This window comes from Mycobacterium shunyiense (assembly GCF_058270075.1).
This window is the reverse complement of sequence record NZ_JBZDPU010000016.1, coordinates 56345-113332: the sequence shown is the minus strand read 5'-3', so window position 1 is coordinate 113332 and position 56988 is coordinate 56345. Positions and strand designations below refer to the sequence as shown.

At 67.0% G+C, this 56988-nt stretch carries 53 protein-coding genes, 1 tRNA gene and 1 other RNA gene (2 of these 55 only partly in view); 30 read left to right on the top strand and 25 right to left on the bottom strand.

The window, feature by feature from the left end:
* The 5 genes from AC4ELH_RS20540 to AC4ELH_RS20520 form a co-directional block, all read right to left on the bottom strand.
* Positions 1-572, bottom strand: the 5' portion of a protein-coding gene (locus AC4ELH_RS20540) for a bifunctional [glutamine synthetase] adenylyltransferase/[glutamine synthetase]-adenylyl-L-tyrosine phosphorylase (RefSeq protein WP_498886326.1). The gene continues 2434 nt to the left of window position 1, outside the view; 572 of the gene's 3006 nt are visible here — the first part of the coding sequence; it begins with the start codon at positions 570-572; the stop codon falls past the left edge of the window.
* 49 nt (positions 573-621) lie between these two features.
* Complete coding sequence (glnA, locus tag AC4ELH_RS20535; protein ID WP_064959828.1) at positions 622-1962, bottom strand: type I glutamate--ammonia ligase; 1341 nt, start codon at positions 1960-1962, stop codon at positions 622-624.
* Positions 1963-2014: 52 nt separating this feature from the next.
* Positions 2015-3541: an alpha/beta hydrolase gene (locus tag AC4ELH_RS20530; RefSeq protein WP_498886325.1), complete on the bottom strand. Its 1527-nt coding sequence runs from the start codon at positions 3539-3541 to the stop codon at positions 2015-2017.
* Positions 3542-3630: 89 nt separating this feature from the next.
* Positions 3631-5148: an alpha/beta hydrolase gene (locus AC4ELH_RS20525; RefSeq protein WP_236732067.1), complete on the bottom strand. Its 1518-nt coding sequence runs from the start codon at positions 5146-5148 to the stop codon at positions 3631-3633.
* 65 nt (positions 5149-5213) lie between these two features.
* A complete protein-coding gene (locus AC4ELH_RS20520; RefSeq protein WP_498886394.1) occupies positions 5214-6545 on the bottom strand; it encodes a WS/DGAT/MGAT family O-acyltransferase in 1332 nt (443 codons plus the stop codon).
* A 218-nt stretch (positions 6546-6763) separates the two neighbouring features.
* Here AC4ELH_RS20520 and panB point away from each other — a divergent pair, with 218 nt between their 5' ends.
* Positions 6764-7609: a 3-methyl-2-oxobutanoate hydroxymethyltransferase gene (panB, locus tag AC4ELH_RS20515; protein WP_055115148.1), complete on the top strand. Its 846-nt coding sequence runs from the start codon at positions 6764-6766 to the stop codon at positions 7607-7609.
* Positions 7610-7707: 98 nt separating this feature from the next.
* Positions 7708-9531, top strand: a complete 1824-nt coding sequence (locus tag AC4ELH_RS20510) for an outer membrane protein assembly factor BamB family protein (protein ID WP_448443254.1) — start codon at positions 7708-7710, stop codon at positions 9529-9531.
* Between the two features lie 34 nt (positions 9532-9565).
* Here the strand turns inward: AC4ELH_RS20510 and AC4ELH_RS20505 are convergent, their stop codons facing one another.
* Entirely contained in the window at positions 9566-10351 is a 786-nt protein-coding gene (locus AC4ELH_RS20505) for an enoyl-CoA hydratase/isomerase family protein (protein WP_064959824.1), read from the bottom strand.
* Positions 10352-10361: 10 nt separating this feature from the next.
* A complete protein-coding gene (locus tag AC4ELH_RS20500; RefSeq protein WP_463791296.1) occupies positions 10362-11060 on the bottom strand; it encodes a TetR/AcrR family transcriptional regulator in 699 nt (232 codons plus the stop codon).
* Between the two features lie 162 nt (positions 11061-11222).
* On the opposite strand from AC4ELH_RS20500, the gene AC4ELH_RS20495 reads away from it, so the two are divergent.
* On the top strand, positions 11223-12713 hold the full coding sequence (locus AC4ELH_RS20495) for a CYTH and CHAD domain-containing protein (RefSeq protein ID WP_498886321.1): 1491 nt from the start codon (positions 11223-11225) through the stop codon (positions 12711-12713).
* Positions 12714-12724: 11 nt separating this feature from the next.
* On the opposite strand, the gene rnpB is transcribed toward AC4ELH_RS20495, so the two are convergent.
* Positions 12725-13119, bottom strand: an RNA gene (rnpB, locus tag AC4ELH_RS20490) — RNase P RNA component class A.
* Positions 13120-13148: 29 nt separating this feature from the next.
* Here rnpB and AC4ELH_RS20485 point away from each other — a divergent pair.
* The gene (locus AC4ELH_RS20485; RefSeq protein WP_055115158.1) at positions 13149-13601 is read left to right on the top strand and encodes a helix-turn-helix transcriptional regulator; all 453 of its coding nucleotides are present in this window, start codon (positions 13149-13151) and stop codon (positions 13599-13601) included.
* Positions 13602-13610: 9 nt separating this feature from the next.
* On the top strand, positions 13611-14030 hold the full coding sequence (locus AC4ELH_RS20480) for a VOC family protein (RefSeq protein ID WP_498886320.1): 420 nt from the start codon (positions 13611-13613) through the stop codon (positions 14028-14030).
* Between the two features lie 23 nt (positions 14031-14053).
* Here the strand turns inward: AC4ELH_RS20480 and AC4ELH_RS20475 are convergent, their stop codons facing one another.
* Both AC4ELH_RS20475 and AC4ELH_RS20470 read right to left on the bottom strand, forming a co-directional pair.
* Complete coding sequence (locus AC4ELH_RS20475; RefSeq protein WP_498886318.1) at positions 14054-15343, bottom strand: DUF222 domain-containing protein; 1290 nt, start codon at positions 15341-15343, stop codon at positions 14054-14056.
* 36 nt (positions 15344-15379) lie between these two features.
* On the bottom strand, positions 15380-16933 hold the full coding sequence (locus AC4ELH_RS20470; protein WP_498886316.1) for an FAD-dependent oxidoreductase: 1554 nt from the start codon (positions 16931-16933) through the stop codon (positions 15380-15382).
* 48 nt (positions 16934-16981) lie between these two features.
* Here AC4ELH_RS20470 and AC4ELH_RS20465 point away from each other — a divergent pair, with 48 nt between their 5' ends.
* Positions 16982-17563, top strand: a complete 582-nt coding sequence (locus AC4ELH_RS20465) for a helix-turn-helix domain-containing protein (RefSeq protein ID WP_064881638.1) — start codon at positions 16982-16984, stop codon at positions 17561-17563.
* A gap of 1 nt (position 17564) precedes the next feature.
* Here the strand turns inward: AC4ELH_RS20465 and AC4ELH_RS20460 are convergent, their stop codons facing one another.
* Genes AC4ELH_RS20460 through cobC form a run of 4 tightly spaced genes read right to left on the bottom strand, consistent with a single transcriptional unit; the run spans position 17565 to position 21580 of the window.
* Complete coding sequence (locus AC4ELH_RS20460) at positions 17565-18674, bottom strand: bifunctional RNase H/acid phosphatase (RefSeq protein WP_448443269.1); 1110 nt, start codon at positions 18672-18674, stop codon at positions 17565-17567.
* The gene (locus tag AC4ELH_RS20455) at positions 18671-19399 is read right to left on the bottom strand and encodes a zinc ribbon domain-containing protein (protein WP_448443271.1); all 729 of its coding nucleotides are present in this window, start codon (positions 19397-19399) and stop codon (positions 18671-18673) included. Before AC4ELH_RS20455 ends, AC4ELH_RS20460 begins: the two co-directional genes overlap by 4 nt.
* 28 nt (positions 19400-19427) lie before the next feature.
* Positions 19428-20561: a Nif3-like dinuclear metal center hexameric protein gene (locus AC4ELH_RS20450; protein ID WP_498886313.1), complete on the bottom strand. Its 1134-nt coding sequence runs from the start codon at positions 20559-20561 to the stop codon at positions 19428-19430.
* Positions 20558-21580 (bottom strand): Rv2231c family histidinol phosphate aminotransferase CobC, encoded by a 1023-nt coding sequence (cobC, locus tag AC4ELH_RS20445; RefSeq protein ID WP_448443275.1) that lies wholly within the window; start codon positions 21578-21580, stop codon positions 20558-20560. Before cobC ends, AC4ELH_RS20450 begins: the two co-directional genes overlap by 4 nt.
* A gap of 53 nt (positions 21581-21633) precedes the next feature.
* Between cobC and AC4ELH_RS20440 the strand changes: the two genes are divergently transcribed.
* Genes AC4ELH_RS20440 through AC4ELH_RS20430 form a run of 3 tightly spaced genes read left to right on the top strand, consistent with a single transcriptional unit; the run spans position 21634 to position 23652 of the window.
* Positions 21634-22311, top strand: a complete 678-nt coding sequence (locus AC4ELH_RS20440; RefSeq protein ID WP_082941636.1) for an HAD-IA family hydrolase — start codon at positions 21634-21636, stop codon at positions 22309-22311.
* Entirely contained in the window at positions 22304-22822 is a 519-nt protein-coding gene (locus AC4ELH_RS20435) for a low molecular weight protein-tyrosine-phosphatase (protein ID WP_082941637.1), read from the top strand. Before AC4ELH_RS20440 ends, AC4ELH_RS20435 begins: the two co-directional genes overlap by 8 nt.
* Positions 22822-23652, top strand: a complete 831-nt coding sequence (locus AC4ELH_RS20430; protein ID WP_064881651.1) for an SURF1 family cytochrome oxidase biogenesis protein — start codon at positions 22822-22824, stop codon at positions 23650-23652. Before AC4ELH_RS20435 ends, AC4ELH_RS20430 begins: the two co-directional genes overlap by 1 nt.
* On the opposite strand, the gene AC4ELH_RS20425 is transcribed toward AC4ELH_RS20430, so the two are convergent.
* Positions 23606-24568 carry a cobalamin biosynthesis protein gene (locus AC4ELH_RS20425; RefSeq protein ID WP_498886309.1) on the bottom strand — a complete coding sequence of 321 codons (963 nt, stop codon included), beginning with the start codon at positions 24566-24568 and terminating at the stop codon, positions 23606-23608. The genes AC4ELH_RS20430 and AC4ELH_RS20425 overlap by 47 nt on opposite strands.
* Positions 24569-24604: 36 nt before the next feature.
* Between AC4ELH_RS20425 and AC4ELH_RS20420 the strand changes: the two genes are divergently transcribed.
* The 4 genes from AC4ELH_RS20420 to AC4ELH_RS20405 all read left to right on the top strand — a co-directional run bounded on the left by AC4ELH_RS20420 (position 24605) and on the right by AC4ELH_RS20405 (position 27538).
* Positions 24605-25432: an oxygenase MpaB family protein gene (locus tag AC4ELH_RS20420; RefSeq protein WP_498886307.1), complete on the top strand. Its 828-nt coding sequence runs from the start codon at positions 24605-24607 to the stop codon at positions 25430-25432.
* A gap of 15 nt (positions 25433-25447) precedes the next feature.
* Positions 25448-25840, top strand: a complete 393-nt coding sequence (locus AC4ELH_RS20415) for a VOC family protein (RefSeq protein WP_448443280.1) — start codon at positions 25448-25450, stop codon at positions 25838-25840.
* A 61-nt stretch (positions 25841-25901) separates the two neighbouring features.
* Positions 25902-26405: a hypothetical protein gene (locus tag AC4ELH_RS20410; RefSeq protein ID WP_064959813.1), complete on the top strand. Its 504-nt coding sequence runs from the start codon at positions 25902-25904 to the stop codon at positions 26403-26405.
* 359 nt (positions 26406-26764) lie between these two features.
* A complete protein-coding gene (locus AC4ELH_RS20405) occupies positions 26765-27538 on the top strand; it encodes a response regulator transcription factor (RefSeq protein WP_064881660.1) in 774 nt (257 codons plus the stop codon).
* A gap of 31 nt (positions 27539-27569) precedes the next feature.
* Here AC4ELH_RS20405 and AC4ELH_RS20400 read toward each other — a convergent pair whose 3' ends face one another.
* Positions 27570-29801 carry a SulP family inorganic anion transporter gene (locus tag AC4ELH_RS20400; RefSeq protein ID WP_463805039.1) on the bottom strand — a complete coding sequence of 744 codons (2232 nt, stop codon included), beginning with the start codon at positions 29799-29801 and terminating at the stop codon, positions 27570-27572.
* 351 nt (positions 29802-30152) lie between these two features.
* On the opposite strand from AC4ELH_RS20400, the gene AC4ELH_RS20395 reads away from it, so the two are divergent.
* Positions 30153-30923 (top strand): response regulator transcription factor, encoded by a 771-nt coding sequence (locus tag AC4ELH_RS20395; protein WP_463791315.1) that lies wholly within the window; start codon positions 30153-30155, stop codon positions 30921-30923.
* A gap of 261 nt (positions 30924-31184) precedes the next feature.
* Entirely contained in the window at positions 31185-31487 is a 303-nt protein-coding gene (locus AC4ELH_RS20390) for a hypothetical protein (protein WP_236734729.1), read from the top strand.
* 10 nt (positions 31488-31497) lie between these two features.
* Here AC4ELH_RS20390 and AC4ELH_RS20385 read toward each other — a convergent pair.
* The 4 genes from AC4ELH_RS20385 to AC4ELH_RS20370 all read right to left on the bottom strand — a co-directional run bounded on the left by AC4ELH_RS20385 (position 31498) and on the right by AC4ELH_RS20370 (position 33272).
* Positions 31498-31572 (bottom strand) — tRNA-Val (locus AC4ELH_RS20385).
* 52 nt (positions 31573-31624) lie between these two features.
* Positions 31625-32086: a peroxiredoxin gene (locus tag AC4ELH_RS20380; protein ID WP_064881666.1), complete on the bottom strand. Its 462-nt coding sequence runs from the start codon at positions 32084-32086 to the stop codon at positions 31625-31627.
* A 28-nt stretch (positions 32087-32114) separates the two neighbouring features.
* Positions 32115-32552 (bottom strand): DUF3052 domain-containing protein, encoded by a 438-nt coding sequence (locus tag AC4ELH_RS20375; RefSeq protein WP_064881668.1) that lies wholly within the window; start codon positions 32550-32552, stop codon positions 32115-32117.
* Positions 32553-32699: 147 nt separating this feature from the next.
* Entirely contained in the window at positions 32700-33272 is a 573-nt protein-coding gene (locus tag AC4ELH_RS20370) for an Rv2240c family protein (RefSeq protein ID WP_498886303.1), read from the bottom strand.
* Positions 33273-33417: 145 nt separating this feature from the next.
* Between AC4ELH_RS20370 and aceE the strand changes: the two genes are divergently transcribed.
* The 7 genes from aceE to AC4ELH_RS20335 all read left to right on the top strand — a co-directional run bounded on the left by aceE (position 33418) and on the right by AC4ELH_RS20335 (position 43113).
* Positions 33418-36207 (top strand): pyruvate dehydrogenase (acetyl-transferring), homodimeric type, encoded by a 2790-nt coding sequence (aceE, locus tag AC4ELH_RS20365; RefSeq protein ID WP_064960920.1) that lies wholly within the window; start codon positions 33418-33420, stop codon positions 36205-36207.
* A 96-nt stretch (positions 36208-36303) separates the two neighbouring features.
* Positions 36304-37587, top strand: coding sequence for a PucR family transcriptional regulator (locus tag AC4ELH_RS20360; protein ID WP_498886300.1), 1284 nt, complete (start codon positions 36304-36306; stop codon positions 37585-37587).
* Positions 37588-37760: 173 nt separating this feature from the next.
* Positions 37761-38681: an ACP S-malonyltransferase gene (locus tag AC4ELH_RS20355; protein WP_110777125.1), complete on the top strand. Its 921-nt coding sequence runs from the start codon at positions 37761-37763 to the stop codon at positions 38679-38681.
* A gap of 88 nt (positions 38682-38769) precedes the next feature.
* Positions 38770-39066 (top strand): meromycolate extension acyl carrier protein AcpM, encoded by a 297-nt coding sequence (gene acpM, locus AC4ELH_RS20350; RefSeq protein ID WP_003884427.1) that lies wholly within the window; start codon positions 38770-38772, stop codon positions 39064-39066.
* Positions 39063-40313: a 3-oxoacyl-ACP synthase KasA gene (kasA, locus tag AC4ELH_RS20345; protein ID WP_448443302.1), complete on the top strand. Its 1251-nt coding sequence runs from the start codon at positions 39063-39065 to the stop codon at positions 40311-40313. Before acpM ends, kasA begins: the two co-directional genes overlap by 4 nt.
* Before the next feature lie 74 nt (positions 40314-40387).
* Positions 40388-41641, top strand: coding sequence for a 3-oxoacyl-ACP synthase KasB (gene kasB, locus AC4ELH_RS20340; protein ID WP_448443304.1), 1254 nt, complete (start codon positions 40388-40390; stop codon positions 41639-41641).
* Between the two features lie 47 nt (positions 41642-41688).
* Positions 41689-43113 (top strand): acyl-CoA carboxylase subunit beta, encoded by a 1425-nt coding sequence (locus tag AC4ELH_RS20335; RefSeq protein WP_064878014.1) that lies wholly within the window; start codon positions 41689-41691, stop codon positions 43111-43113.
* Between the two features lie 76 nt (positions 43114-43189).
* Here the strand turns inward: AC4ELH_RS20335 and AC4ELH_RS20330 are convergent, their stop codons facing one another.
* The gene (locus AC4ELH_RS20330) at positions 43190-43939 is read right to left on the bottom strand and encodes an SDR family oxidoreductase (protein WP_498886297.1); all 750 of its coding nucleotides are present in this window, start codon (positions 43937-43939) and stop codon (positions 43190-43192) included.
* An 87-nt stretch (positions 43940-44026) separates the two neighbouring features.
* Here AC4ELH_RS20330 and AC4ELH_RS20325 point away from each other — a divergent pair, with 87 nt between their 5' ends.
* Positions 44027-44905: a LysR family transcriptional regulator gene (locus AC4ELH_RS20325; RefSeq protein WP_498886295.1), complete on the top strand. Its 879-nt coding sequence runs from the start codon at positions 44027-44029 to the stop codon at positions 44903-44905.
* 24 nt (positions 44906-44929) lie between these two features.
* Here AC4ELH_RS20325 and AC4ELH_RS20320 read toward each other — a convergent pair whose 3' ends face one another.
* A complete protein-coding gene (locus tag AC4ELH_RS20320) occupies positions 44930-46477 on the bottom strand; it encodes a glycerol-3-phosphate dehydrogenase/oxidase (protein ID WP_498886391.1) in 1548 nt (515 codons plus the stop codon).
* Positions 46477-47061, bottom strand: a complete 585-nt coding sequence (locus AC4ELH_RS20315; protein WP_064878020.1) for a TetR/AcrR family transcriptional regulator — start codon at positions 47059-47061, stop codon at positions 46477-46479. The genes AC4ELH_RS20320 and AC4ELH_RS20315 overlap by 1 nt, the downstream gene beginning before the upstream one ends.
* 50 nt (positions 47062-47111) lie before the next feature.
* Here AC4ELH_RS20315 and AC4ELH_RS20310 point away from each other — a divergent pair, with 50 nt between their 5' ends.
* Together AC4ELH_RS20310 and AC4ELH_RS20305 are read left to right on the top strand one after the other, a co-directional pair.
* Entirely contained in the window at positions 47112-48692 is a 1581-nt protein-coding gene (locus AC4ELH_RS20310) for an FAD-binding oxidoreductase (RefSeq protein ID WP_498886389.1), read from the top strand.
* The gene (locus tag AC4ELH_RS20305) at positions 48689-49588 is read left to right on the top strand and encodes a diacylglycerol kinase (protein ID WP_463804927.1); all 900 of its coding nucleotides are present in this window, start codon (positions 48689-48691) and stop codon (positions 49586-49588) included. Before AC4ELH_RS20310 ends, AC4ELH_RS20305 begins: the two co-directional genes overlap by 4 nt.
* On the opposite strand, the gene AC4ELH_RS20300 is transcribed toward AC4ELH_RS20305, so the two are convergent.
* On the bottom strand, positions 49513-50547 hold the full coding sequence (locus AC4ELH_RS20300) for an alpha/beta hydrolase (RefSeq protein ID WP_498886293.1): 1035 nt from the start codon (positions 50545-50547) through the stop codon (positions 49513-49515). The two genes, AC4ELH_RS20305 and AC4ELH_RS20300, sit on opposite strands and share 76 nt — an antisense overlap.
* Positions 50548-50562: 15 nt before the next feature.
* Positions 50563-51198, bottom strand: coding sequence for a TetR/AcrR family transcriptional regulator (locus tag AC4ELH_RS20295; protein ID WP_064878028.1), 636 nt, complete (start codon positions 51196-51198; stop codon positions 50563-50565).
* A 106-nt stretch (positions 51199-51304) separates the two neighbouring features.
* Between AC4ELH_RS20295 and AC4ELH_RS20290 the strand changes: the two genes are divergently transcribed.
* The 5 genes from AC4ELH_RS20290 to AC4ELH_RS20270 all read left to right on the top strand — a co-directional run.
* Entirely contained in the window at positions 51305-52189 is an 885-nt protein-coding gene (locus AC4ELH_RS20290; protein WP_448443318.1) for an SDR family oxidoreductase, read from the top strand.
* On the top strand, positions 52186-53115 hold the full coding sequence (locus tag AC4ELH_RS20285) for a patatin-like phospholipase family protein (RefSeq protein WP_448443320.1): 930 nt from the start codon (positions 52186-52188) through the stop codon (positions 53113-53115). Before AC4ELH_RS20290 ends, AC4ELH_RS20285 begins: the two co-directional genes overlap by 4 nt.
* Positions 53112-54566 (top strand): flavin-containing monooxygenase, encoded by a 1455-nt coding sequence (locus tag AC4ELH_RS20280; RefSeq protein WP_448443322.1) that lies wholly within the window; start codon positions 53112-53114, stop codon positions 54564-54566. Before AC4ELH_RS20285 ends, AC4ELH_RS20280 begins: the two co-directional genes overlap by 4 nt.
* 125 nt (positions 54567-54691) lie before the next feature.
* The gene (locus AC4ELH_RS20275; RefSeq protein WP_498886289.1) at positions 54692-56959 is read left to right on the top strand and encodes a glycoside hydrolase family 183 protein; all 2268 of its coding nucleotides are present in this window, start codon (positions 54692-54694) and stop codon (positions 56957-56959) included.
* A gap of 4 nt (positions 56960-56963) precedes the next feature.
* Positions 56964-56988, top strand: the 5' portion of a protein-coding gene (locus AC4ELH_RS20270) for a hypothetical protein (protein ID WP_448443326.1). It continues 500 nt past the right edge of the window; the window shows 25 of its 525 coding nt (coding positions 1-25); it begins with the start codon at positions 56964-56966; the stop codon falls past the right edge of the window.

Genomic DNA, 56988 nt, shown 5'->3' with positions numbered 1-56988 from the left:
AGCGCGGCGTCGGCCAGGTCGGACAGATGGGCGGCCACCTCGACGAAGGGCAGCACCGGCTCGTTCTCGACGGTCGAGGCGACGTCGAGGGCGCCCAGGACCAGCAGTCGGTCCCGGTAGAGATCCCGCAGCGCGGGCACGGCACTGCTTGCGCCCCTGTCGATCTCGGCTGCCCGGGCCGCAGCGGTGAAGACACTGTGCAGTTCGTCGGGGCCGGGGCGGTCGACCGCACCGGCCAACAACCGCCACGATTCCGGATGGGCGACGAGGTGATCACCGAGAGCCAGAGACGATCCGAGTACCCCGAACAGCCGGCCCCGCAGCGCCTTGTCGGTCAGGAGCCGCCGGTTGAGTTCGTCGGCGTCCGCGCCGAGCGCGTCGGTCAACCGCACCATTGCCAGCAGCGCGACGTCGGCGTCCGGTGCACGCGACAGCGACCACAGCAGTTCGACGTGTGACTCGGTGTTCCAGCCGAGCTGTTCCAAGTGGGCCGCTGCCTGGGGATGGACCAGACCGAGCCGACCGACGCTGGGCAGTTTCGGGCGATCGGTTGCAGGCTTGGGCACGTTCACGACGGTAGCGCACGCTCGCAGGAAACGACCGGCACCGGCGCCACCCGTCTCAGAGCGACAGGTAGGTCTTCAGCTCGTAGGGCGTGACGTGGCTGCGGTAGTTCTCCCACTCTGCGCGCTTGTTGCGCAGGAAGTAGTCGAATACGTGCTCCCCCAACGCTTCCGCGACGAGCTCAGAGTTCTCCATGGCCTCCAGCGCGTTGCCCAGGCTGGTGGGCAGCTCGCGGTAGCCCATGGCACGACGCTCCTCGGCCGTCAGGCTCCAGACGTTGTCCTCGGCCTGCGGGCCCAACACGTAGCCCTTCTCCACGCCGCGCAGACCGGCGGCCAGCAGCACCGCGAAGGTCAGGTAGGGGTTGCATGCCGAGTCGGGGCTGCGGACCTCCACGCGCCGCGACGACGCCTTGCGCGGGGTGTACATCGGAACCCGCACCAGCGCCGAGCGGTTGGCCGCGCCCCAAGACGCCGCCGTCGGGGCTTCACCGCCGTGCACCAGGCGCTTGTAGGAGTTCACCCACTGGTTGGTGACCGCGCTGATCTCGCTGGCGTGCTCAAGGATGCCCGCGATGAAGGACTTGGCCACGTCGGACAGCTGCAGCGGGTCGTCGGGGCTGTGGAAGGCGTTGGTATCGCCTTCGAACAGGCTCATGTGGGTGTGCATGGCCGAGCCGGGATGCTCTCCGAACGGCTTGGGCATGAACGACGCCCGCACACCGTCGGCCAGCGCGACCTCCTTGACCAGATACCGGAAGGTCATCACGTTGTCGGCCATCGACAGGGCGTCGGCGTAGCGCAGATCGATCTCCTGCTGGCCCGGTGCGCCCTCGTGGTGGCTGAACTCCACCGAGATGCCCATCTGCTCCAGCGCCTCGATGGCGTGCCGGCGGAAGTTGGGGGCCGAATCGTGCACGGCCTGGTCGAAGTAACCGCTGTTGTCCGCCGGCACCGGCACCGACCCGTCGTCCGGGCCAGGCTGCAGCAGGAAGAACTCGATCTCGGGGTGCACGTAGCAGGTGAAGCCCAGGTCGCTGGCCTTGGCCAGCTGCCGGCGCAGCACGTGCCGGGAGTCGGCCCACGACGGTGAGCCGTCCGGCATGGTGATGTCACAGAACATGCGGGCCGAGTAGTGCTTGCCCGCACTGGTCGTCCAGGGCAGCACCTGGAAGGTGGACGGGTCGGGCCGGGCGACGGTGTCGGATTCCGAGACGCGGGCGAAGCCCTCGATCGAAGAGCCGTCGAAACCGATGCCCTCCTCGAAGGCGCCTTCGAGTTCGGCGGGCGCGATCGCTACCGATTTGAGGTAGCCGAGGACGTCGGTGAACCACAACCGAACGAACCGGATATCGCGTTCCTCCAGGGTGCGCAGCACGAATTCCTTCTGGCGGTCCATGAGCGCAGCGTAGGCATCGGCTGTTAATTCTGTGTTACGGGCCTGCAAGGAGTTAGCAGGAGAGGTTGCCCGGGGAGCCCTGGGTGACGAAGAAGTTCAGCACCGCGGTGTCGACGCAGGCGTTCCCGTTGAACACCACGGTGTGTTGGGTGCCCTTGAACGAGATGAGCGCCGCGTCCATTTGCCGGGCCAGTTCCACCCCGGCCTGGTACGGCGTGGCCGGGTCGCCGGTGGTGGACACCACCACGACCTTGCCCGGCCCGGGCCCGGTGACCGGGTGGGGTGACGACGTCGCGGGCACCGGCCAGAGCGCGCAGATGTCCCGCGGCGCGTATCCGGTGAACTCGCCGTAGGACATGAACGGGGCGGCAGCACGGGTCCGCTGATCCGCGTCGGCCCACACCGCTGGGTCGGTGGGGAACGGCGTGTCGACGCAGCGGATCGCGGTGAACGCATCCTGCATGTTCTGGTAGTGCCCGGTTCCATCGCGGCGCCAGTAGTCGTCGGCGAGCAACAGCAGGTCGCCGGTGTCGGTGCCACGCGTCAACCCGAGCAGCCCGCTGGTCAGGTACGGCCAGTAGCGCGCCGAATACAGGGCGTTGCCGGTGCCGGTGATCGCGTCGGCGTAGCCGAGTCCACGCGGGTCCGCAGTGGGGTGCGGCGTCGTCACCAGTGGATCCACGAGCCCTTGGTACCGGCTGACGAACTGGGCAGGGTCGGTGCCCAGGGGGCAGTCGGCTGACGTCGCGCATTCCGCGGCGTAGGTGTCGAAGGCCTTCTGGAAGCCGGCGAGTTGGCGGACGTTCTTGGTGATCGGATCCAGGCTGGGGTCTATCGCGCCGTCGAGCACCATCGTGCGCACCCGGTTCCCGAACTGTTCGGCGTACGCGCTGCCCAGTTCGGTGCCGTAGGAGAAGCCCAGATAGTTGATCTGTTCCTCCCCCAGCGCGGCCCGCACCGCATCCATGTCCCGTACGGCGGAGGCGGTGCCGACATTGGCCAGGAACGGTGCGCCCATGCGGTCGAGGCACTGCTGGGCGAACTGGCGGTAGACATCTTCGATGTGGGCGACCCCGGCGGGGCTGTAATCGGCCATCGGCTCGCGGCGGTAGGCGTCGATCTCGGCGTCGGTGCGGCAGCGCAGCTCCGGGGTGGAATGCCCGACGCCGCGCGGATCGAAGCCCACCAGATCGAAATGATCGGTGAGTGGGGAGCCGGCCAGGGCGGCACCCATGCCGGCGACGGTGTCCACCGCCGAGGCGCCGGGGCCGCCCGGGTTGATGAACAGGGCGCCGATCCGCTGCCCGCTGGCGGGTATCCGGATGACGGCCAATTGCGCTTGTGCGCCTTGGGGGTCCGGGGAGTTCCAATCGATCGGAACGGCGACCGTGCTGCACTGCGCCGTCGGAATCCGTGCCGGATCTTGCACCCATTGAGCGCAACTTCCCCACTCCGGCCCGGATTCCGGCGCAGCAGCCGCGACAGGTACCGCGACCGGGCACACCAAGGCAGATGCGCTGAGCAGAGTCACCGCAAGGGCGCTCGCCGCCCGCCTACCCGCCCACCACACGGCAGTCATGGTCGCACGGCGGCCACCGCCGGGTCTGCGCCTGAGGCCGAGCAGAGATCGGCCGGAGACCAACCGGTGACTTTTGACGGTCGGGGCGGTCAGCAACGGGTTCCGGGCGGGGGCACCGTCACGTCGACGAGGTAGGTCGCGGCGATGTCGTCGATGCACTTGTTGCCCTGGAACACCACGGTGTGCTGGGTGCCCTCGAAGGTCACCAGGGTGCCGCCGAGTTGGCGGGCCAGGTCGACGCCCGCCTGGTAGGGCGTGGCCGGGTCGTTGGTGGTCGAGACCACCAGGGTCGGAGGCAGTCCCTTCACCGAGATCTCGTGCGGCTTGCTGGTGGGCGGCACCGGCCAGAACGCGCACGTGCCCATGGGCGCATGCCCGGTGAACTCGCCGTAGCTCATGAACGGGGCCACCTCTCGGGCCCGCCGGTCCTCTTCGACGACGGTGGCCCGGTCGGTGATCGCGGGCTTGTCCACGCAGTTCACCGCGACGCGCACGTCAGTCGAATTGTTGTAGTGGCCCTTGGCGTCTCGGCCCATGTAGAGGTCTGCCAACGCCAGCATGACGTCACCGTTGCCGTTCTTGAGTCCGGTCAGACCCTCGGTGAGGTGCCGCCACAGGTTCGGCGAGTACAGGGGCAGGATCGTGCCCACCGTGGCGTCGCTGTAACCCAGCCCGCGCTGATCGCGGGTCTTGGCGGGGTGCTCCACCAGCGGGTCGATCAGGCTCTTGTACACCTCGACGGCCTTGGCCGGATCGGTGCCCAGCGGGCAGTCGGGGTTCTTGGTGGTGCAGTCGGTGGCGTAGTCGTCGAAGGCCTTCTGGAACGCCGCGGCCTGACGGATGTCTTCTTCCACCGGGTCCGCGTTGGGGTCGACGGCACCGTCGAGGATCATCGCGCGGACCTTCTGCGGGAACTGCTCGGCATAGGTGGCGCCGATGCGGGTGCCGTACGAGTAGCCGAGGTAGGTCAGCTTGTCGTCGCCGAGGGCAACCCGGATGGCATCCAGATCCTTGGCGACGTTCTCGGTGCCGACGTTCTCCAGGAACTCCTTGCCCATCTTGTCGACGCAGCGCTGAACGAACTTCTTGGTCTCGTTCTCCAGATGCTCGACGCCTTCGGGGGTGTATTCCACCGTCGGGTCGGCGCGCAGCCGGTCGTTGTCCTCGTCGGAGTTGCACCACACCGCGGGTGTGGAGGATCCGACACCGCGCGGATCGAACCCGACGATGTCGAAGCGGTCCTTGACCGACTGCGGCAGGCCCGACAACAGGGAGACGGCCGATTCCACGCCGGATTCACCGGGGCCGCCGGGGTTGATCACCAGCGAGCCGATCTTCTGGCCCGCGGCCGGGAACCGGATCATCGCCAGGCGGGCGACGTCGCCGTCAGGCTTCGAGTAGTCGACCGGCACCGACAGCATCCCGCATTCGGCGTTGTCGGGGATCTGCACGTGGTCACCGGAGCCGGCGTTGCACGGCAGCCATTGCACCGGCGTGCCGGGCCGCGGAACGGCGATCTTGGCCTGGCCATCGACCACCTGGGTGCAGCCCGCCGCGGCCACCGCCGTCATTGCCAGCAGCGCGCCGAACCTCATCCTGAACTTCATGGCTGACCATGCTGCCATGGCACGACATCGCCGCAGGCCGGGCCTGGTCACGAGGTGCCCCGACGCTATCGGGTAGCGGCAAGGAGTTCGTCGAGCGCGACGTGGAAATCGTCGGCCATATCCCACAGGTCAGGCAGCAGATCCGGGCAGGACATGATGCCGACGTCGAGCTTGCCGGTCAGCGACATCACGGTGATGTTGAGCCCGGATCCGTGGAAGATCGGGCCCAGCGGGTACATGGCCTTGACCTCACACCCCAGTAGGTACAGCGGGTCCTGTGGCCCGGGAACGTTCGAGATGACGAGATTGTGTACGGGTTTGGCCCCGGACAGGCGGCTGGCCGCGTACACCCGCATCGCGGCGCCGAACACCGCAGGTGCCGCGAACTGGGTCCAGTCCTGCAGCAATGTCGCTCCGATCGCGGAACTGTGTTGCTTGGCAACGGAATTCGATTGGGCGATGGCCCGCAGGCGCTCAGCCGGATCCTCGATGTTGGTCTCCAGCTTGGAGAACATCCCCGACACCTGATTGCGGCCGGGCCGGTTCGAGCGGTCGTGCACCGATACCGGCACCATCGCTACCAGCGAGCTTTCCGGCAGTTCACCTCGGTCGTGCAGGAAGGTGCGAAGCACGCCGGACACCAGCGCCATCACCACGTCGTTGACCTTGACGTCGAAGTGGTTCTTGACGGTCTTGATGTCATCGAGGTCCAACTGGGCGAACGCCACGCTGCGCTGGCCGGTGATGTTGGTGTTGAACGCAGTCTTCGGCGCGTTGAAGGGGGCCGCCATCGCCTGCCCGTTGATTGCCCGGCGCACCGTGTCGATGACCGTGCTCGCCGTGGAGGGCAGCACGTTCGCGAGCTTCAGTGGCCGGCTCACGAACCTGAGTGCCCCGCTGATGGCGATCTCGGCGCCGGTGGCACCGCCCACCCCGTCGACCGGGTCCGGGGGCGGCGCATCCGCCACGGTCGTGCACAGCTGCGACATCAGGTTGGCGCCGGTCACCCCGTCGACGCCGGAGTGGTGCACCTTCGTCATCAGCGCCAATCGGCCCCCGGCGTGAGCGTCGGTGCCCGCCACGTTCTCGATGACCCACATCTCCCACAACGGCCGGGTCCGGTCCAACGGAAGCGACGCGATGTGTCCGCAGATCTCGGACAGCTCGGCCCGCCCACCGGGCCCGGGCAGGCCGATCCGGTGCAGGTGCCGGTTGACGTCAAAGTCCTTGTCTTCCACCCGCACCGGGTGGTCGAGATTGAACCGGCTGTCGGCCAGCTTCTCCCGGAATTGCGGCATCGCCTTGATGGTCAGGGTAAGCGCGTCACGCATCCGGTCGAAGGTGTAGCCGCCCGGCATGGTCGAGGTGTCCAGTTCCAGCACCGAGCACACGTGCATGGGCTGCGCAGCAGTTTCGAGGTACAGGAAGCTGGCGTCGAGTCCGCTGAGCCGTTGCATGCCGCTGATGTTAGGGCTCCGCGCACGAACTGTGAGGAAATCCACTCGAACGTCGCTTTGGCGTTCAATACGTGCAGTGGCAGACTTACATTTGTCAGCCGAACCCGGGGACCGCAGAGCGGCCTCGAGGATCGAACCGACCATCACAAGGGACGACGATGTCTGAACAGTCTGTTTATGGTGCTTCCGATTCTGTCGAAGCCAAGCCGCGCACCAAAGTCCGCACGCTGACACTGCAAAAGTGGAAGTCCGAAGGCCACAAGTGGGCGATGCTCACGTGTTACGACTACTCCAGCGCCCGGGTATTCGACGAGGCCGAGATTCCGGTACTGCTGGTCGGCGACTCGGCCGCAAACGTGGTCTACGGCTACGACACCACCGTGCCGATCTCCATCGATGAGCTGATCCCGTTGGCCCGCGCGGTCGTCAAGGGCGCCCCGCACGCCCTGGTGATCGCCGACCTGCCGTTCGGCAGCTACGAGAGCAGCCCCACCCAGGCGCTGGCGACCGCCACCCGCTTCATGAAGGAGACCGGCGCGCAGGCCATCAAGCTCGAGGGTGGTGAGCGGATGGCCGATCAGATCGCGACGCTGTCCGCCGCGGGCATCCCGGTGGTCGCGCACATCGGCTTCACGCCGCAGAGTGTCAACGGGCTGGGCGGGTTCCGCGTGCAGGGTCGCGGCGATGCCGCCGAGCAGACCATTCACGACGCGATCGCCGTGCAGGAAGCCGGTGCCATCGCGGTGGTGCTGGAGATGGTGCCCGCCGAGCTGGCCACGCAGATCACCGGCAAGTTGACCATCCCCACCGTCGGCATCGGGGCCGGCCCCAACTGCGATGCCCAGGTGCTCGTCTGGCAGGACATGGCCGGACTCACCAGTGGTAAGACCGCCAAGTTCGTGAAGCGTTTCGGCGACGTGGGCGGCGAACTGCACCGTGCGGCAACGCAGTACGCCCACGACGTGGCGTCCGGGGTGTTCCCGGCCGAAGAGCACTCTTACTGATCTCCCCCGCCGAGATCAACGAAAACGTCGCTGGAGAACGGATTCAGCGACGTTTTTGTTGATCTGGCGGTGCGTTGATCCGTGTGACGATTGGGCGTGTGAACAGCGACCAGGACAAGCCCGCTGACGGCGCCCCACCGAGTCGAATTGCCTCGTTCTCTGCCGGCGCCGCCATTGTCCTGCTGTTGTCGGCGATTGCACTGGCCGTCTGGAGTCGCCTCGACGCCAAGTTCGGCGTGGTCGGCGATGCCGCTCCCCCTTCGGGCGTCGACGAGCATCCGTGGAACTCGGCCACCTTCCTTTCGGTGTCGGCAGCCGTCGTCGCCGTACTGCTTCTGATCCCCCTTCAGCGCACCATGCGGTCTCGGGCTGCGGCCCTGCCACCCCGTTGGGCCTCCGTGGGCGTAGTGGCGGTCTGCGCCCTCGTGTTCCTCGCCGCATTCAGCACCGGCGCGCTGGGCTACGTCCGGGAAGTCATGAGTGAAGGCCCCATCACAGCGGCGCTGCCAGCGGCGATCGGTGCCTGGGTGCTTGCCATCGCAGGTGCAGTCGCCACGGTGTTCGCGGGCTTCGGGCTGCCCTGGTGGACTCGACGCGTGAAGTCGGCGCTGGTGGTCGGTGTCGTCGTCGCGGTCGTGGTGTCCGGGGCAGTGGCCGTCGCCGCGGGGTTCGCCGGTAACGACGCCAGATTCATCGACGCGACCACGGCGGATCGAGTCGACGTTCCGCCGTACCCGACAGCGCTCGGCCAGCACAGATTCAGCGTGAAACTGCCCGGGGCACGGCCAGCTATCGACCGGCGAAATTACGAAATCTGGCCTGCGGGCCCGGGCTTCATCGTCAGTTACGCCGGCGCTGTCACGGCATATGGCGCCGACGGCAACGAGCGTTGGCATTACCGCAGAACCGGGCCCGCAGACGCCATCATGTCGGCGCGGGTCTACGACCGGGGCGCCACCGTGGTCATAGCGGACCTCGGTGCGGCGCCGGCCCGTTCGGAATCTGTTCTCGTGGGTATCGACGCGATCACCGGGCAACGGCTGTGGACCCGCCGCGACGCCCGGTTGACGTCAGCATTCCTCGCTGAATCAGGCCTCTATGACGCCGATCCGTTCCTCGTCGACCGCACCGACGAAACCTGGACCCGGTTCGATGCCCGCACCGGGAAAGCCATGTGGTCGGTGACCAATCCCCGGGGTGATTGTTCTGAGCAGCGCGCCGCCGATACCGGCAACCGGCTCACGTCCCTGTTGTGGTGCGAGCGCGAGACCGAGGGGCATCGCGTGGTGGACCACCGGATCCTCGCGGCCGATCCGCGGAACGGTGAGAAACTCTGGGAGTACACGTATCTGCCGGACGTACCCCTCGATGACGAGTCCTGGCGCGACTATTCGATCTACCCATTTCCGACCGGCTCGGACGGGATCTATCTGGAGGTCAGTGCAAGCGATCCGCAGCGCGCGACCGACTACTACGTCGATCCGGGCAAGGAGCTCATAGTGGCGCTCCCGGCGGATGTCGACGCACTGACCACACCGGCGCCCGCCGAAGACTTCCTGGTCCGCCACAAACGCAATCCACCCACAAGGGACTCCGCGCTGTCGGTGTATGGCAGCGACGGGAAACCGCGATGCACCACCACGACGCCGATATATCCCGGAGGCAGGCTGCTGCCCAACCGCAGGGAGTCCAGGGTCGGCTACGTGGCGTTGCGCGATGGCTTCGTGGTCTACGACTACGGCCCGGACTCCAGGTCCGACGAACATTCGTTCTTGCGGATGTTCAGCAATACGACCTGTCAGCCGATGTCCGAAGTCCCCTTCGACGCGATCCTCGGACTGGTGGCCGCGCCCGGCGTCTTGTTGGCACTACGCCAGGACGTTCCCGACATGGAGACCGTGGTGATCGAGGGCTATGCCTGAGTGTTGGCGGCCTGAGCGTTCACGGCCCGAGCGCCTAGGCGAAGTCAGGCTTGCGCTTGGCCAGGAAAGCATCGACGCCCTCGCGGCCGTCGGCGGAGTTGGCCCGCTCGGCGATGAACCGCCCTTCGGCAGCCATCTGCTCTTCGAGGCTGTTCTTGAACGAGGACACCAGCAGCGACTTGACCGCGCCGTTGGATCCGCCGGACCCGGTGGCCACCTGCTCGGCCAGTTTGGCGGCACGCGCGGCCAGTTCGTCGCCGGCGACCACCTCGGTGACCAGTCCCCACTCCTGCGCCTCGGTGGCCGAGAGCGTGCGGTTGGTGAGGATGAGTTCCTGCGCCCGGCGCAAGCCGACGAGTCGCGGCAGGTGATAGGACGCGCTGCCGTCGGGGCTCAGGCCCACCTTGGTGTAGGCCATGGTGAAGGTGGCGGATTCGGCGGCCAGGACCAGGTCACCGGTCACCGCGAGGCTGAACCCGGCGCCGGCCGCGGTGCCGTTGACCGCGGTGATCAGCACGGCGTCCATCCGGGCGAACGACGAGATGGCCTGGTGCAGGTCGTCGGCGACGCCCTTGATGAACTGGCCCCGGTCGGGTGCGGTGGCGAACGATTTCAGGTCGCCACCCGCGCAGAAGAACCGGCCCGCACCGGTCAGCACCACGACCTTGGTCGCAGGCGTGTCGCAGCGCCGCGCGGCGTCGGCCAGTTCGCGAGTCATGGTGTCGTTCATGCCATTCGCGGCATCCGGGCGGTTCAGCGTGATGTATGCGACGGCTCCGGACTGTTCGAACGAGATGGCTTCATAGGTGGGCTCGGTCACGGCCCGAACTCTAGCGGGCCGGGGTTTGCGGCGGTCGCACCCCCAGTCGAGCCGCGGTGGCAGTCACCAGCGGACTGAAGTCGCCGTCGAACCCGAGGATCCGCAGCGCCGCCTCCGCGATCACCCAGGGCTGCGCGGGCGTGCCCTCGACCTCGTCGGAGCGGGTGTTGACCACCGATTCCACCAATCGGAACGGCAGGTCGGCGGCCGCGGGTGGACCACCGCACTCGGCGATCACCGCGTCTGACAATCTGCGGTACACCTCGCGAAGCTCGGCGCGTCGTTGCCGGAACGGCGCGAACCGGTCGGTCCGGAGCTCGGGAAGCAGATAGAGGGCACCCAGATTCCACCGTCCCGCACACAACTGGCGCGCATCGGCGACGGCGAGGATGTGCAGGCGTTGTGCCGCCGTACCCGCGCCGTCGAGCAGTTCGGCGCCCAGGCGGAGGGCCTCGTCGACGGTGCCGGCCAGCAGGGCGTCGAGGATGTCGTCCTTGGTGGCGAAATGGTGATACAGCGAGGCTTGTCGCACCCCGACCTCGTCGGCGATCCGCCGGGTCGAGGTGCTGGCGTAGCCGTGGTTGGTGAACAGTTCGGCGGCGGCGTCAAGGATCTGTTCCCGGGCAGTCGTGCCCGGTCGCCGCGGCCGCTCCAGCCGCGGGCGTCCGCGCCCGGCACTGGCGCTCGCCGGTGTCGTCTCAGCCCCCATGCCAGCAACAGTAAGAGACGTCTGCGGACATGACCGTCAGCGCGGTCGGGACAGCGCCAAGTCTTGATGTTGCTGTGACCGGACACCGGTCGTGGCACCCACCCGAATATGGCACGCTGGTGCCATCCGATCTCCCGCCTCCGGTGCACAGCGAAGGTGACTATGGCTCCCGGCAAATCCAAGACCGCGAGATACACCGAAATCGAGCGGAAGTTCGCCGTCACCGAGGACACCGTCTCGCCCTCGTTCGAGGGTTTGTCGGCCGTCACCGAGGTGGAACACACCCCGACCCAGCATCTGGATGCGGTGTACTTCGACACCCCTGATCGCGACCTGGCAGCGCACCGCATCACGTTGCGGCGCCGCACCGGCGGCGACGACGCGGGCTGGCACCTGAAGCTCCCGGCCGGGGTCGACACCCGCACCGAGGTCCGCACGCCTCTGGGCGCGGGCACCACCACAGTGCCCGAGGATCTGCGCGACATCGTGCTGGCGATCGTCCGGGATCGTCCGCTGGCCCCTGTGGCCCGGATCAGCACCGCACGCCACGTCGAGGTACTGCACGGAGCGGACGGCGTCGCACTGGCCGAATTCTGTGATGACCGGGTGACCGCTTCGGCCACCGAAGGCGAAGAACAGAGCTGGCGCGAGTGGGAGCTGGAACTGCTCACCGCCGACGTGCCCGACGACCTGATGGACCGCCTGTCGAACCGGCTCGCGGATGCCGGCGCGGAACCGGCCGGGCACGGTTCGAAGCTGGCCAAGGTCCTCGGTACCGACCAGGCCCCGGCCCCGACGCCCCCGGCTGATCCGGTGCACCGGGCCATCGCCGAGCAGATCGACGCGCTGCTGGAGTGGGACCGGGCCGTACGCGCGGACGCCTACGACTCGGTACATCAGATGCGGGTGACGACCCGCAAGATCCGCAGTCTGCTGCAGGAGTCCAAGGACTCCTTCGGGCTGGATGACGACGGCTGGGTGCTCGACGAGTTGCGGGCGCTGGCCGCTGTCCTGGGTGTGGCCCGCGATGCCGAGGTGTTGGGCGAGCGCTATCAGCGCGCACTCGACGAGATGCCCGCCGAGCTGGTCCGCGGTCCGGTGCGCCAGCGTCTGGTCGAGGGTGCCAACCGCCGCTACACCGCGGGTTGGCGACGTTCGCTGCTGGCGATGCGGTCACAACGCTACTTCCGGTTGCTGGACTCACTGGAAGAGTTGGTCGGTGCCGAGAAGCCCGAATCTGCGGACGGCTCTGCGCCATCGGTGACCATCGACGCCGCGTACAAGCGGGTACGCAAGGCGGCCAAGACCGCCGCGGCGGTGGCTGCCGAAGATGCCAGCGCTGAGGAGAAGGATGAGGCGCTACACCGGATCCGCAAGGGCGCCAAACGGCTTCGTTATACCGCGGCTGCCACCGGGGCGGACAAGGTGTCCGATCGGGCGAAGAGCATCCAGTCCCTGCTGGGCGGCCACCAGGACAGCGTGGTGAGCAAGGCACACCTGAGCACCCAAGCCGATGCCGCACATGCCGCCGGCGAGGACACCTTCACCTACGGGCTGCTCTATCAACAGGAGCACGACGCCGCCCAGCAGTCCCGGGCGTTGTTGGACGACGCGCTGAAGAAGTTGGCCAAGGCGGTGCGCAAGGCCCACTAGGGGGCTGAGGGCGAACGAGTTGGCCTGTAAGCCGGATTCTGTCCCCCGCCCCAGAGGGCGAGGCGGCGACCATCCATCTGGACACACCGTCGCCGGGTGCCTCGAGCGGCCTACCCGCAGGCTCGGGCGAGCAGCCCTCGAACGCCTGCGCGGCCGCAACCAGGTTGCGGCCTTCTTGGCCTTGCTTCGGGTGGGGTTTGCCTAGCCACCCCGGTCACCCGGGGTGCTGGTGCGCTCTTACCGCACCGTTTCACCCTTACCCCTGGCCGCAAGGGCTCAGGTGGCGGTCTGTTTTCTGTGGCACTTTCCCGCGAGTCGCCTCGGATTGCCGTTAGCAATCACCCTGCTCTGTGAAGTCCGGACTTTCCTCGACACCCGAAGGTGCCGCGGCCGCCCAGCCAACTCGTTCGCGCTGGTCAGACTACCCTCAAAATCATGGCTCAGGTGCCACCGGCACGATATTTGCTCCGCGCGAAGGATCTGGCGGACGCCCGCTACGCGGATCCGATCACCGTCGACGACCTTGCCGCGGCGGCCGGCTTGTCCCGGGCGCATTTCAGTCGCATGTTCACCCGCACCTTCGGTGAGTCTCCGCGCGCCTATCTGCAGAGCCGGCGGCTGGAACGGGCTGCGGCGCTGCTGCGCAACACCGACCGCTCGGTGGCGGACATCTGCGTGATGGTCGGCCTACACAGCGTGGGGTCGTTCACCACCAGTTTCGCTCGCGTGTACGGCAAGCCTCCCGCGGCCTATCGCGCCGGCCTGCCGCCTGCGATGCTGCGCGCCCCGGTGCCCAGTTGCATTCTGGCGCGCGATACCCGGCGGGCCCACACCGGCCGAGCCAAGACAGCACAAACGGAGAAGACGGCCGGGCCAGAGCGGACGTAGCGTCTGCTCATGATGAAAATCGCTTACACGCATCTGTGGGTTCACGATCAGGAAGTCGCGTTGAAGTTCTGGACCGAAAAGGTGGGAATGGAAGTGCGCGAAGACGTTTCGTTTCCGGAGGAGATGGGCAACTTCCGGTGGGTCACGGTCGGCCCGCCGGGACAGGAGGACGTCGGCATCGTGCTGATGGCTGTACTCGGCGAGCCCGTGATGGATGAATCGACCCGCAAGCAGGTCCAGGATCTGACCGCAAAGGGCTTCGCCGGCACGGTCTTTCTGACCACCGACGACTGCCAGAAGAGCTACGAGGAGCTCACCGCCCGCGGCGTCGAGTTCACCGAGCCGCCCAATCAGATGCCCTACGGCATCGACTCCGGGTTCCGTGACCCATCGGGCAACAGCATCCGGCTGACCCAACGCACGGACTAACCCGCGTGACCAAGCCGCGGTGACTAAGCAGCGGCCGCGCAGCGCGCGAACTCGATCGCGACCCGCAGCTCGGTCACGCTCTCGTACCTCTCGACTGGCCCGGGTGGCGGCGGGGCGGCGGACCGATAGGCCACCCCCGTCGGAGTGACGAATTCGGCTGTATGGAAGCCATTCTCGTCACTGGTCGTCACCCTCCACCCGGGTGACTCTTTGACGTAGTTGCACCGTTCGCATTCGCCGAGACCGTTGCGCGCACTGGTGGGACCACCCCCGGCATGCGGTTGGGCGTGGTCGTGATGGCGGATCGGCGCGTCGCAGTACGGGGTTCTGCAGGTCTGATCCCGCAATCCGATGAATTGGGCCAGCGCCTTGGGAAACAGCCGCGACCGCGACTCCATCGCCGCCAATGCACCGGACACCGGATGCCGGTAGAGCCGCCGCAGCGTCGCACGCGACCGTTCGTCGGCCACCGCGTCACTCACGAGGGAACGGGCCACCGACGCCGGCACCGGCCCGTATCCCTCGACCACGGCCGGGTTCTCGTCGCCCGCCAACAGGGTCTGGTCGGAGAGCAACAGATTGACCGCTACCGGCTCAGGCACCGTGGCAGGGCGGCCGGTCACCCGCTCTGCCACGGTGTCGGCCATCACCTGCCCGCGGGTCCGACCGTCGAACGTCGTATCAGCGCTGCGTTTGAGCGCCGCATACACGCCGACGCCCTTCTGCACCGGCAACAACACCGTCAGCCGCGCCATGCAGTCCGGCGCCGGCCGGATCCAGACATTCCGGTCCTCTGCCGCCTTCGCCGCCCGGTCGACGACAGCCTGCGGATCCAGGCGGTACGCGATCTTCTTCGCGTCCGCTTCAATTCGCTTGTCACCCATACCGTCGAGCTTCGTGACGTCGGCGCACATCTCGGCGTCCAATTCACGCCGATCCTCGACCGACAGGCACGCCGACTCCCGCACGATCAACGTGGCCCGCCATTCTGACAACACACCGGACTCCAGCGCCGCCAACGTATGCGGCATCTCGTACACCAGCGCCTTGGCGAACCCGAGATGCCGACTCCCCCGGTTCGGCGAATCATGACGAGCCAGCGCAACCTCCGAAGCCACCCCGCGGCCCAGTTTGGCGCGCGACACTCCCGCCGCCGCCTCGGCGGCCCGGCGCTTCGCGTCCAACAGGGCCGCACACCGGGCCTGCCCGGCAGCCGCGGCCGACTTGGCCCGCTCGAGTTCCTCGATGCGCCGATGCAGCGTCGCCTCGTCATCATGCGGGTTGACCTGCGACAACCTGGATATTTCGAACATATTTTCGACTATGCCACAGCGGTATGACAAGTCGATTCAGCCCAATCGACGTAACACCATCACGTTGTCGATCAGGACGCCGCGCTGCCCGTCCGGTCCCGTCGCCTCCCGCTCATCGGCGTCCACCCGGACGCGTTCCCAGTGCGCTTCGTCGAGGTTCAGTGAGTCGACCACCTCGTCGGCGCTGGGGAACGGAAATTTCCGGACATGCTCGGGAGCCCAAGGCGGGGCGGCCCCGTGATCGACGACGACCAGCAGGCCGCCGTCGGCCACCGTCCCGGCGGCGCGACGCAGCATCGCGGCGCGATCCATGCCGATCGGAGACTGCAGGAACTGGGCCGAGACCAGGTCGAAGCGACCGTCGGGAAGGCTCTCGGACAGGTCATGGCGTTCGAACGTGATCCGTTCCGCCACACCACGTTCCCGCGCCTCGGCCGCGGCCCGGGCGAGCGCGGTGTCGGAGACGTCGACTCCCGTGACCTCCCAGCCGTGTTCGGCGAGCCAGACGGCGTCGCCGCCCTCACCGCAGCCCAGATCGAGTGCCCGGCCTGCGGGCAGGTCCTGGGCGATCCTGGCCAGCTGGGCGTTGACCCGGCCGCTCCAGATGCGGCCGCGCTGCCCGTAATGCCGTTCCCAGTACTGGGCGGTGACCGCCGTCTGTGCGGGCCACGGCGCCACCGGCAGTCCGACGTCTTCGCCGAGCAGGTGCTGTACGACGGCGGCGCCGGCCTGGCTGCCCGATGCGACCGCCGCGGCCACCTGGGGCATCTGGGCGCTCAGGTCACCCGCGGCGAACAAGCCGGGCACCGAGGTGCGTGCGAACCCGTCGACGAGCAGCGCATCAGCGGCAATCGGTCCGGGCGCCGAGACCGCCCCGAGTTGTGCGGCCAGCGGCGAGCGCTGGTGCAGTGTGGCGGCGACGAGCGCGCCGCGCCTTGCCAGCCGCGTGCCATCGGCGAATTCGACCGCCTCCAGTTCACCGTCGCGGGCGATGAGGCCGGCGATCGGACGCTCGTCGACACTGATTCCGGCCGCGTCCAGCTGTTTGACCTGCGCGTCGTCCAGTCCGCTGTCCCCGTCGGTGAGTACCACCAGGTCTTCGGTCCAGCCGCGCATCATCAACGCCGAGTGCACCGCACGGTCACCCTGGGCGATCACGGCGACCGGCGCGTCGCGCATCTCCCAGCCATGGCAGAACGGGCAGTGGAAAACCGAACCACCCCAGAGACCGTCGAGCCCCGCGATGTTCGGTGCGCGGTACTCCATGCCGGTGGCCAGCAGCACCGTCCTGGCCTGCTCGCGGCTTCCGTCGGCCAGCTCGAGGGCGAATCCAGGCTCACCGCGTACGACTTCGCCGGTGCGCACCTCCACCGTGGGGTAGGCGGCCAGCTCGGCGCGGCCGGCCGCATAGAGGTCGGCGGGCGGACGGCCGTCACTGCCCAGCAGACCACCGATTCCGTGTGCGGCCAGGTTGCTCTGATTCGCCGCGTCGACGAGCAGTACGCGCCGACGGGCCCGGCCCAGCACCAGCGCCGCACTCAGTCCGGCCGCCCCGCCACCGACGATTACGCAGTCCCAAACATTCTCCATGCCTTCGAGCTTGCCCAATCACATGGCAAAGTGCCAAGCTAATTTGCCATGAAGGCAAACGCAGCCGAGCCGGCCGACATCGACGCACTGGTCCGCAGCCGGCTTCGCGAGTTGCGGGCCCAACGCGGGCTCACCCTGGAAGACGTTGCGCGCCGCGCCCAGATCGACGTCTCGACGCTGAGCCGGCTGGAATCGGGCAAGCGCCGACTGGCCCTGGATCACCTGCCCCGCCTGGCCGCCGCGCTGTCGGTCAGCACCGACGAGTTACTGCGCGCGCCGCAGGCCGAGGACCCCCGGGTCACCGGCAGCTCACACACCCACCACGACATCACCTACTGGCCGTTGACCCGGCAGGGCCCGGCGGCCGGGCTGCACGCCTACAAGATCCGGATCAGTGCCAAGCGCCGCAAGCCACCCGCCGAATTCCCGGTCCACGAGGGACGCGACTGGATGTACGTGTTGTCGGGCCAACTGCGCCTGATCCTCGGCGAACAGGACTTCGTCGTCAATCCCGGTGAGGCCGTGGAGTTCTCAACCTGGACCCCGCACTGGTTCGGGGTCGTCGACGGAGCGGTCGAGGCGATCACGATCTTCGGCCCGCACGGCGAACAATTACACCTGCACGCCTGACCTACAGGTATGCGGTCTGGTTCACCAACCGCACCGAAGATCCACCGTCGCCGTAGAACTCGGCGATCGACAGCGAAGCCAGATCCAAATGCAGCCGGTACAGGATGCCCTCCCCCGCATCGAGAGCCAGCCGCAGAATCGTCTTGATCGGGGTCACGTGCGAGACCACCAGAACCGTTGCCGCGCCATGCTCGGCGATGATCCGGTCGCGGGCCCGACCGACACGGTGCGCCACCGCATCGAAGCTCTCGCCACCGGGCGGCTCGACGCTGGTGTCACGCAGCCAGCGTCGGTGCAGTTCCGGATCCCGTTGCGCGGCTTCGGCGAACGTCAGTCCTTCCCACGCACCGAAGTCCGTCTCGATCAGGTCATCATCGACTCGGACGTCGACACCGAGCGCCTTGGCCGCCGCCGCGGCGGTCTCATAGGCCCGCTCCAGGGGTGAGCTGACCACCGCCGCAACACCCCCGCGTGCACCCAGATACCGCGCAGCAGCGTCGGCCTGCCTGCGGCCTTCCTCGGTCAATACCGGGTTGCCGCGGCCCGAATAGCGCCGGGCGATGGACAATTCGGTCTGACCGTGGCGCAGCAGCAACAGCCGAGTGGGGGCGCCGGTGGCACCGGTCCACCCCGGCGCGGACAGCGCGGCCTTCTCGGCCGGTACGGGCTCCTTGGCCGGCTCGGCCGCAGGCTGGTCGCTGAGGATGCCCGCTGCAGCGTCCATGGCTTCGTTGGCCAGCCCGTCGGCATGGCTGTTGCGCTCCCGCGGAATCCACGTATAGCTGGCCCGATCGAAGCCCTTGGCCAGCTCAGCCGCCCGGCGCTGCAGCGGAATCAGGTCAGGATGCTTGACCTTCCAGCGCCCCGACATCTGTTCGACGACGAGCTTGGAATCCATCGACACCGCCACTTCGGCCGCGCCCAACTCGGTGGCGGCCTCCAAACCGGCGATCAGGCCGCGGTATTCGGCGACGTTGTTGGTGGCGCGGCCGATCGATTCCTTACGTTCGGCCAGAATTGCGGTGTGTTCGGCGTCGAACACCACCGCGCCGTAGCCCGCCGGTCCGGGGTTACCCCGGGACCCGCCGTCTGCTTCGACGAGAACCTTCACTGCTTGAACCTCAAGAGGATTGCCCCGCACTCGGGGCAACGCACCACGTCATCGTCGGCTGCCGCGGCGATCCGGGCGCTCTCGCCGCGGTCGATCTCGATCCGGCAGGCGCCACAGCGGCGGCCTTGCAGCAACCCGGCCCCGGCCCCGCCGCGGGACCGCAGGCGTTCGTAGAGATCGATGAGTTCATCGTCGATGAGGTTCACCAGACCGTCTCGGCGGGTGCGCGCCTGCTGGCGGGACTGCTCGATCTCCGCCAGAGCGGCATCGCGGGCCTGCTGTGCCGACGACAGCGCGGCCTGCAGGTCATCGATGCGTTGCATCGCCTCGGCCTGCTGCGCCGCCAGTTCCTCGCGGCGTTCCATGAGCTCCAGCAGGGAGTCCTCCAGGCTCGATTTCCTGCGCTGCAGGGTTTCCAGCTCATGCTGGATCTCGGCGACCTGCTTGGCGGCCACCGTGCCGCCGTCGATCAGCTTGCGGTCACGGTCCTCCCGCTGACGGACCGAGTCGATCTCGCTTTCGAGCTTGGTCACCTGGGCTTCCAGGTCTTCCAGGGCGATGCCCAGAACGCCCACCCCGTCGCCGGCGGCGGCGTGCGCAGCCTGCGCCTCATCCACCTTCTGCTGTTCGGCCAGGTGCTTGGTGCGGTGCTCGATGCGCCCGAGTTCGGCATCGACCTCCGTCAGCGCGAGAAGCGAACGTTGTTGTTTTACTTCGGCTTTCATGCCCTGACTTTCATGTTGTTGGTAGCGATCAGCACTCGACGTTCCACGGGTCGGTGCGCAACGAGGACACCCGCACCTTCAGCGCGTCACCGAACTGCCCGCGCAGCACTCCGGCGGCCTGGGCACACCAGGGGAACTCGGAGGCCCAGTGCGCCACATCGATGAGCGCGACCGGTGACACGCGTCGGTGCTCATCGGCGGGATGGTGCCGCAAATCCGAGGTGACATAGGCCTGCACGTCGGCCCGGGCGACTGTGCCCAGCAGTGAGTCGCCCGCTCCCCCGCACACCGCGACCCGCGACACCATGGCGTCGGGATCCCCCGAGGTCCGCACCCCCCACGAGGTGGCCGGCAGCGCAGCCCGGACGCGGGATGCGAACGCCGACAAGGGCTCTGGCCGGTCCAGCTGCCCGATCCGGCCGATGCCCACATCCCCGGGGATCGGCGCCAGCGCAATGATGTCGAAGGCGGGTTCCTCATAGGGGTGAGCGGTCCGCAGGGCAGACAGGATGGTCGCGCGCAGCCGCGACGGCGCGATCACCTCTACCCGGTCCTCGGCCACCTGCTCGACGGTGCCCACCTCGCCGATGGCCGGGGCGGCCCCGTCGTGCGGCAGGAACTGGCCGGTTCCGGCCACACCCCAACTGCAGTGCGAATAGTCGCCGATGCGCCCGGCGCCCGCGTCGAACAACGCCTTACGCACCTTCGCCGCGTCCGCCGCGGGTACGAACACCACCCACTTGTCCAGGTCGGGACCGGATGCCGCAGGCGACAACACCGCGTCGACCCGTAGGCCCAACGCCTCGGCCAACGCATCGGACACGCCGGGTGAGGCCGCGTCGGCATTGGTGTGGGCGGAGAACAGGGCCCGGCCGGTGCGGATCAACCGGTGGACCAACGCGCCCTTGGCGGTGTCGGCCGCGACGGTGTCCACGCCGCGCAGCAGCAGCGGGTGGTGGGCCAGCAGCAGCCCGCGTTCCGGGACCTCGTCGACCACAGCCTCGGTCGCATCCACTGCGATCGTGACCGATTCGACCGGCTCCTCGGGATCGCCGCACACCAACCCGACCGAGTCCCAGTCGTGGGCCAGGTGCGGCGGGTACGCCGCGTCCAGGGTAGCGATCACGTCAGCCAACGGCACCCCGGCCGGTCGCGCACTCATTGCAGTACCTCCGTCATGGCGTCGACGAGTGCGGGCCATTCCGGCCGCACCGCAGCACGCAGGTAGTTTTCCGGCAGGCCCACGAAAGTATCGCAACGCCGCACCGCGATGCCTTTGCTTTCCAGATGTTTCCGCATCAGCTCCGCGTCGGGCACAGTGAACAGCACGAATGGCGCGTCGCCCGCCACTACGCCCAATCCGAGCTCCTCGAGCCCGGCCACCATCGAGGCCCGCAACCCGGCGACCTGCCGGGCTGAGGCATCGGCCTCGGCCACGGCTTCAGGACTGCCGGTCGCGGCGATGGCCTCCAGTTGCAGGGTGCCCAGGGGCCAGTGCGGACGCGGCGCGGTGAGCCGGGCCAGCACCTCGGGCGCGCCGAGGGCGTATCCCACCCGCAGCCCGGCCAGTGCCCAGGTCTTGGTCAGGCTGCGCAGCACCAGCACGTCGGGCAACGATTCGCCGGCCAGCGTCTGGGCCTCACCAGGGATGCCGTCGGCGAACGCCTCGTCCACCACCACCAGCCGACCCGGCCGACGCAGCGCCAGGATGTCGTCGGCGCGGTGCAGCACCCCGGTCGGATTGGTCGGGTTGCCGACGACCACGAGGTCCGCTTCCTCCGGCACGACAGCGCCGGTCAGCGTGAACGGGAACGGCAGCACCACGTGCTGGATCGGCACGCCGGCCGCGGCCAGGACGGCTTCAGGTTCGGTGAACGACGGGGCGACCAGCGCAGCCAACCGTGGCCGCAGCCCGGCCAGCAGGGCGAAGCCCTCCGCTCCGCCGGCCAGCAGGGCCACCTCGTCGGCGGCGCGGCCGTGCCGCCGCGCCACGGCGTGCACCGCGCGGCGTTGATCGGCCTGGCTCGGGTAGCTGCCCAGGTCGGGCAGCCGAGCGGCCAAGCGGTCGGTCAGCCAGACCGGCGGGCCACCGGGGCGGACGTTGACCGCGAAGTCCAGCATTCCCGGCAATGCGGCCTGGTCGCCGTGGTAGCGGGCGCCTGCGCGGGGTGGGTTTGGCACAGCACGACACTAGTGGTCGGAGAGCTGCCCGCGGCATACGGGAGAATGGGCACGTGACTGACACGCTGGAACTCACCCGACCGCAGCTGGTGCTTTTCGATCTCGACGGCACCCTGACCGATTCGGCGGCCGGGATCGTGTCGAGTTTCCGCCATGCCCTGACCCATGTCGGCGCCGGCATTCCGGACGGTGACCTGGTCGGACGCATCGTCGGCCCACCCATGCACGAGACGTTGCAGGCGTTGAGCCTGGGTGCGACGAGTTTCGACGCCGACGCCGCGATCGCGGCCTACCGCGCCGATTACACGAGCCGCGGCTGGGCGATGAACAGCCTGTTCGACGGCGTCGAGGCGCTGCTGGCAGACCTGCAGGCCGCAGGGGTGCGGTTGGCGGTGGCCACGTCGAAGGCCGAGCCCACCGCGCGGCGCATCCTGGCGCATTTCGGCCTGGATGGTTACTTCGAGGTGATCGCCGGAGCCAGTCCCGACGGCGTCCGGGCGGCCAAGGCCGATGTGGTCGCCTACGCGCTGGCCCAGTTGCAGCCGCTGCCCCAGCGCGTCCTGATGGTCGGTGACCGCATGCACGACGTCGAGGGCGCGGCGCAGCACGGTATCGACACCGTGGTGGTCGGCTGGGGTTACGGTGCCACCGATTTCACGGGTCCCACCGCCGTGGCCGCACACGCCCACGTCGATACCGTCGCCGCGCTTCGGGGGGTGCTCGGTGTCTGACGTTTCCACTGAACCGGTCCTGCACGTCACGTTCGTGTGCTCGGGCAACATCTGCCGGTCCCCGATGGCCGAGAAGATGTTCGCCCACCAGATCCGCGAGCGCGGCCTGGCCGATGTGGTTCGGGTGAGCAGCGGAGGCACGGGCGGTTGGCATGCCGGTGACGGCGCCGACAGCCGTGCCTGCCTGGTGTTGGCTGAGCGCGGTTATCCCAGCGAGCACGTGGCCGCCCAGGTCTGCGATGACCATCTCGGCGCCGACATGGTGGTCGCGTTGGGCCGCAATCACCTGCGCATCCTGACCGATCTGGGCGTGGTTCCCGACCGCTTGCGGATGCTGCGCTCATTCGACCCGCGCTCGGGAGCACACGCCCTCGACGTGGAGGATCCGTATTACGGCGGCAAGGCCGATTTCGAGGATGTGTTCACCGTGATCGAGTCGTCCCTGCCCGGGCTGCACACCTGGGTCGACGCGGCGCTGGCCGACCGGGGAATCCGGGGAACGGCAGTCTGATGCGCCGCCTGACCTTCCTGCTGCGACCGCAATGGGTGGCGTTGTTCATCGTGGTGGCCGCCTTCGCCTACCTGTGTTTCACGGTGCTGGCGCCGTGGCAGCTGGGCAAGAACACGAAAACCTCGCGTGAGAACAACCAGATCAGCCATTCACTGCAGGCCGATCCGGTTCCGGTGACCACTGTTCTGCCGCACCAGGATTCGGTAGCGCCCGATGCCCAGTGGCAGCGGGTCACGGCGACCGGGCACTACCTGCCGAAGTCGGAGGTGCTGGTCCGGCTTCGGGTGGTCGACGGCGAACCGGCCTTCGAGGTCCTCACCCCGTTCGCGGTGGACGGCGGGCCGACGGTACTGGTCAATCGCGGCTTCATCACGCCGATCGACGGAAACAAGGTCCCCCAGTTCGCGCCGGCACCGACCGACCGGGTGACCGTGACCGCCCGGGTCCGGGATGCAGAAGCGCGTCTGCCGGGTAAGGAGCCGTTCCGCGGCGACGACGGCGCCCAACAGGTGTATTCGATCAACCCCGACCAGATCGCGTCGCTCACCGGCGTGCCGCTGACGGGGTCGTATCTGCAGCTGGTGGCGAACCAACCGGGCGGCCTCGGGGAGTTGTCCCTGCCGCACCTCGACGCCGGACCGTTCCTGTCCTACGGCATCCAGTGGATCGCATTCGGCATCGTCGCCCCGCTCGGCGTGGGCTACTTCGTCTATGCCGAGGTGCAGCAGCGCAGGCGCGAACGGGCCGTCGCCCAGGCGGCCGCAAAGGAACCGCCCCGCGAACTCACCGGCGAGGAGAAGATCGCCGACCGCTACGGCAAGCGGCGCTGACGACCACAAGCAGTACCGACACAGCCGCCGCCCAGGCCTGGACCGCGCGCGAGAGTCGCACCGCGCGGGCCACATCCGCCACTTCGGGGATGCGGCCGTCGCCCAGGGTGGGCCGGATCTCCAGTTGATGCGCGTACTGCGTCGGGCCGCCCAGCCGCACCCCGAGCGCCCCGGCGAAGGACGCCTCGGCCACCCCGGCATTGGGGCTGGGGTGGCGGGCCGCGTCGCGCCGCCACGCCCGCAAGGCCGCCCGTGGTGACCCGCCGACCACCGGTGCACACAGGACCGTCAGAATCCCCGTCAGCCGGGCCGGTAGATAGTTCAGCACGTCGTCGAATCTGGCTGCGGCCCAACCGAAGTTGAGGTACCGCGGCGAACGGTGCCCGATCATCGCGTCCAGCGTGTTGGCGCCCCGGTACACCAGCACCCCGGGCACCCCGCCGATCGCCGCCCACACCAGCGGCGCCACCTGGGCATCAGAGGTGTTCTCGGCCAGCGATTCCACCGTGGCCCGGGTCAGACCCGAGGTATCCAGTGCGGCCGGATCCCGCCCGCACAACGACGGCAGCAGGGCGCGGGCCCCGTCGAGGTCGGCCGTCTCCAGCAGCGCCGACATCTGCCCACCCACCCGGTTGAGCGAGGTGCCGCCGAGCGCGACGTAGGTGGCCGCCGCGGTCACCCAGATCCGGTCGCCGCGTCCCGCCGCCCAGCCCAGCCCGGCCAGTCCACCCAGCAGCAGCCCGGTGTGCAGTGCACCTGTCCCGCGGTTGTCGGTATAGGTCAGCTTCTCCAACCGTGCAGCGCCAGTGCCGAACCCGGCCACCGGATGCCCGCGGCGCGGATCGCCCAGCAGCAGGTCGGCCAGGAAACCGACGGCGATACCGGCGGCCCGACGGTGGCTTCTGCGCGCAAACACCCCGGCAGCGTCTCACAAGGTGGTCTACTCGAAGTCATGAGGCTGGGTCCGCCACGACGCCCGCGCCGGGTCACCGATCTGCTCAACCCGGCAGCGGCGCTGTTACCTGCGGCCAACGTCATCATGCAGCTGTCCTCCCCCGGCGTGGGCTACGGGGTCCTTGAGAGCCCGGTGGACAGCGGCAACGTCTACAAGCATCCGTTCAAACGGGCCCGCACCACCGGCACCTATCTTGCTGCGGCCACCATGGGCACCGATGCCGACCGCGCGCTGCTGCGCACCCAGATCGACAAGGTGCATGCCCTGGTCCGTTCGCGGGCCTCAAGCCCGTTGTCCTACAACGCTTTCGACCCCCGGCTACAGCTCTGGGTGGCGGCCTGTCTGTACCGCTACTACGTCGACATGCATGAGTTCCTCTACGGGCGGCTGGACGAGGAATCGGCCGACGCGATCTACGCCGACGCCCGCGCGCTGGGCACCACCTTGCAGGTGCGCGACGAGATGTGGCCGGAAGACCGCGACGCTTTCGACGCGTACTGGAAGCAGTCGCTGCAGGATCTGCGGATCGACCCGCCGGTACGCGAGCATCTGCACGGAGTGGCGGCGATGGCGTTCCTGCCCGCCCCGCTGCGCCTGCTGGCCGGCCGGTTCAACCTGTTCGCCACCACCGGATTCCTGCCCGCGGAGTTCCGCAGCCACATGGAGTTGGGCTGGACGGCCGATCAGCAGCGGCGCTTCGAGTGGCTGTTGAGCGGACTGCGGGTCGCCGATCGCGTGATCCCGCGTGAGGTGTGGCTGTTGGGTTATCAGATCTACCTGTGGGACATGCGGATCCGTGACCGACTCGGCAAGCGAGTGGTCTGACTCGGGAGGCGAATCATGGCGTTTCCGGCACTGGCTCACGTGGCGGTCACCGTTCGCGATCTGGCGATCAGCGGGCCGTGGTACCGAGCCCTGTTCGGCGCCGAACCGGTGCTCGACGAGGACACCGACGCCGGCTTCCATCACCTGGTGTGGCTGCTGGACGGCGGCACGCTGTTCGGCGTCCACCAGCACCGGACCCCGGCCCCCGATGGAGGTTTCAGTGAGTTCCGGGTGGGCCTGGACCACGTCGGCTTCGGCTGCGCCTCACGTGCGGAACTGCAGGCCTGGGCGGACCGGCTCGACGGCCTGGGCATCGCCCATGGCGGGATCGTCGACGCACCGTACGGGTCGGGGCTCAGTTTCCGCGATCCCGACGGCATCGCGCTGGAGTTCTTCGCCGGAGCTTGAATTCGGGTCGTACGGCAGGGTATCGCCGGGCCCGTGGATATGATCCCACGCGGAGGAACCCTTGAAAGAGCTCATTGCCCCGGTTGCCGCTTCCCTGGCAATCGGTTTCGCGATCGGCGGCCTCCAGTCATCCGGCCCGCCGGCCGCCGCCCCGCAGGCACCGGTTCCGCCGCTGCCTCGGCCGGGCCTCTACACCGTCACCGAGACCTCGACCGACCGGGCACCGGAGCCCTACAACTGGACGTTGTCAGGGTGCGGCCCGCAGTGCCTGCACGTGCTCTCACCCGCGCCGGAGGGCACCTGGCAGCTGGACCTGGCCTGGGATCCCGCCGCCGATCGGCACCAGGGCGCGTGGGTCGGTGAGCGCGTCAACCCCGGCATGCAGTGCCGGCCCGGCAGCCCCGAGTACAAGACGGGCCCGGTTCCGTTCAAATACGTCATCCGGGCCGATCTCACGGGATTCGTGAACATGAAGTTCACCCGGGACAGCCCGTCGTGCCGGGGCGAGACCGCCATGCGCGGGCAACGACTCGCGCTGCAGCGCGCGAAGCCGGTGTGGTCGTAGGACCGAAATTCGGCAAGTGCCTTGGCCGCAATGCATGGGGCGAAGCATTTATCGCGCCGACATTCGGCCCCGGCGACGATCGGTAGCGATCTGGAACTATTCCGTGTGGACGTAGCCGTCGGCGGCGACAGGAGCCCACCGCCCGCCGAGCGGTGATCGACCATCTCTGTTTGAGTTGCAGCCGAACATCTTTGGACCGGTTGGCGTGGATCGCCTGGAACCCGCCCAACTGCCGTGCGCGGCTACGACCGCACAGGGCGCAAATACTTCGATATGAAGGTATCTACCGGTGAAACTGTTCGAATATGAATTTGGCATGAACCATGTGACAGTCATCTATGCCTCCGGACAATGGTGTTATGGCGGCGATGTCGGTGTCTCCACGTGGACAAGCACCCCGGCAGGCGATGCTGGGTCAGTTACCCCGGATGCATCGTGCTGATGGGTCACCGATCCGGGTGTTGTTGGTCGACGATGAACCGGCGCTGACCAACCTGGTCACGATGGCGCTGCGTTACGAGGGCTGGACCGTGGACGTCGCCCACAACGGCAGCGACGCAATGGCCTTGTTCACCGACACCGAGCCCGACGTAGTTGTGCTGGACATCATGCTGCCCGACGTCGATGGGTTGCAGATCTTGCAGCAAGTGCGGGCAGCCGAAACATACACCCCGACCTTGTTTCTCACTGCACGTGATTCGGTGGTGGATCGGGTATCGGGGTTGACCGCCGGCGCTGACGACTACATGACCAAGCCGTTCAGCCTGGAGGAGCTCGTTGCTCGGCTCAGGGGTTTGCTGCGCCGGTCCAGCCATATTGCACCGCCGGTCGACGAGGTGCTGCGGGTCGGCGACATCGTGCTCGACGGAGCCAGCCACGAGGTGTCCCGCGACGGTGCGACGTTGGCGCTGACCGTGACCGAGTTCGAGCTGTTGCGGTATCTGATGCGTAATCCGCGGCGGGCTCTGAGCCGCGCCGAGATACTCGATCAGGTGTGGAACTACGGGTTCGGCGGCAAATCGGGCATTGTCGACCTCTACATCTCATACCTGCGCAGGAAGGTCGACACAGGCCACGAGCCGATGATCCACACCGTGCGCGGTGTCGGATACATGCTGCGCCCCAACGATTGACGAGACATGACACGACGGTCCGGGTTCGCCCCTACGACCGCGCGTGTCCCAGCTCGAATGCGCCCACCTCGGTCAGCGTCACCCGGAGCACCGCCGCGCTCGGGATGTCATAGAACAGCCCGAGAATGTCGAGCCGCCCCTGCTGATAATGCTCGCGCAGCAGCGGATGCTCGGTCAGCGTCTGCACCTGCAACGCCACGTTCACCATGCTCAGCTGATCAACGGCGTCGAACCCTTCGGCGGCTGCCGACTGCGCGATCGGATGGCGGCCACCGTCGAAGGCAGCCAGGGTCGGCCGTGCGTACTCCAGCCAGGTGTCCAGCACTTCGTCACCAGTGGATTGGCCTGGGCCATCGCAAAATACCGCGTTCATGGCACCGCAGCTGGAATGCCCGCACACCACGATCGACGACACGTCGAGGGCCTTCACCGCGAATGCGATCGCAGCGTCCACCGACACGTCCTGCCGTCCGGTCGGGATGAAGTTACCTACGTTGCGGACGGTGAACAGGTCGCCGGGTCCGCTGCTGGTGATCACGTTGGGCACGATCCGCGAGTCGGCGCATGTGATGAACAGCGTCTCGGGACGCTGTGCGTGCTGCAACTCCTGCATGTGCGGCCGGATGTACGGCGCGGTGCGGCGGTGATAGACCGCCAGCCCGTGCAGCACCGACGGGCGCAGCCGCGGCTGCCAGGAACTCCAGGGCACGACGCCGGTGCGTTTGTCGATGGGGGTGAATCCACGCATCGGGGGCCCAGCGACGGCGCTGTCCATCTCCACCGCGCCGACATCGTGGATGTCGACGCTGCCGCCCGACGCGACCTGCTGTCGCTGCCAGGAGTCGATGGTCTCGTAACCGGCGTGGTCGATGAAGTCGACCGACAGCTCGACGGTGACATGCGATCCCTCCGGCACCGATGCCAGCACGCTGTTGAGCCTTGGGAGCGACAGGAAAGTCACCGAACCGTCGATGACGACGCGCCACTCACCGTCGCCGGTCGGATCGGCGGTGATCTTGACCCGAACCACCCGCCAGACGGTCAGCGAGATGGCAAGTGCCAGGCCGATCAGCACGCCCTCGAGCAGATTGAGGAACACCACACCGATGATCGTGACGAGGTAGACCGCAAGGTCGCCGGTGCGCCAAGCCGTCTTGATGTGAGCCCATTTGACCAGTTGTATGCCGATCACGATGAGTAGACCGGCCAGCGCCGACGTCGGGATCATCTTGGCCAGACCCGCGAACGGCACCGCGAACGCCAGCACCCACACACCGTGCAGGATCGCCGACGCGCGGGTCTGGGCGCCGGCGGCAACGTTGGTGGAGCTGCGCACGATCACACCGGTCACCGGCAGGCCGCCGATGGAGCCCGACGCAATGTTGGCCACCCCCTGACCGATCAGCTCACGGTCGAAATTGGTGCGCGGAGCGCGACTTTGCATGCGGTCTACCGACACCGCGGACAACAGGCTTTCGACGCTGGCGATCAATGCCACCGTCAGGACCCCCGTGGCGAACGCACCCCAGTTGCCGTCGGGCAGGTTCGGGAGTTGCAGGGCATCTGCCAGCGAGCCGTCGATCTTGATCCGCGAGACATCGAATGGTGCGACGAGCGAGAGCACAGTCACGCCGAGGACCGCCACCAGCGGGCCGGGCACCACCTTCACCCGCGCCGGCATCCAGCGCCATCCGACGAGGATGCCGATGACGAGCAGGCCGAGGAAGGTCGCGGGCCCGTGCGCATCGACTACCTGCCCGGGTAGTCCGGTGACGTTGCGCCAGGCGGAGCTTGCGGAGTCACCGCCGAGCAGCACGTGAGTCTGCTGTAAGGCGATCGTGACTCCGATGCCGGCCAGCATCGCGTGTACGACGACCGGCGAGATCGCCAGCGCCGCGCGGGCAATCCGGCTGAGCCCCAGCAAGACCTGGAGTACGCCGGCGCAGATGGTGATCGCGCAAGTGACAGCCCAACCGAACTCCGCGACGAGGCCGGCGACGATGACCGTCAGCCCGGCGGCCGGCCCACTCACCTGCAGCGGTGAGCCACCCAGAATGCCCACCACGATGCCGCCGACGATCGCGGCGATTATTCCGGCGAGCACAGGTGCATCGGAGGCAACGGCGATACCCAACGACAACGGCAGCGCGACGAGGAAGACGACGAGCGACGCCGGCAGGTCATAGCGCAGCAGTGAATGCAGACGCGACTGCTCCGACGAGCCAACGGGCCCGTCGGCGGGCCGTTGTGCGGCCGGCGTCAGTCGCTGCTGAATGGCAGGCTCCTTCGGTCGATGGTCGGCGCCGGATCAGACCCGAAACGGCAACGTCGGCGAGGCAGCTTTTGGTCGCTGCTGTCGACACCAAAAGAAAGCTGTGCAATATTCACGAACAAATTCACCCGCGGGTAGGCGATCAACGCTTACCCGCTTTCCACTACCAGGCTATTAATCGTCGGAAAGTAACGTCAAGCAATGCGGACTGACGCATAGAGAACCCAAATATTTGCGTGTCAAATGCAGTTCGAAGCGTCATTCAACGTATCGCGAGCTGCGCACATTAGGAGTCGATATGACCTCGGTGACAGCGATAGCCGTCGCCAGGAAAATGGAATCATGACGTCGGTGTCTGTCACAGGTGTGCAGCGACCCCAGGGGGCCGTCCTCGGTCAGCAGCCGCGCATTCACCGTGCCGACGGTTCACCCATTCGAGTTCTGCTGGTGGATGACGAGCCTGCGCTGGCCAACCTGGTGAAGATGGCCCTGCACTACGAGGGCTGGGTCATGGAGGTCGCTCGCAACGGCCAGGAAGCCGTCAGAAGTTTCGACGAGACCGACCCGGATGTCGTGGTGCTCGACGTCATGCTGCCCGATATCGATGGCCTGGAGGTTCTGCGACGCGTCCGCGAGTCCGCCAGCTATACGCCAACCCTGCTCCTCACTGCGCGCGATTCGGTAATGGACCGCGCACCGGGGCTGGCGGCGGGAGCCGATGACTACATGACCAAGCCGTTCAGCCTCGAGGAGCTGATGGCGCGGCTACGGGGCCTGCTGGGCAGGTCCGGTGACGTGGCATCACCGGAGGTCGAGACGCTACAGGTGGGCGATCTGGTGCTTGACGACGCCAGTCGTGAAGTGTTGCGCGACGGGGTCCCCGTGTCGTTGTCCGCCACCGAATTCGAGCTGCTGCGCTACTTGATGCGCAACCCGCGCCGTGCACTCAGCCGCGCCGAGATTCTGGACCGGGTGTGGAACTACGGATATGGCGGCCGGTCGAGCATCGTCGACCTCTACATCTCATATCTGCGGAAGAAGATCGACACCGGCCGTTCGCCGATCATCCACACCGTTCGTGGAGTCGGATACATGCTGCGGCCAGGGGAATGACTCTCTAGAACGCAATTCACCTTACGACCGCCGATGGCGAACCCTATGACGGTGGCCATCATTTCCACTGAATCCCCTGTGAGTTACCCATTCGATTCATATGAATTCTCCATGGGAAACCGCCACGTGAAATCATGTGATTTCGATATGAGGTGGTCGTTGTCACCTCTATTCGAACTTAGACTGAAGGATATTTCACCTACTGGAAAGGTGGTGTTTCCAATCATGAAAGGATCACTATATAGCCGAATTATCGGTGTTGTGGCGATCATCGGAGGCGCAGCGGCCCTAGGCCTTACAACGGCCGCTCCCGCCGTCGCCGCACCGTCGAACCCGTCCGCGCAGGAGACCATCGACAAGTTGAAGGCCGACGGCTACAACGTCATCGTCGCCAAGGTCGGCAACAACTCGGTGGATCAGTGCACCGTCAGTGCGGTGCGCGACGGCCACGACGTCAAGAACAACTGGATCATCCGGGGACCGGCCGGCCAGGTCGGCACCCAAACGCGCTACACCACGGTCTACGTCGACCTGCACTGCAAGGATGACGCACCGACGGGCTGATGATGATCTTTGGTGGGCGCGGACGGTATCGAACCGCCGACCGCTGGTGTGTAAAACCAGAGCTCTACCACTGAGCTACGCGCCCCGTCGCAGGCACGGTACACGCCGCAGGGGCGTGACCGGAAATTCAAGCCTGCTCAAGCCTGCAATGCCGCCAGTGCCTCCCGCCACACCGCTTGATCCCGCGCCTGGCCCGGGTCCATCATCTCGGCGAACCGGACCTTCCCGGCCTTGTCGACGACGAACGTGCCGCGGTTCGGATACCCGGCTTCATCGTTGAACACGCCGTAGGACTGGGCGACCGCACCGTGCGGCCAGAAATCGGCGAGCACCGGAAACGTGAATCCACTTTCGATGGACCAGATCTTGTGCGTCGGGGGTGGGCCGACCGAGATGGCCAGGGTCGCGGTGTGGTCGTTCTCGTACTGCGGCAGCTTGTCGCGGATCTCTCCGAGTTCGCCCTCACACACGCCGGTGAACGCCAGCGGAAAGAACACCAGCAGCACGTCCTTGGCGCCGCGGTAGGCGCTGAGGGTGACGGGCCTGCCGTTCTGGTCCCGGAGCGTGAAATCGGGCGCCGGGGCACCGACAGCGAGCATCACCGTCTGTTCTTCGCGCGAGCGCTCATCACGGCCCCCGCTTGCCCGCGGCTTTCGACTTGGGTTGCACCAACCGGCTCGCCGTCCAATCCCCCAACTTGGCCGACGAGGTCTGCATCAGACCGGCCGTCGGCGCCGACTCGGCGATCTCCGCGGGCTGCACGTGCCCGGGTTTACCGGTCTTGGGAGTCACCACCCAGATCACGCCGTCCTCGGCGAGTGGGGTGATGGCATCCATCAGCCGGTCGACGAGATCCCCGTCGTCGTCCCTCCACCAGAGCAATACGACATCGACTACTTCGTCCGAATCCTCATCGACCAGCTCAGATCCGCACGCTTCTTCGATATCGGCCCGGATGTCGTCGTCGCTATCCTCGTCCCAACCCAGTTCCTGGACTATCTGATCCTTCTGGATGCCCAGTATGTGGGCGTAGTTCGGGCTTGAGTCCGTCCCCGCCGCGACCACCGTCGGTCCTCCTTAACCTCTTCTCGAGCCTCTCTCAAGACTTGACCATCACTTGTTCATTCGCGTGCGCGATGCGTGTTGCGATCTATCGTCGCACGACGAGGCATCAGTGCGGGTGTCCGGCGGGCGAGTTTGTCCGCTCACCTGTCAGTAGGCCTTGTCGCATCTGGTCAGTGCGTTCTCTCGCGCGGCGTTCGAGCGCTCCGATGCCGCGTTGAACTGATCCGCGCCGACGTGGCCGGAAATGGCGGTGACGAGGGCTCTCGCCGAGTCGATCCACTCGGTCAGCGCGGCGTGCAGATCCGGGGACAGTGCGTCGGACAGGCCGGAACCGACCAGATCGGCGCTGCGGTTGAGCCCGTCGATCGCGGGGCCGGCCTTGGCCGCGGTGTCACCCCCGTTGTTGACCGCCTCGACGTAGCCGTTGACCGCATTGACCGCGTCGACGACGGAGGTGCTGAGGTCCTCGCACACGGTGTGCACGGCGCGCGTGGTCAGCGAGGCCTGGCGTTCGGATTCGCGGGCCACCGAGCTCAACGAGGACTCTTCGATCGAGGCCGTCACCGATGCCCGGTATTCGGGGGCCGCGGCGGAATTGACCTCTGCGGTACCGCCGGTAATGGACGTGCAACCCACTACGACCATGGCGATCACCGCGGCCCCGCCGAGTGCGCGCGCGGCAATCCCCGCCTTTGCCCCAAATCGCCCATCAACCGGCACGATCTGCAGACGTTACCGGTTCACAAAGCAACTCATGGGTAACTTACGCACCCCCACCCCCAGCGGCACGGAGGCGGCAAGATGGGGGGACGATAGAAGGTGCCACAAGCACTGTCAGTTGTTACCGCCTAACAAGGAGCGGAAGTTGACCACCGAGTTCGTGCGCCAGGATCTGGCCCAAAACTCCTCTACTGCAGCCGAACCCGACCGGGTGAGGGTCATTCGGGAGGGGGTTGCCTCCTACCTTCCGGATATCGATACCGACGAGACCGCGGAATGGCTCGAGTCGTTCGACGAGTTGCTGGAGCGATCCGGTCCGGCGCGGGCCCGGTACCTGATGTTGCGACTGCTCGAGCGTTCACGCGAGAAGCGCGTCGCCATCCCGGCCCTGACGTCGACCGATTACGTCAACACCATCCCGACCGAACTGGAGCCCTGGTTCCCCGGCGACGAGGACGTCGAGCGACGTTACCGCGCCTGGATCCGGTGGAACGCGGCCATCATGGTGCACCGCGCTCAGCGTCCGGGAGTCGGTGTGGGCGGCCATATTTCGACGTACGCGTCGTCGGCGTCGCTGTATGAGGTCGGTTTCAACCACTTCTTTCGCGGCAAATCCCACCCGGGCGGCGGCGACCAGGTCTTCATTCAGGGTCACGCCTCCCCCGGCATCTACGCCCGGGCCTTCCTGGAAGGCCGACTGACGACCGACCAACTGGATGGTTTCCGTCAGGAGCACAGCCACCCCGGCGGCGGCCTGCCGTCGTACCCGCACCCGCGCCTGATGCCGGATTTCTGGGAATTCCCGACGGTGTCGATGGGCCTGGGCCCGATGAATGCGATCTACCAGGCCCGGTTCAACCACTATCTGCACGACCGCGGCATCAAGGACACCTCCGATCAGCACGTGTGGGCGTTCCTCGGCGACGGTGAGATGGACGAGCCGGAGAGCCGCGGCCTGATCCAGGTGGCCGCCAACGAAGCGCTCGACAACCTGACCTTCGTGGTGAACTGCAACCTGCAGCGCCTGGACGGTCCGGTACGCGGCAACGGCAAGATCATCCAGGAGCTGGAGTCGTTCTTCCGCGGCGCGGGCTGGAACGTCATCAAGGTGGTGTGGGGCCGCGAGTGGGATGCGCTGCTGCACGCGGACCGCGACGGCGCGCTGGTCAACCTGATGAACACCACGCCCGACGGGGACTACCAAACCTACAAGGCCAACGACGGCGCCTACGTGCGCGATCACTTCTTCGGTCGCGATCCCCGCACCAAGGCACTGGTCGAGCCGATGACCGATCAGGAGATCTGGAACCTCAAGCGCGGCGGTCACGACTACCGAAAGGTGTATGCCGCCTACCGCGCCGCGATGGAGCACAAGGGCCAGCCGACGATCATCCTGGCCAAGACCATCAAGGGCTACACCCTGGGCAGCCACTTCGAGGGCCGCAACGCGACGCACCAGATGAAAAAGCTTGCGCTGCAAGACCTCAAGGATTTCCGCGACGTCACCCGGGTGCCGATTTCCGATGCCCAGCTCGAGGAAGACCCCTACCTGCCGCCGTACTACCACCCGGGACCGGAGACCCCCGAGATCCGGTATCTCCTGGACCGTCGCCGTGCACTGGGCGGGTTCGTGCCGGCCCGACGCAACAAGACGACGCCGCTGGCGCTGCCGGCGGCCGACACCTACGCGGCGCTGAAGAAGGGCTCGGGCAACCAGTCCGTCGCCACCACGATGGCGACGGTGCGCACATTCAAGGAACTGTTGCGGGACAAGAACATCGGCCCGCGCCTGGTGCCGATCATCCCCGACGAGGCCCGTACCTTCGGCATGGACTCGTGGTTCCCGAGCCTGAAGATCTACAACCGCAACGGGCAGCTGTACACGTCGGTGGACTCGGCACTGATGCTGGCGTACAAGGAATCCGAGGTCGGCCAGATCCTGCACGAGGGCATCAACGAGGCCGGGTCGACGGCGTCGTTCACCGCGGTGGGCACGTCGTACTCCACCCACAACGAGCCGATGATCCCGATCTACATCTTCTATTCGATGTTCGGATTCCAGCGCACCGGCGACGGTCTTTGGGCGGCCGCCGATCAGATGGCCAAGGGCTTCGTGCTCGGCGCGACGGCCGGGCGCACCACGCTGACCGGTGAGGGCCTGCAGCACGCCGACGGTCATTCGCTGCTGTTGGCGTCCACCAATCCGGCCGCGGTGACCTATGACCCGGCGTTCGCCTACGAGATCGCCCACATCATCGAGAGCGGCCTGCAGCGGATGTACGGCGAGCACGCCGAGAACGTGTTCTTCTACATCACCATCTACAACGAGCCCTACGTGCAGCCCGCCGAGCCGGCCGGTCTGGACACCGAGGCCCTGTTGCGCGGCATGTACCGCTACCGGCAGGCGCCCGAGAAGCGCACGAACACCGCTCAGATCCTGGCGTCGGGCGTGTCGATGTCCGAGGCGCTGCGCGCCGCGGACATGCTGGCGGCGGAGTGGGATGTGGCCGCCGACGTGTGGTCGGTGACCAGCTGGGGCGAGCTCAACCGTGAAGGCGTGGAGATCGAGCGGCACCGGCTGCGCCATCCGGATCAGCCCGCCCGCACCCCGCACGTCACCAGCGCGCTGGCCGATGCCGCCGGCCCGGTGGTGGCGGTGTCGGACTGGATGCGTGCGGTGCCCGAGCAGATCCGGCCGTGGGTTCCCGGTACCTACATCACCCTGGGTACCGACGGCTTCGGCTTCTCGGACACCCGCCCGGCGGCGCGGCGCTTCTTCAACACCGACGCCGAGTCGGTCGTGGTGGCAGCGCTGGAGGGCCTGGCCCGTGACGGGGAGATCGATCCTTCGGTGCCCATCGCGGCGGCCAAGCAGTACAAGATCGACGACGTGTTCGCCGCAGCGGTGTCCTACGTCGACACCGGCAGCGCCTAGTCGAGGGCTCCGAGGGCTGTCTCTCTTAAGGGAGCGACAGCCCTCGGAGCGGCGCTCTTGGAGGAATCCACCAGAATCTTGGCGTAGCTTTTAGGGATGGCTGACAAGCGGTTCGTGCCGCCCAAATCGACCGTCGAGGTCCTTGAGAGCGTGCCCGAGTCGACGCTGCGCCGGTTGAAGCAGTATTCCGGCAGGCTGGCCACCGAGGCGGTCCACGCCATGGCCGAGCGCCTCGACTTCTTCTCCGATCTCGACGCATCGCAGCGCGCGAGCGTGCAGTTGGTCGTGCAAACCGCCGTCGTGAACTTCGTCGAGTGGATGCGCGACCCGGAAAGCGACGTCTCTTACACCGCGCAGGCCTTCGAGGTGGTGCCACAGGACCTGCGGCGCCGGATCGCCCTACGCCAATCGGTCGAGATGGTCCGGACCTCGATGGAGTTCTTCGAAGAGGTGGTGCCGATGCTGGCCCGATCCGAAGAGCAGCTCAACGCGCTGACCGCGGGCATCCTGCGCTACAGCCGGGACCTGGCGTTCGCGGCGGCCAGCGCGTATGCCGACCAGGCCGAGGCCCGCGGGGCCTGGGATCTGCGGATGGAGGCCAACGTCGTCGACGCCGTTGTGCGCGGGGACACCGGACCCGAGTTGCAGTCCCAGGCGGCGGCACTGAACTGGGACGCGACCGCTCCGGCCACGGTAATCGTGGGTCTGCCGCGTCCGGACCGGCTGGATCTTGCCCGCGACGACATCCACGACGTCGTGAAGCGCCATGACCGGGCGGCACTGTCCGACGTGCACGGGACCTGGCTGGTAACGATTGTGTCGGGCCCCCTGTCAGCAACCGACCGCTTCCTCGTCGACCTGCTGTCGGTGTTCGCCGACGGCCCGGTGGTGGTCGGGCCGACGTCCCCAGCCCTGACGGCTGCGTATCGCAGCGCCACCGAGGCGATCTCCGGCATGAACGCGGTGGCCGGCTGGCCCGGCGCACCCCGCCCGGTGTCAGCACGCGAGCTTCTGCCCGAGCGGGCCCTGTTGGGAGACGAGACTGCGATCGCCGCACTGGAAACCGAGGTCATGCGCCCATTGGCCGACGCCGGCCCGGCGCTGACGGAGACGCTCGACGCGTTCCTCGATTCCGGGGGCGCCATAGAAGCTTGTGCACGCAAATTGTTCGTTCATCCAAACACCGTGCGCTACCGGCTCAAACGGATCGGCGACTTCACCGGCCGCGATCCGGTCGTTCCCCGGGACGCCTACGTGCTGCGTGTTGCGTCGACGGTCGGCAGGTTGAGCAAACAGGCATACCAGCCGAGCACGCCATATGGTGGTAGCGCCGCCATCTCGGCGATTCGCCCGCCTCATTCCGCGCGGCAGCGGGCCTGATCTTGAATCACTTGCCGCCGAAGAGGCCTGTGCCAGATTGCGCTGCGATATAGGGAACGTCGCATAACATGCACTTTTGTGGGGAACCTACAAAAACATAAGACAAGGTTCATAATCTCTTACACCCCACAAAACCGTCTTCACAGTGTTCTCTTAATGACGTGCCTCAACCCGTGCTCGCATTGCTTGCCCCCGGACAGGGATCGCAGACGCCCGGCATGCTCTCCGCTTGGCTGGAGCTGCCCGGTGCGGCCGATCGCCTCGCCACGTGGTCGCAGATCAGCGGCCTGGACCTGGCGCGGCTTGGAACCACCGCCACCGCCGAGGAGATCACCGACACCGCGGTGACCCAGCCGCTGGTCGTGGCCGCCACCCTGCTGGCGTATGAGGAACTGACCAAGCGGGGCCTCCCCCAGACCGCTGAGACCATCGTCGCGGGCCATTCCGTCGGCGAGATCGCGGCGTACGCGATCGCCGGCGTCATCTCCGCCGACGACGCGGTCAAGCTGGCCGCCACCCGTGGCGCCGAGATGGCCAAGGCCTGCGCGGTCGAGCCGACCGGTATGTCCGCGGTGCTCGGCGGCGACGAGGCCGAGGTCCTGGCCCGGCTGGAGTCACTGGACCTGGTCCCCGCCAACCGCAACGCCGCGGGCCAGATCGTGGCCGCCGGAGCGATCGCGGCGCTGGAGAAGCTCGCCGAGGATCCGCCGGCCAAGGCCCGCGTCCGTCAGCTGGCCACCGCAGGCGCATTCCACACCCAGTACATGGCCTCCGCGCTGGAGGGCTACGCCGCCGCCGCCGAGTCTGTAACGACCACAGAGCCCACTGCGACACTGTTGTCGAACGCGGACGGCCAGCCGGTCGCCTCGGCCGCCGACGCGATGGAGAAGCTGGTGTCCCAGCTGACCAAGCCGGTGCGCTGGGACCTGTGCACCGCCACCCTGCGGGATCGCTTCCAGGGCGCCGAGCGCGCCGGGATCGTCGAGTTCCCGCCGGCGGGCACCCTGGTCGGCATCGCCAAGCGTGAACTGAAGGGCACACCGACGCGCGCGGTCAAGACCCCAGCAGACCTGGATGGGCTGGACGAGCTGTAAGTCCTGCGACAACTGAATAGCAGCATCAACCGAACGTCCCATATGTCCTCCGCACCCGGAGGGCTGTCAACAACAAGAAGGAGCCATTGTGGCCGCCAGTCAAGAAGAAATCATCGCCGGTCTCGCCGAGATCATCGAAGAGGTCACCGGCATCGAGCCGTCTGAGGTGACCCCCGAGAAGAGCTTCGTCGACGACCTGGACATCGACTCGCTGTCGATGGTCGAGATCGCCGTGCAGACCGAGGACAAGTACGGCGTGAAGATCCCCGACGAGGATCTGGCCGGCCTGCGCACCGTCGGTGACGTGGTCTCCTACATCCAGAAGCTCGAAGAAGAGAACCCCGAGGCCGCCGCCGCCCTGCGCGAGAAGTTTGGCTCGGAATGACAAAACCTTCCACTGCTAACGGAGGCTTCCCGAACGTCGTGGTGACTGCCGTGGAGGCCACCACGGCGCTCGCTGCTGACATCGAGAGCACGTGGAAGGGCCTCCTGGCCGGAGAAAGCGGCATCCGTGAGTTGACCGACGACTTCGTCACCAAGTGGGACCTTCCGGTGCGTATCGGTGGTCACCTCGTCGACGACATCGACAGTCACCTCACCCGCATCGAGTTGCGCCGTAATTCCTACGTGCAGCGCATGTCTCTGGTGCTGGCCCGCCGGCTATGGAAGAACGCTGGTGCGCCCGAGGTCGATGCTGATCGTTTCGCGGTCGTGATCGGCACCGGTCTCGGCGGCGGCGAGAAGATCGTCGAGACCTACGACGCGATGAACGAGGGCGGGATCCGCAAGGTCAGCCCGCTCGCCGTTCAGATGATCATGCCCAACGGTGCGGCCGCGGTCGCCGGCCTGGAGCTGGGCGCCCGTGCCGGGGTCATCACCCCGGTGTCGGCGTGCTCGTCGGGCTCTGAGGCCATCGCCCACGGCTGGCGTCAGATCGTGATGGGTGACGCGGACTTCGCCGTGGTCGGCGGCGTGGAAGGCGGTATCGAGGCCCTGCCGATCGCAGCGTTCTCGATGATGCGCGCCATGTCGACCCGCAACGACGATCCCGCGGGTGCGTCCAGGCCGTTCGACAAGGATCGCGATGGCTTCGTGTTCGGCGAGGCCGGCGCGATGATGATCATCGAGACCGAGGAGCATGCCCTGGCTCGTGGCGCCAAGCCGCTGGCCCGCCTGATGGGTGCCGGCATCACCTCGGACGCCTTCCACATGGTCGCTCCGGCGGACAACGGCGTTCGCGCCGGTGCCGCGATGAAGCGGGCTCTGGAAACGGCCGGGCTGGATGCCAAGGACATCGACCATGTCAATGCCCACGGCACGGCCACCCCGATCGGTGATACTGCCGAAGCCAATGCCATCCGGGTTGCCGGATGTCAGAACGCTGCGGTGTACGCGCCGAAGTCGGCCCTCGGTCACTCGATCGGTGCCGTCGGTGCCCTCGAGTCGGTGTTGACGGTGCTCGCCTTGCGGGACGGGGTGATCCCCCCGACGCTGAACTACGAGACACCGGATCCCGAGATCGATCTCGATGTGGTTGCGGGCGAGCCTCGTTATGGCGACTACAAGTACGCCATCAACAACTCGTTCGGGTTCGGTGGCCACAATGTGGCTCTGGCCTTTGGGAAGTACTGAGGACGGGCAGACGTCCGGTAGGTAACCCCGAGGGTAAAACCGAGGGAATGCACGGAAGGAAGAACTCCGTAAATATGGCGGGATTGTCCACCGGGAATGGTTTTCCCAATGTGGTTGTCACCGGCGTAGCCATGTCAACGGCGCTGGCAACCGATGCTGAAAGCACTTGGAAGAAGCTGCTCGACGGGCAGAGTGGCATCCGCACTCTCACCGATTCGTTCGTCGAGGAGTACGACCTACCGGTTCGCATCGGTGGTCATCTCCTGGAGGACTTCGATCACGAGTTGTCGCGGGTAGAACTGCGCCGACTGTCATATTTGCAGAAGATGTCGACGGTGATCGGCCGCCGGGTCTGGGCCAACGCTGGCTCCCCGGAGGTCGATACCCGACGGCTCATGGTGTCGATCGGCACGGGCATGGGCTCCTCCGAGGAGCTGGTGTTCGCCTACGACGGCATGCGGACCAAGGGATTGCGCGCTGTGTCGCCGTTGGTGGTGCAGATGTACATGCCCAACGGTGCGGCGGCGGCCGTCGGGCTGGATCGCAAGGCCAAGGCCGGGGTGTCCACCTCGATCTCGGCCTGCGCTTCGGGGTCCGAGGCGATCGCCAACGCCTGGCGCCAGATCGTGCTCGGCGAAGCCGATATTGCGATCTGCGGTGGTGTCGAGACCAAGATCGAAGCAGTGCCGATCGCCGGCTTCGCTCAGATGCGCATCGTGCTGTCCAATACCAACGATGATCCGGCAGGTGCCTGTCGGCCGTTCGACAAGGACCGCAACGGCTTTGTGTTCGGCGAGGGCGGCGCCCTCATGGTCATCGAGACCGAGGAGCACGCCAAAGCGCGTGGCGCCAACATCCTCGGCCGCCTCATGGGGGCGAGCGTGACCTCCGACGGCTACCACATCGTGGCGCCGGACCCCAACGGTGAGCAGGCCGGTTATGCCATGACCCGGGCCATCCAGTTGGCGGGTCTGCAGCCCTCAGACATCGACCACATCAACGCGCATGCCACCGGCACCAGCGTCGGCGATGTGGCCGAGGGGAAAGCAATCAACAATGCGATGGGCGGCCACGTGCCCGCGGTCTACGCGCCCAAGTCCGCGCTCGGCCATTCGGTCGGTGCGGTCGGTGCGGTGGAGTCCATCCTGACGGTTTTGGCGCTGCGAGACGGCGTCATTCCTCCGACGCTCAACTTGCGCAACCTCGATCCGGAGATCGATCTGGACGTGGTGGCCGGTGAGCCGCGACAAGGCGACTTCAAGTACGCCATCAACAATTCGTTCGGATTCGGTGGGCACAACGTCGCGCTCGCCTTCGGAAAGTACTGAGAACCCAAACTACGGCGCCCCAGAGCTTTCCACTAAAGGAGACCTACATGACGATCATGGCCCCCGAAACCGCTGCCGAGTCGCTCGACCCCCGCGACCCGCTGCTGCGCTTGCAGACCTTCTTCGATGACGGCAGCGTCGAGCTGCTGCACGAGCGGGACCGCTCGGGCGTGCTGGCGGCGGCCGGCACGGTCAACGGTGTTCGCACGGTGGCGTTCTGCACCGATGGCACCGTGATGGGCGGCGCCATGGGCATCGAGGGCTGCGCCCACATCGTCAACGCCTACGACACCGCGATCGAGGAGCAGAGCCCGATCGTCGGCATCTGGCACTCGGGTGGTGCGCGGCTGGCCGAGGGCGTCAAGGCGCTGCACGCGGTCGGCCTGGTCTTCGAGGCGATGATCCGGGCCTCGGGTTACATCCCGCAGATCTCTGTGGTCGTCGGATTCGCCGCGGGCGGTGCGGCTTACGGCCCCGCCCTGACCGATGTGATCATCATGGCCCCGGACAGCAAGGTGTTCGTCACCGGTCCGGACGTGGTGCGCAGCGTCACCGGCGAGGACGTCGACATGGTGTCGCTCGGCGGCCCCGACGCCCACCACAAGAAGTCCGGTGTGTGCCACATCGTCGCCGACGACGAGCTCGATGCCTACGAGCGCGGCCGCCGTCTGGTCGGATTGTTCAGCCAGCAGGGTCATTTCGATCGCAACAAGGCCGAGGCCGGCGACACCGACCTGGCCGCGCTGATGCCCGAATCGGCTCGCCGCGCCTACGACGTGCACCCGATCATCGAGGCTCTGCTCGACGAGGGTGTGCCGTTCGAGGAGTTCCAGGCCAAGTGGGCCCCGTCGATCGTGGTCGGCCTCGGTCGCCTGGCCGGCCGGTCTGTCGGCGTCATCGCCAACAACCCGCTGCGTCTCGGCGGCTGCCTGAACTCTGAAAGCGCCGAGAAGTCGGCCCGTTTCGTGCGGCTCTGCGATGCCTTCGGCATTCCGCTGGTGGTCGTCGTCGACGTTCCGGGCTACCTGCCCGGCGTGGATCAGGAATGGGGCGGCGTGGTCCGTCGCGGCGCCAAGTTGCTGCACGCCTTCGGCGAGTCCTCGGTCCCCCGCGTCACCCTGGTGACCCGCAAGATCTACGGCGGCGCCTACATCGCGATGAACTCGCGGTCGCTCAACGCCACCAAGGTGTTCGCCTGGCCGGACGCCGAGGTGGCCGTGATGGGCGCCAAGGCCGCCGTCGGCATCCTGCACAAGCGCAAGCTGGCGGCAGTCGAGGATGCCGCGGAGCGGGATGCCCTGCACGAAGAGCTCGCCATCGAGCACGAGCGCATCGCCGGCGGTGTGGATTCGGCGATCGAGATCGGCGTGGTCGACGAGAAGATCGACCCGGCCCACACCCGCAGCAAGTTGACGCAGGCGCTGGCCGAGGCCCCGCACCGGCGCGGCCGCCACAAGAACATCCCGCTGTAACTCTTCAGCTGGCGCGAATGGCCAGTTATTGCACATTTCAGGCGAAACGCCGTGCAATAACTGGCCATTCGGCGTTTCAGCGGGTGGTGTAGCCGCCGTTGGCGAAGATGGTCTGCCCGTTGATCCAGTGGCCCTCGCCGGCCAGGAACACGACCAGCGGGGCGATATCGGTGATCTCGGTCAGCCGGTTGCCCATCGCCTGCGACTTGTGGAATTCGACCCGCTCCGGGGTCTCCTGCGGGTAGAAGAACGGCGTGTCCATCGGGCCGGGGGCGACGTTGTTGACGTTGATGCCGCGGACGCCGAATTCCTTGGAGGCGGCCCGGGTGAAGTGTTCGACGGGACTCTTGGAGCCCGCGTAGGTCGAGTACCCGTCGGTGTAGGCCGCCAGCAACGCGGTGACGATGGTGACCACCGAACCGTTGTCGTTCAGCCGCTTGCCTGCCTGTTGCAGAAAGAAGTAGGCCGCCTTGGCGTTGATGTCGAACATCGAATCATATTCGGCCTCAGTGGTTTCCACGAACGGCTTCCGCAGTACCTTACCGACGGTGTTGATCGCGATGTCCACACTGCCGAAGGCGTCGATGGCCGTGTCGAAGAGTTTCTCAACATTGGCCGGCACCGTCAGGTCGCCCTGCACCTTGACCGCCTTCACCCCGGCGGCCTGTACTGCCGCCACCGTCTTGTCGGCGTCGGCCTCGCTGGAGGCACTGTTGTAGTGAACCGCGACGTTGACACCCCTCGAAGCCAACGTCGCACTGATCAGACCACCCAGGTTTTTCGCACCCGCGGCAACAATTGCAGACTTTCCCTCTAGTTTGCTCATGGCCTCGACGCTAGTCAGACCATCAACAAATGAAAAACGCAAAATTCCGACGTTTTCACAAGCATTGCTTGTCGATAGAGTGGGGTGGTGTCAGCACATCTCCCCGATCTGCGCCGGCTTCGCCACTTCGTCGCAGTCGCCGAGGCAGGCAGCTTCACCTCCGCGGCAGCAACACTGCACCTGAGCCAGCAAGCTTTGAGCAGCTCGGTACAGCAGCTGGAAAAGGAGTTGGCAGCAGCACTTTTCGTGCGTGTCGGCCGCCGTGTCGCCCTGACCAGGGCGGGCGATCTGTTGCTCGAGGAGGGACGTACGTTGCTGGCCGCGGCACGCACTCTGGCCCAGCACGTCGAACGGACGGCCACCGGCGCCGAGGAGAACTACGTCGTCGGCCACACGCCCGCTCTGAGCGGAAGCGAGGTGTACGAAATCATGGAATCCGCCATCGAAGAGTTCGCCGAGACGTCGTTCACGTTCCGTCAGCTCTACCCCGACCAGTTGACCGACGGCGTGCTCGACGGCACCGTTCAACTCGGGTTGCGCCGCGGCGTGGTGCCCACCAACGTGCTGTCGACCGCGGTGGTCGGGTATCACCGGGTACGGCTGGCTGTGCCGGCCACCCACCGGCTGGCCACGCGCGACGTGGTCGACATCCGGGATCTCGCTCACGAACGGCTGGCGCTGTGGGCGCCGCCCGGCAGCTCCTACTACAGCGACTTCCTGTTGAGCGCCTGCCGCCGCGCCGGGTTCGAACCGGACTACGTGGTCAGCCGGGTGCAGGGCTCGGCCACGGTTACCGCTCCCCTGACCACGGGCGCGATCGCATTCGTCACCGCCCCTGCCGGTTCCGTGATGGGCGGCCGCGTGGCGGTGATCGATCTGGAACCGGAGCTCCTGGTGGGTGCCCAGGCGATGTGGCAACGCCACACGAGTTCAGCGGTGCGCGATGCGCTGCTGGCCCAGTCGTAGCCAGACCAGAGTCCTCAGCGCCGACTACTCGACTTCCCCGAATTCAGCGATCATCTCGGCGGCCACGCCGGCGGCACGGTCCCCGTCGGCGCTGACCAGCCCGATACGCGTGCGCCGGTCCAGGATGTCGTCGGCACTCAGCGCGCCCTCGTGGGTGACGGCGTACTCGAATTCGGCACGGATGACGTCGATTCCCTCGGCCACCGGTTCGGTGGGTCGGGCGCACCGCGCCCGTGCGATCACGTTGGGCGCCTCGGCCCCGTACCGGGCGACCAGCGAGGACGGCAATGCGTGTTCGGATCGCAGGGTGGACACCGGATTGGCCGGTGCGCCGACGAGCGGCAGGTTGGCGGTGCGGCAACCCGAGGCGGTGAGCCCGCGCAGCGTTAAGGCCCGGTCGAGCACATCCTGGGCCATGTAGCGGTATTCGGTGAGCTTCCCGCCGATGATGCTGATCACCCCGCTCGCCGACTCCACCACCGCGTGCTCGCGGGACACGTCGGCCGTATTGCCCTGCCCGGTATCGATCAGCGGCCGCAGCCCGGCATACGCGCCCCGCACGTCCTCGGTGGTCAGGTCGGTGGCCAGCGCGGTGTTGACGGTGTCCAACAGGAAACGAATCTCAGCCGGAGTGGGTTGCGGCACATCGGGTATGGGCCCCGGGGCATCTTCGTCCGTGAGCCCCAGGTAGACCCGGCCGAGCTGTTCAGGCATGGCGAAGACGAACCGGTTCAACTCCCCCGGTATCGGAATGGTCAGGGCCGCGGTGGGATTGCCGAACGCGGCGGCATCGAACACCAGATGTGTTCCGCGACTGGGCCGCAGCGTGAGCGCCTGGTCGAGATCGCCGGCCCATACACCGGCGGCGTTGATCACCATCCGCGCGGTCGCGTCGAAGGAATCGCCGGTCAGTTCGTCGGTCAGGCGTACCGAGGTCGCGCCGGCGGCGCCTGCCGACACCCTCGTCAGGATGCGGGCCCCGTGCTGCGCGGCGGTGCGGGCGACCGCGGTCACCAGGCGGGCGTCGTCGATGAGCTGGCCGTCATACGCCAGGTAGCCGCCGTCGAGGCCCTCGGTACGCACGGTCGGCGCCAGTTCGGCGGCCCGGCGGGCGTCCACCCGGCGTGAGCGTGGCAGGGTCGACGCGCTGGTCCCGGCGAGCCTGCGCAGGCCGTCGCCGGCCACGAATCCGGTGCGCACCAACGCACGTGACCCGCGACCCATCGACGGCAGCAGCGGCACCAGCTGCGGCATGGCCTTGACGAGATGAGGTGCGTTGCGGGTCATCAGGATTCCGCGTTCGATGGCACTGCGGCGGGCGATCCCGATGTTGCCGGTGGCCAGGTAGCGCAGTCCGCCGTGCACGAGTTTCGAGCTCCACCGACTGGTCCCGAAGGCCAGATCGTGCTTTTCGACCAATACCACGCTCAGACCCCGCGTGGCGGCGTCCAGGGCGATGCCCGCACCGGTGATCCCACCACCGATCACGATGACGTCGACCTGCTCGCCGTCGGCGAGTGCTGCCAATTCGGTTGTGCGCCTTGCGTGGTTGAGCGCCGTCGGGCCGGTCATCATGCCAGGTATCCATTCAGTGCGTGGGTGAGCTCCACCGCCAGGGCGTCGGCGTCGAGGATGGGCTCGACCATCTGTGCGGACTGGATCGCCGACTGGGTGATCAGCAGGCACATGGTCGCCAGCTGACGGGGATCACCTGCCCGGACCCGGTTGGGTACCGAGCTCACCTCCTGGGCGAGCTTGAGTTCCCCGGCCAGTGCATCGATCAGGATCTGCTGGCTGGTGCCCAGCCGCTCGGCGATGTAGACCATGGCAACCTCCGGCGCCGAGTGCAGCACCGCCATGATCACCTCGTCGTGACGCAGCCGCGTGGCCACCGTCACGATGCGGTCGACCAGCGCCGCCCGGCCGGGGCCGCCCACCTCGGTCGTATCGAGGACTCCGACGACCCGCGCGGTGAGCAGCGCAGCCAGGATTGACTGGGTGTCGGGGAAACGCCGGTACACGGTCGGGCGGGAGACCCCGGCCCGGCGGGCGATCTCGGCCAGGGTCACCCGGTCCACGCCGAAGGCCAGCACGCAGCTCGCGGCGGCATCCAAGATCTGGTCGCTCAGCGATCCCTCGTTACTGATTGACATCATGTGTAATACTGTAACGCATGACTCAGCCGGCCGAACAGTTTCTGCCTCCGATGAAATGGAATGCCTGGGGCGATCCGGACGCGGCCAAGCCGCTGTCCGAAGGGATCCGCTCCCTGCTGCAACAGGCGCTGGGCGTCGACGCGGCTCCGGCGGCAGAGCCGACACCCGAGCAGGCGCAGTTGCAGCCGTCGGCCCTGTCCGATGGCGATCGTGAGGCCCTCGCCGCCATCGTCGGCTTACCACACTGCGGCACCGACACCATGTCACGGCTACTGCACGCCGGAGGCAAGTCGACGTTGGACCTGTTGCGCCGCAATGGTTCCGGTGTCCAGGATGCGCCCGACGCGGTCCTGCTGCCGGATACTGACGACGAGGTCGCCGCGATCCTGACCTACTGTTCCGAACACAGCATCGCGGTCGTCCCGTTCGGCGGGGGGACCAGCGTGGTGGGCGGCCTCGATCCGTTGCGCGGCGACTTCGCCGCGGTCGTGGCGCTCGATCTGCGCCGGTTCGACGCGCTGCACAGCCTCGACGAGGTGAGCGGCGAGGCCGAACTGGGTGCAGGCGTCACCGGACCGCAGGCCGAGGCCCTGCTCGGCGCACACGGCTTCTCGCTGGGCCACTTTCCGCAGAGCTTTCAGTTCGCCACCATCGGCGGGTTCGCCGCCACCCGGTCCTCCGGCCAGGATTCAGCCGGCTACGGACGTTTCGACGACATGGTCCGCGGCCTCCGCGCGGTGACCCCGGCAGGGACGCTCGAGCTCGGCCGCGCCCCGGCCTCGGCGGCCGGCCCGGATCTGCGCCAGCTGATCCTCGGTTCGGAAGGGGTGTTCGGTGTCATCACCCGGGTCCGGGTTCGCGTGCACCCGGTACCCGAGACCACGCGCTACGAAGCCTGGTCCTTCCCGGATTTCGCGACCGGCGCCGAGGCGCTGCGAGCGGTCATCCAGACCGGCACCGGACCGACAGTGATCCGGCTGTCCGATGAGGCCGAGACCGGGGTGAACCTGGCCACCACCGACAGCATCGGCGAGCAGAGCATCACCGGGGGCTGCTTGGCCATCACGCTGTTCGAGGGCACCGCGGCGCACACCGAGAGCCGCCACGAGGAGACCCGCGCAGTCCTGGAAGCCCAGGGCGGCACGTCGCTGGGCGAGGCCCCGGCGCGAGGCTGGGAGCACGGCCGGTTCAACGCACCGTATCTGCGTGATTCACTGCTGGCCGCCGGTGCATTGTGCGAAACACTGGAGACCGCCACCACGTGGTCCAACCTGGGCACGCTGAAGGCCGCGGTCACCGAGGCCCTCACCACCGCGCTCGCCGAATCCGGCACGCCGGCACTGGTGATGTGCCACATTTCGCATGTGTACCCCACTGGCGCCTCGCTCTACTTCACGGTCGTCGCCGCCCAGCGCGGCAACCCGATCGAGCAGTGGCAGGCCGCGAAGACCGCGGCCTCCGAAGCGATGGTGCGCAACGGCGGCACCATCACCCACCACCATGCCGTCGGCGCGGACCACCGCCCGTGGATGCGGGACGAGATCGGAGACCTCGGCGCCCAGGTGTTGCGCGCTGTCAAGGCCACATTGGATCCGGCAGGAATCCTCAACCCGGGCAAGCTGATTCCGTGAATCGGGTCACGGTTCTGACCAATCCCCTGTCGGGACATGGCAATGCGCCGCATGCGGCCGAGCGGGCGGTAGCGCAGCTCCAGCGGCGCGGCATCGACGTGTGCGCCATCGTCGGGACCGACGCCGCGCACGCCCGCCGCCTGGTCGACGAGGCACTCGACCGCGGCACCGACGCCCTCGTGGTCGTCGGAGGCGACGGGGTGATCTCGCTGGCCCTGCAGGCGCTGGCCACCGGCGATATCCCACTGGGCATCGTCCCGGCCGGGACGGGTAATGACCACGCACGCGAATATCGTTTGCCGACAGGCGATCCCGAGGCCGCGGCCGACGTCATCGCCGACGGCCACACCGAGACGGTCGACCTCGGTCACATCGAGGATTCCGCCGGCACGGTCAAGTGGTTCGGCACCGTGATGGCCGCCGGGTTCGATTCGCTGGTCAGCGACCGAACCAACCGGATGCGGTGGCCGCACGGCCGGATGCGCTACAACGTGGCGATGGTCGCGGAGATCTCGAAGCTACGGTTGCTGCCGTTCCGGCTCACGTTCGACGACGGCCCGGAGATCCGCACCGACCTCACCCTGGCGGCGTTCGGCAACACCCGCAGTTACGGCGGCGGCATGTTGATCTGCCCGGGGGCCGACCATTCGGACGGACTGCTCGACGTCACGATGATCACGTCGGCATCCCGCACCAGATTGATCCGCTTGTTCCCCACGGTTTTCAAGGGCACCCACGTCGATCTCGACGAGGTGACCACCAAGCGGGCCAAGATGATCCACGTGGAATGCCCAGGGATAAACGCTTACGCCGACGGGGATTACGCAGCCCCGTTGCCGGTCACGGTGTCCGCGGTGCCGGCCGCACTGCGCTTACTGGCGCCCAAGCAATCCTGAATGAACTCGACCATGCAGTCGCGGGCCTCCCGGCTCTCCGGCAGAAACGGCAGGAACGCCGGGAAAGCGTGGAGCTGACCGGGCCAGACCTTGAGCGCGCACGACCGCCCCGCATCGGTCAGCACTTCATGCATGCGTTCGGCATCGCAACGCAGTGCCTCCGATTCCGCCGCGATGATCAGGCTGGGCGGGAAATCGGTGAGCACTCCGTTGACCGGTGACAGGGCATGACCGTCCGACTCCTTGGGGCCGACGCATTCGACGATCATCGGCAGGGCAAGTCCGATTCCCATCCTGTCCTCGGCGAAGTTGGGATGGCCGGAGCGGCGTTCTCCGTCGAGTTCGAGCAGCGGGCTGACCCCGATGACGCCCGCGGGCGTACCGACGTTGTGCGCCTGGGCAGCGAGAACGGTTGCGAATGCGAGGAATCCACCTGCCGAGTCACCTGCCACGATGGTGTTGGCCGGCTCCGCGCCCTGGTCCAACATCCAGCGGTAGACGCGCAGGCAGTCCGTGACGGACTCGTCGACGGTCACATCAGGGTGCTGCCGATACTCGACGTGCACCACGGGAAGTTGGGTTCGCCGGGCAAGTGCGACCACGACGTGCTGGTGGGTGTCGAAGCCGCCGAGAAAGAATCCTCCGCCGTGCAGATAGAGGATGGCGCCGTCAGACAGGGGGCGGTGAGCAGCTTCGGCGGTGCGGATGGTCTCCACGGTGACGCGCCCCAGCGTGATCCGGCTGACCCGCAGCCCTCGCTTCGGGCGCAGTCGCTGGAGCCGCGCGAACGCATTGATGCGACGACCGATTGCCGCGAGACGATCCTCGGCAGATCGACTCCCTTGATAGGCGACGGATCGACGTACCTGGACGAGGAGGGTTCGGCGGGCGATGCCGTAGCACGCCCGGGATCTGCGACTCGGGCGTCGGGTCGACAGTGCGGCGGCCGGTAATACCATCCAAACTCCTTCGGGTTACTTCGGCGATCCCAGGGCGGCAAGCAGTTTCACCAGGTGTCCGAATGCGTCGGTGAACGGCCGTGCCGGCACCGAGGGATCGATGGCCCGCTGGATACCGAGGCCGATCCCGGCGCTGAGCAGCAGACTGCCGAGATCCTCGAGGCTCGCTGCCACGTCGCTGTTCACCAATTGCGTTTCGGTGAGGCCCAACTCGGCAGACATCGACCTGACTACGTCGATGACCATCTGCGCGGCCTCGTTGCGCAACGCCGTGATCATCTGGGCCAGCTCGGCATTGTTCCGCGACAGGACCGCGAATTCGAGTTCGAGCATGGTCCAGCCGACGTCGCCTGCGGTGCGCTCCAGCCAGGCGCTCAACGCCTCCACGCGGGTGTCCAACTCGGCATCTGATATCGCGAGCTCGGCCATCTCGGCGAACTTCTCGCGATGGATCAGCTCGAGGACGTCGCGGCAGAGGTTGGGTTTACTGCCGAAGTTGGAGTACACGGCGCCCTTGGAGAAGCCCGCGTCGTCGGCGATGTCTTCGAGGCTCGTGGCGGCATACCCGTGGCTCAGGAAGCGCTTTTTGGCGGCCTGCAACAGCTCGGCCCGCGTCTGTTCCTGGCGTTGAGCCCTGGTCAGCCGCGGCATGCGCTGATGATAGAGCGCAGGAGACTTCGGGTATTGATTTAACTCAAAGTATTCAGATACCGTCAGTATCCGAACGGTCGTGAAGCGACTTCAGGGGAGGCATGACGTGCGGTTTTCACAGCGGCAAGCGCCGGTGGACGGCGCGGTGGTGATCATCACCGGTGGGGCGCGGGGCATCGGCGCCAAGACAGCAGAGCTGTTCTCGGCCCGTGGCGCCACGGTATGGATCGGAGATGTCGACGGCGATGTGGCCGCGACGACCGTGGCCGGTATCCCCGGCTGCCGGGCGGCCTACCTCGACGTCACGCAGCGGTCGTCGTGGGAGGGTTTCGTCTCCGACGTCATCAGGGAATCGGGCCGCGTCGACATCCTGGTCAACAACGCCGGGGTCATGCCCCTCGGAGCCTTCGATGCCGAACCGGAGTCCACCACTGACCTGATCCTCGACGTCAACGTTCGTGGCGTCCTCAACGGCATGCGCGCCGTGGTCCCGTCGATGGTGGCCCGCGGTCGCGGTCACGTCGTCAATGTCGCGTCGATGGCGGGCATGATCCCGATCCCCGGCATGGTGACCTACAACGCCAGCAAGTTCGCCGCACTCGGCGCGTCATTGGCCGCACGGCGCGAGTACGCGGGCACCGGGGTCACCGTGTCGGCAGTGCTGCCGTCGGCGGTTCGAACCGAACTCACCTCGGGCGTACAGCTCGGCAACGGCCTTCCCACAGTGGATCCCGATGACGTCGCGCGCACGATCCTCAAGACTGTCCGCACTCACGCCGCCCGCACGTCGGTGCCGGGTTGGGTCGCTCCCGGATGGGCCCTGGTGGACGCGTTGGTACCCGAAGCGCTCCAGAGCGCGGTGCGTGCCAGGATCGACGACCGTCGCGCTCTGACCGCCCTCGACGCGCGCGGCCGATCCAGCTACCAGCAGCGTCTCGACCGGCAGTCGAAAGCACATGCCGCACAGTCCGATTCCGAGGTGACACCATGACCAAGGCACTGGCGATCGGCTGCGGTGGGACCATCGGAGGGGCGTGGACAGTCGCGGCGCTGCATGCACTGGCCGAAGCAACCGGATGGGATCCGCGCGACGCTGCCGTGCTGCAGGGCACCTCGGCAGGAGCCGAGCTTGTCACGATGCTCGGCGGCGGTGCCACGGTGGACGATCTGATCTCGATGCAGCGCGGCACCTCTACCGATGAGCGCCTGCGTCGCCACATCGCGGACACACCACCCAGCCTGCCGCCGATTCCTGTGCCCCGCCTGCTCAACCCCCGGCTGCTCGTCAGCCAAAAGGGTCTCGCCGCCGCCACCGGTATCGCCCCTGTCGGTCGAGGCAACACCGACTGGTTGCAGCGCCTTGCCGACGGATTCTCCGAGGGCACAGGTTGGATGCGACACCCCGGTGCCCGGATGGTCGCGTTCGACTACCAGCGCGGCGAGCGGGTCGTCTTCGGAGCGCCAGGTGCGCCGCAGGCCACCGCAGGGGAAGCCCTACGCGCATCCTGGGCGGTCCCCGGCTGGATGCCACCGGTCTCGATCGACGGCAGGAACTTCGTCGACGGTGGCGCCGCCTCGACGGCATCGGTCGATCTGATCGGCCCCGAGGAAGCCGAGATCATCTGCGTGATCACTCCCATGGCCTCCGAACCGGGAACGCGCGCACCGGGACTCGGCGGAAGGCTGGAGCGCGGTCTGCTGCGCCGGCCGATGTCGGTGGGCCTGGACCGCGAAGTGGCGGCAGTGCGGGCGCGTGGCACGCAGGTCGTCCTCGTCCGGCCCGATGCGGCAGATCTCGCAGGCCTGGGTGCCCACTTCATGCGCCGTGACCGGCGGCAGTCGGCGTTCGAGGCATCGATGCTCACCGCACCCACCACCGTCCGGCGGGCGCTCGCCGTCAGCGAGGAGGCTCGATGAGCCGCGAAGTCCGCATCGTCATCATCGGCGCGGGGATGGCCGGAATCGCCACCGCCTACACACTTCAGCAAGCCGGATTCACGAATTTCACCATCCTGGAAAAAGGTTCGGACGTCGGCGGCGTCTGGCACTGGAACCGCTATCCGGGACTCACCTGTGACGTACCGTCGCAGATCTACCAGTTCTCGTTCGCACCGAAACCGGATTGGAGCCACATCTGGGCCACCGGTGAGGACATTCAGCGCTATCACCGCGATGTCATGGAACGGTTCGGACTCGACGCCCATCTGCGGTGCGACACCGAAGTCACCGAGGCGCGTTACGACAGCACCGCCACGGCATGGACACTCACGACGGCCGACGGCGACACCCTGACGGCCGACTTCGTCATCTGCGCCACCGGGGTGCTGCATCATCCGTCGATACCCGACATTCCCGGCATGGACACCTTCGGCGGGCAGATCGTGCACACCGCCCGGTGGGATCCGGAAGTGGAGACCGACGGTCGACGCATCGCCGTCATCGGTACGGGATCGACCGGCGTGCAGGTGGTTTCGGCGCTGCAACCCAAGGCCCGCACACTGTTGCACTTCGCCCGATCCCCGCAGTGGATCCTGTGGGCACCGATGTCGCTACGGCAGTCGTCGGTGCTCGCCAAGGTCCTGCATCGGCGGCCGGGATGGCACGACTTTCTCTTCCGACGTCTGCAGTGGGGATCCAACATCCTCGCCGACGTCGTCACCACGCCCTCGTGGCGGCGCAAGCTGGTGCAGTCCTACGCCCGGTGGAGCCTGGCCGCCCAGGTCCGTGACCGTACGCTCCGGGCCAAACTCACTCCGGACTATGAACCGCTGTGTAAACGGCAAGTGGTCTCGGGCACGTACTACCGCGCCATCAAGCGCCCCAACGCCAGCCTGGTCGACGATCCCATCCAGGAATTCACCCCGACGGGTATCCGCACCGCCGACGGCACGCACCACGACGTCGATGTCGCGGTGCTGGCCACAGGTTTCCAGGCACACAACTACATGCGACCGATGACCGTCGTGGGCCGCGACGGGATCACCATCGACGAGGCATGGGTCAAGGGCCCACGGGCGTACCGCATGACGACGATTCCCGGGTTTCCGAACCTGTTCACCGTGCTGGGCCCGAACTCACCGACGGGGTCGATCCCGCTGCAGTACTCGGCCGAGTGCACGGCCGGCTACATCGTGGCCTGGCTCAAGCGGTTTGAGAACGGCGAACTCTGCGAGGTCGAGGTCACCGAAGAGGCCACCGACGAGTTCAACGCCGCCGTCGCCGATGCGCTCGGGCCGACGGTCTGGAACACCGGATGCAATTCGTGGTACTTCACCGACGCCGGAACCATCGACCTGTGGCCGTTCGACCGGGCTACCCTCACGCGCATGTTGTCCGCGCCGGACCCCGCCCACTACCGGATCAGGTGACGGCGGGACTTCGCAGTGCCGCCCCACTCTCGGCGAATCGGCGTGTTTGCCCGACACCGTGAACGGCACGCGGTACGTTTCGTCTGGGTCGGGGTTCTGAGTGGAGTGGACTGGTACGGAGCGTCATGGAATCGACCAAATACATCGGCCGCGTCGGCGCGCTGGCCGTTGCTCTCGGCATCGGCACAGCATTGACTTCCGGGACCGGAATCGCCTGGGCCGACGGCGGGTCCGGTGATCCCGGCAAATCGACGACGGGCAGCTCCGACGGTTCCACCCCAAGCTCGGGGACAAAGAAGAACCCGAGCAAACCATCGACGATCAAGAAGCCGGCCACGACTCCGTCCGGCGCACTGTCGAAGATCGGCGAGCGGATCCGCAAGGACGTCGAGTCGGGACTGAATGATGTCAGCGACACGATCAAGCAAACGCAGAGCCGCCTGGACACCGCTCGCAGCCCGCTGAAAAACCGGACCACCAAGGCCCGGAGCAAGATTCAGGGCACACTCACCAATGTGCCCGAGACCGGCAACAAGGCCGACATCAGCACGAAGACAGACAGCACGCGGACCGCCGCGGACGCGGCGACGTCTGCACCGACGCTGAAGCGCGCGCAACGCCCCAACACCAACACGGTGGTGGTACGTCTGAACGAGGTTGCCGAGAACATCAACCAGCGCAATCACGACGTCGTCTCCGCCTTGGGCACCGAGGTCGCGAAGTTCGACATCCCCGCTATCCCCGACATCGTGCCGGAGAAGACCGTCGTCCCGGCTGCGCCGGCCACCGCATCCAAGGTCAGCGCACCTCCGGTTGTCTCGGCCCTGCTGAGCGTCGCGGGGCTGTCGCCGTTCGGTGCGGGTAGCAGCCCCGTCGCACCTGGTCAGTCCCCCGCTTTGTGGGCCATGATGGCTTGGACACGAAGGGAATTCGAGCGGTCGATCAATCCGGTCGCTTCGCGCGTGGTGTCGGCCAACGACGCCGCATCGGTGGTCGCCGAGGGCGAGATCCAGCCGATGGCGGCCGCCGCCCCCAATGCCGCGGTGCAGACCGATGACCTGACGCCCAAACCCCAGGTCCCGTCGTCATTGGCGAATTACACCTCCAAGCTCGGGTGGGTCACCGGCCCCGGCGTCACCGACCACTGGTACGTCGCGGGGACCGACCTGGGCATCATGTGGAACAGCGGCTACACCGACCCGGTGACCGGGAAACCGGTCATCTACACGCTGTTCGGCGATACCTACAGCGAGCCCGGCATGGCCGGCGACTGGCGCAACAACGTACTGTTTCGCACGATCGACACCGATCTGTCCGATGGTCTGCAATTCAACGGTGCGGTGATCAATGCCGGGGCGCAGTATCCAGGCGACCCCGGCGGGACTCATCAGTGGTACGGCACCGGGGGCGCCCCGGCCGGCGCCACGCAGATCATCTACGACCCGGGCGGCCTCAACGGACTGTTCGGCCAGACCTACACGATGATCCCGACGTCGGCCATCGCGATCGAAAACCCCGGCGCCGAGGGCGGTTACCGGCAGTACGCCACGGTGATGTCGGTCCGCACCTGGGACAACCCGGGCAGCTGGACCACGAACTACTCCGCGATCGCCTACTCCGACGACGGCGGCAAGACCTGGACCGTCGACCGCGACACCGTGCGCTCGTCGGGCTGGTTCCGAGCCGGACCGGCCTACGTCCCGGGCGACGAGCATTTCCAGCAGAATGCGCTGGTGATGTCGGACGACCCGACCGACCCGTACGTCTACGTGTACGGGACTCCTTCGGGCAGGCAGGGTTCGGCGTACGTGGCCCGGGTGCAGAAGGATCAGATCGGCAACCTGGATGCCTACGAGTACTTCTCGGGTGAGGATTCCAGCGGCGCCGGGCAGTGGGTGACGGGTGATCCGTCGGCGGCGGCTCCGGTGTTCGGCTCCAGCAGCACCGATTTCCTGCCGACGCTCTACAAGGTGGCGGACTTCTTCACCCTCGGGTTGTTCACCAAGATCGCCAACGGCATCTGGGTCGGCGGGCTGCCCACGGGCGGCAATGTCAGCGAGATGTCGGTGCAGTACAACGAGTATCTGGGCAAGTACGTCGTGCTCTACACCGATGGCGGCAACAACGTCGTGATGCGGGTGTCGGATTCACCGCAGGGTGAATGGTCGGATACGACGACGCTGGTGAACAACAACCTGACGTCCAACACCGGCATGTATGCGCCCATGGTCCACCCGATGTCGGGCACCGATTACTTCAACAAGGTCGACGCCAACGGCAATGTCGTGGAGGACAACTCGCAGTACCTGTACTACAACCTTTCCTACTGGGGTGACTACAACGTCCGGTTGATGCAGACCGACCTGTCCACGATGAAGACGGTCTCGGTGTAGCCGGATGTCTCGAACGTTCGCGTTGTGTG

Bases quoted from the DNA above. Each gene is read 5' to 3' on its own strand.
- glnA (WP_064959828.1), bottom strand. From the start codon at position 1,962: ATGGACCGCCAGAAGGAATTCGTGCTGCGCACCCTGGAGGAACGCGAT.
- AC4ELH_RS20530 (WP_498886325.1), bottom strand. From the start codon at position 3,541: ATGACTGCCGTGTGGTGGGCGGGTAGGCGGGCGGCGAGCGCCCTTGCG.
- AC4ELH_RS20525 (WP_236732067.1), bottom strand. From the start codon at position 5,148: ATGAAGTTCAGGATGAGGTTCGGCGCGCTGCTGGCAATGACGGCGGTG.
- AC4ELH_RS20520 (WP_498886394.1), bottom strand. From the start codon at position 6,545: ATGCACGTGTGCTCGGTGCTGGAACTGGACACCTCGACCATGCCGGGC.
- panB (WP_055115148.1), top strand. From the start codon at position 6,764: ATGTCTGAACAGTCTGTTTATGGTGCTTCCGATTCTGTCGAAGCCAAG.
- AC4ELH_RS20500 (WP_463791296.1), bottom strand. From the start codon at position 11,060: ATGGGGGCTGAGACGACACCGGCGAGCGCCAGTGCCGGGCGCGGACGC.
- AC4ELH_RS20495 (WP_498886321.1), top strand. From the start codon at position 11,223: ATGGCTCCCGGCAAATCCAAGACCGCGAGATACACCGAAATCGAGCGG.
- AC4ELH_RS20485 (WP_055115158.1), top strand. From the start codon at position 13,149: ATGGCTCAGGTGCCACCGGCACGATATTTGCTCCGCGCGAAGGATCTG.
- AC4ELH_RS20480 (WP_498886320.1), top strand. From the start codon at position 13,611: ATGATGAAAATCGCTTACACGCATCTGTGGGTTCACGATCAGGAAGTC.
- AC4ELH_RS20475 (WP_498886318.1), bottom strand. From the start codon at position 15,343: ATGTTCGAAATATCCAGGTTGTCGCAGGTCAACCCGCATGATGACGAG.
- AC4ELH_RS20470 (WP_498886316.1), bottom strand. From the start codon at position 16,933: ATGGAGAATGTTTGGGACTGCGTAATCGTCGGTGGCGGGGCGGCCGGA.
- AC4ELH_RS20465 (WP_064881638.1), top strand. From the start codon at position 16,982: ATGAAGGCAAACGCAGCCGAGCCGGCCGACATCGACGCACTGGTCCGC.
- AC4ELH_RS20455 (WP_448443271.1), bottom strand. From the start codon at position 19,399: ATGAAAGCCGAAGTAAAACAACAACGTTCGCTTCTCGCGCTGACGGAG.
- AC4ELH_RS20450 (WP_498886313.1), bottom strand. From the start codon at position 20,561: ATGAGTGCGCGACCGGCCGGGGTGCCGTTGGCTGACGTGATCGCTACC.
- AC4ELH_RS20430 (WP_064881651.1), top strand. From the start codon at position 22,822: ATGCGCCGCCTGACCTTCCTGCTGCGACCGCAATGGGTGGCGTTGTTC.
- AC4ELH_RS20420 (WP_498886307.1), top strand. From the start codon at position 24,605: ATGAGGCTGGGTCCGCCACGACGCCCGCGCCGGGTCACCGATCTGCTC.
- AC4ELH_RS20415 (WP_448443280.1), top strand. From the start codon at position 25,448: ATGGCGTTTCCGGCACTGGCTCACGTGGCGGTCACCGTTCGCGATCTG.
- AC4ELH_RS20405 (WP_064881660.1), top strand. From the start codon at position 26,765: ATGGCGGCGATGTCGGTGTCTCCACGTGGACAAGCACCCCGGCAGGCG.
- AC4ELH_RS20395 (WP_463791315.1), top strand. From the start codon at position 30,153: ATGACGTCGGTGTCTGTCACAGGTGTGCAGCGACCCCAGGGGGCCGTC.
- AC4ELH_RS20380 (WP_064881666.1), bottom strand. From the start codon at position 32,086: ATGCTCGCTGTCGGTGCCCCGGCGCCCGATTTCACGCTCCGGGACCAG.
- AC4ELH_RS20360 (WP_498886300.1), top strand. From the start codon at position 36,304: ATGGCTGACAAGCGGTTCGTGCCGCCCAAATCGACCGTCGAGGTCCTT.
- kasA (WP_448443302.1), top strand. From the start codon at position 39,063: ATGACAAAACCTTCCACTGCTAACGGAGGCTTCCCGAACGTCGTGGTG.
- kasB (WP_448443304.1), top strand. From the start codon at position 40,388: ATGGCGGGATTGTCCACCGGGAATGGTTTTCCCAATGTGGTTGTCACC.
- AC4ELH_RS20335 (WP_064878014.1), top strand. From the start codon at position 41,689: ATGACGATCATGGCCCCCGAAACCGCTGCCGAGTCGCTCGACCCCCGC.
- AC4ELH_RS20330 (WP_498886297.1), bottom strand. From the start codon at position 43,939: ATGAGCAAACTAGAGGGAAAGTCTGCAATTGTTGCCGCGGGTGCGAAA.
- AC4ELH_RS20320 (WP_498886391.1), bottom strand. From the start codon at position 46,477: ATGACCGGCCCGACGGCGCTCAACCACGCAAGGCGCACAACCGAATTG.
- AC4ELH_RS20315 (WP_064878020.1), bottom strand. From the start codon at position 47,061: ATGATGTCAATCAGTAACGAGGGATCGCTGAGCGACCAGATCTTGGAT.
- AC4ELH_RS20310 (WP_498886389.1), top strand. From the start codon at position 47,112: ATGAAATGGAATGCCTGGGGCGATCCGGACGCGGCCAAGCCGCTGTCC.
- AC4ELH_RS20300 (WP_498886293.1), bottom strand. From the start codon at position 50,547: ATGGTATTACCGGCCGCCGCACTGTCGACCCGACGCCCGAGTCGCAGA.
- AC4ELH_RS20295 (WP_064878028.1), bottom strand. From the start codon at position 51,198: ATGCCGCGGCTGACCAGGGCTCAACGCCAGGAACAGACGCGGGCCGAG.
- AC4ELH_RS20285 (WP_448443320.1), top strand. From the start codon at position 52,186: ATGACCAAGGCACTGGCGATCGGCTGCGGTGGGACCATCGGAGGGGCG.
- AC4ELH_RS20280 (WP_448443322.1), top strand. From the start codon at position 53,112: ATGAGCCGCGAAGTCCGCATCGTCATCATCGGCGCGGGGATGGCCGGA.
- AC4ELH_RS20275 (WP_498886289.1), top strand. From the start codon at position 54,692: ATGGAATCGACCAAATACATCGGCCGCGTCGGCGCGCTGGCCGTTGCT.